This window comes from Streptomyces sp. CB01373, from assembly GCF_002803075.1.
Lineage (GTDB): Bacteria > Actinomycetota > Actinomycetes > Streptomycetales > Streptomycetaceae > Streptomyces.
Window position 1 is genome coordinate 1 of the sequence record NZ_NNBK01000028.1, and the last position, 55,227, is coordinate 55,227.

Sequence of the window (55,227 nt, forward strand, 5' to 3'; positions counted from 1 at the left end):
ACGCCGGACCAAACGCCCGGATCAGGTGGGAGCCCGTACACCACTTCCCAGGACGCAACCCTTCCGCAACTGCGCGGAACGTCCGCGAGGAGCCGCGCGTGAGGCTGGCGCTGCCGGACACCTTCGATGTGGTGCTTCTCCAGGGTGCGGCGGAGTGCTTCCTGGATCAGGATGTGCCCGGAGACGCAGCGGAGGCGTTCGCCGCGAAGTTCGGGTGGGACCCTCGCGCGGAGGAGGGTTTGAACTGCTGCCGTTTGGCAGCGGTTGGACGTGTTCTGGTGTGTATGAGTGAGCGTGGCGTGCGTGAAGGCGCGCGGCTGGGGGCGGCGACCGGGAGTTCTGGTTTCGAATGCGTGACCTTTGACCGGGGCTGCTCGTTGGGTGCGGTGACGGTTGCGGTTTCGGGCGGGGGTGAGGGTGTGGGTGGGCTGCGTGAGGTGGCGGCGTCGTTCGTGGTGCCCGGCCCGTCCGGGGTGACGGTTCGGGGCAGTCTCAAGGGTCTGACCGGGCAGGACGAGGCGGTGCTGCGCCAGGTCGGCGCTCTGCTCGGTTCGCTGGCCTCTCGCGATCTGAGGGTGCGCTGCGCGGCGGGGCTGGAGCACGACGGTGAGCAGTGGGCGTGGCGGAAGCGGGCGTTGTCCGGGGAGTCGTCGTCGCGGTGGGCGGGCGGCATCACCAAGTTCACGCACGATCAGTGGGCTTTGGCCCGGCGCGGACAGTTCGCCCACATGCAGAGTCTGCGGGCGGGCGTCGAGACGATCGCGCACCGGCTTGCGCAGCCGGTCGGGGCCAGGGGTGCCAAGGGGGTGCCGGGTGGTTACCGCTCCGAGCGGGAGTGGTTCGCCAAGTCCCGGCGGCTGCATGTCCTTGAGGACCGGCTGGAGCGGGTGCGGGCCGACTGGGAGGCCGGGCGGGTGCGGGTGGTGCGCGGCGGCAAGAAGTTGCTCAACAGCCGGCATCATCTGGAGGCCGCCGGGCTGACCGAGGCGCGGTGGCGGTTGCGGTGGCAGGCCGAGCGGTGGTTCCTGCAGGCCGATGGCGAGTCCGGGAAGCGGTACGGCAACGAGACGATCCGCGTCACACCCGGCGGTGAGGTGAGCATCCGGCTTCCGGCTGCCCTGGCCGGGCTGGCGAACGCGCCGCACGGCCGGTACGTGCTCGCTTGCCGGATCGTCTTCCGCCACCGGGGCGAGCAGTGGGCCGACCGTGTCGCGGCCCATCGTGCGGTGGCTTACCGCGTCCACTATGACCCGGACCGGGGCCGCTGGTATGTGACTGCGTCCTGGCAGACCCCGCCCGTGCGGACCGTGCCGCTTTCGGCTGCTCGTGCGGGTGGGCTGGTCGGCGTCGACATGAATGCCGACCACCTGGCCGCCTGGCGCCTGGACGCACACGGAAACCCCCTCGGCGTGCCCCGCAGGTTCGACTATCAGCTGGACGGCACCGCGGGCCACCGTGACGCGCAGGTCCGCCATGCCCTGATCCGCCTGCTGCACTGGACGGTGCGGCACGGTCTGTACCTCGCGATCGAGGACCTCGACTTCGCCGCCGAGAAGACCCGGGAGAAACACGGTCGCCGCAAGCGGTTCCGGAAGCTGATCTCCGGCCTTCCCACCGCCCGCCTGCGGGCTCGGCTGGTGTCGATGGCCGCCGAGCTCGGTGTCGCCGTTGTCGCGGTTGACCCGGCCTACACCAGCCGCTGGGGCGCCCAGCACTGGCAGAAACCCCTCACCAGCAAGAACAGGAAGCCTACGCGGCACGACGCTGCCGCCGTGGCGATCGGACGACGCGCCCTGGGATGCCCGATCCGGCGTCGGACGGCACCGCCCCCACACGACCGGAGTGATCGTGCGGGGCATCGGACCGTCCAGGCCGCATCGGGCACCCCGGGGCGTGAGGGACCCCGCCCCCGCGTTCCCGGACCACGGACACGATCCGTGCCGCCCGGACGCGGAGCGAAAGCGGGCGACCAGAGTGCCCACAACCGTTCGGGGCACACGGCTGAGCACGAGCCCTGGACCCAGGACTCACTCCCGCTCAGTTTCTAGGAACGGTTCCTTCTTGTATGTGCGCGTGGTGCCGAGGAGTGTGCGCGCCTGGCGCGGCGTGCCGGAACTACGCGGCAGAGTCATCATGCGCGACGGGACGTGGCTGGAACAGCGGACGTGAGTGTTGAATATGCTGCGTCCATGCCACATGTGACCGTGACGTACACCAATTCACTGGGCGACAGCGGGGTCCTCGAGTGTGACTTGCTCGGCCCGGAGCTGCACTCGCTGATCGTCGCCAACAGCGGCGCACGCCCCGAGGCTTGCCGGATCCGTTTCATCTACCCTCAGGACGACTGGTACATCGCCGATCGCACGGAGGAGACCCATCAGGCGGTCCACATCGAAATCGCGCTGAAGGCCGGCCGCAGCGCCGAGGTCAAACGCGCGCTCAGCGAATCCGTCCTCGCGCTTCTTCGCACACGCGTCGGGCCGCTACCGGAGTTCGAGGTCCACTTCTCGGTCGAAGTACGCGACCTCGACCCGGACGGGTATGCGAGCCACATCGAGCCCGCCGGGGATGTCCCCCAGGACACCTGAGTCGACGTCGGGTTCGATCTGGGGGGCTCCGAAAGGGACCCGCATCGGCGTCGATGTCGTTTTCTCGCCGGAGGACGCGCGGCGGGCGTGTTTGACTCCAGGCATGACCTCCACGCAGCCGGCCAAGGCCCGGCTCTTCCGTTCCCTGCACACGTCCGCCGCGCCCCTCGCGCTCGCCAATGCCTGGGACGTGGCGAGCGCCCGGGTCGTCGAATCCGCGGGGGCCTCCGCGATCGCCACCACGAGTGCGGGCGTCGCCTGGTCGTTGGGGTCGGCGGACGGTGACGCGCTCGGCCGCGATCAGGCGCTGGGGTTGATCTCCCGCGTCGCCGCCGCAGTCGCGGTTCCGGTCACCGCCGACATCGAGGGCGGGTACGGGCAGGACGCGGCCGAGGTCGCCGAGACCGTCACGGGGGTGCTCGCGGCGGGTGCCGTCGGTGTCAACATCGAGGACGGCACCCGAGCCCCGGCGGAGCTGGCGACGCGGCTGGCCGCCGCCCGGCGGGCCGCTGAGCACGCGGGCGCTGAGTTGTTCCTCAACGCCCGCGTCGACACATACCTGTTGGGACTCGGGGACCCGGACACCCGGCTCGAGGAGACCCTGGCCCGGGCACGCCGGTACGTGGATGCCGGCGCGGACGGCGTCTTCGTTCCCGGTGTCACCGACAAGACCACGATCGTGGCGCTGGCGGAGGGCATCTCCGTACCGCTGAACGTCATGGCAGGCCCCGGCGCCCCGAGCGTCGCCGAGCTGGGCGCCCTGGGCGTGGCCCGCGTCAGTCTCGGCCCGGGTGTGGCGCAGGCCGCATACGCCGCCGCCCGCCGTGCCGCGCGGGAGCTCTTCGACACCGGCGGCTACGAATCCCTGTCCGCCGGCCTCACCTTCCCGGAACTCAACGCGCTTCTCTCCGAGACCAGTTGACTCGGGCTTCGGGGCACTGACCGGTCGAGGTCACGCGGAAGTGCTCCCCCGGGCAGTGTGCCAGGGGGAGCACTTCGCTGTGCGCCTGCCGGTGAAGGGTGAGAAGACGATCACGAGCAGGACATTCGCGGGACTACGTCGTCACGGCGCGAGCAGCAGGCTGTCACCGCGCTCCTTGGCGGCGGCGTAGCGCCTGGCCACGTCCTGCCAGTTGACGACCTGCCACATCGCCTCGATGAAGTCCACCTTCTGGTTCTTGTACTGGAGGTAGAAGGCGTGCTCCCAGGCGTCGAAGACGAGGATCGGGGTGGAGCCCTGGCCGACGTTGCCCTGGTGGTCGTAGACCTGCTCCACGACCAGGCGGCCGCTCAGCGGCTCGTACGCCAGCACGCCCCAGCCCGAACCCTGGGTCGTGGCCGCGGCCTTGGACAGCTGCGCCTTGAAGCCCGCGAAGGAGCCGAACGATTCGGCGATGGCGTCGGCCAGCTCCCCCACGCCGTCATTCTCCAGCGGCTCGCCGCCCCCGTCGCCGGTCATGTTCTGCCAGTAGATGCTGTGCAGGATGTGCCCGGAGAGGTGGAAGGCCAGGTTCTTCTCCAGGCCGTTGATCGAGCTCCACGACTCCTTGTCCCGCGCCTCGGCCAGCTGCTCGAGCGTGTCGTTGGCGCCCTTGACGTAGGCCGCGTGGTGCTTGTCGTGGTGCAGCTCGATGATCTCGGGGCTGATGACCGGGGCGAGCGCCGCGTAGTCGTACGGGAGCTCCGGGAGCGTGTAGACCGGCATGTCCAACATCATCCTTCGACTTATTGCGCATGAGTTGCAAGTGCATGCTAGCAGCAACAAAGGTGGCTCGCCGAGCTATCGGGCACTGTGCTCGGCGGCCCGTTCCGCCGGCGCCGTGCCGGTCATGCCCGCTTCCCACTTCTCCTCGATGCGGCCGAGCCTCCACACCACCGCGGCAACGGCCCAGGTGACGACGAACAGGCCGACGACGACACAGCCGACGATGTTCAGGTCGAGGCCGGACACCCAGCCCCGGAAGCGGCCGTGCAGGCCCGCCTTGCCGGCGATCAGGCCGAGGAGTTCCACGGTGCCGATGATGAGCGCGACGGCGACGGACAGTCCCGTCACGGTGAGGTTGTAGTAGACCTTGCGGACCGGCTTGGAGAAGGCCCAGCCGTAGGCGAAGTTCATGAACGAGCCGTCGATCGTGTCCAGCAGCGACATGCCGGCCGCGAAGAGCACCGGCAGGCAGAGGATGGCGTACCAGGGCAGTCCGGAGGCGGCGCCCGAACCGGCGAGCACCAGCAGCGCGATCTCCGTCGCGGTGTCGAAGCCGAGGCCGAAGAGCAGACCCAGTGGATACATCTGCCACGGCTTGGTGACGGTCTTCGTCAGGCGCCCGAGCAGCCGGTTCATCAGGCCTCGGTTGGCGAGCTGCTCCTCCAGGGCCGCCTCGTCGAAGTGCCCGGCCCGCATCCGCCGGAAGACCTTCCAGATGCCCACCATGATGAGCAGGTTGATGATCGCGATGACGTAGAGGAACGTTCCGGGGACGGTCGTGCCGATCCAGCCGGTGATGTCATGCAGTTCGGAGTCGTCGTCGCGGACGGGACCGGCCAGCGCTCTCACGCCCAGGGAGAGCAGGAGTGCCAGGGTGAAGACGATCGTGGAGTGTCCGAGGGAGAACCAGAAGCCGACGGACAAGGGGCGCCTGCCCTCCCCCATCATCTTGCGGGTGGTGTTGTCGATCGCGGCGATGTGGTCGGCGTCGAAGGCGTGCCGCATACCGAGCGTGTAGGCGGTGACTCCCATGCCCGTGCCGAAGGCCTGGGTGCCCACGCTGTAGTGCCGCGGTGCGACGATCGCGACCAGTGTGAACCAGCCGATGACGTGCAGCGCGAGGATGAATGCGGCCATCCCGCCGGCACCGGCCCACTCCCTCCGCGTCATCGACGTGCGGACGCGGTGCCAGGTGAGACCGCGTGCGGCAGCGGTCGCGGCGGGGCTCGCGGGGGCGGTGTCGGGTGCGGTGGGCATGGAGGTGCGGACCTTACTCGTCGCTGAGCGGCCGCCTTCAGCCGCACCTCCAGATTTCTGCACATCAAGTGCAACTACAAGGATGAGGCAGCAAAGGGGCGGTCAATTCGACTGCCCCCGCGGACCGACCTCCTCCCGGCCAGGCCGAGCGCACACCCCAGCCCCCATGACATTCCCCTCGAATGCTCACAAATCGACCTATATTGACTTCATGACGCACGGCCCGCGACAGCACCGCCCGCGGGCCGCCGGACGACATCCCCTCCCCCAGGAGCAGCGCATGAGTACCGCCGCCGCACACCGCACCCACGACGACCACACCCACAGCCATGGCGAGGGCTGCGGTCACGTCGCCGTCCCGCACGGCGACCACGTCGACTACGCGCACGACGGCCACCTCCACAAGCTCCACGACGGCCATGTCGACGAGTGCGTGACCACCGGCCACACCACCCACGCCCACCACGACCACCAGCACGGCGAGGGCTGCGGACATGTGGCCGTGCCCCACGAGGACCACATCGACTACGCGCACGACGGACACCGCCACGCCACCCACGAGGGGCACTGGGACGACCACTGACGCAGACGGAAGCCCCCGAGCGACCCGAGGCCGGCACCCCCGAAGGTGCCGGCCTCGGCCTTTCCCCCAAATAGTAATGAGATTCGTTTTCATGTAGCCTCCTGGTGCTCACCGAAGGTGAACCGAACCAGGAGGACCCCATGGCCGTTCCCAAGCGCAAGATGTCCCGCAGCAACACCCGCCACCGCCGCGCCCAGTGGAAGGCGGCCACACCCGCCCTCGTCCCGGTCACCGTCGACGGCGTCGCGTACCTCGTGCCCCAGCGGCTCGTGAAGGCCTACGAGCGCGGCCTGCTGCACCCCGAGGGCTGACCGCCGATGCCTTCCGACCGACTCCCCGTCACAGTTCTGTCCGGATTCCTCGGCGCGGGCAAGACGACCCTCCTCAACCACGTCCTCGCCAACCGTGAGGGGCTGCGCGTCGCCGTCATCGTCAACGACATGAGCGAGGTCAACATCGACGCCGCCCTGGTGCGCGGCGGCGAGGCGGCTCTCTCACGCACCGAGGAACGCCTGGTCGAGTTGACCAACGGCTGCATCTGCTGCACGCTGCGCGACGACCTGCTCGAAGAGGTGGACCGGCTGGCCCGCGAGGGCCGCTTCGACTACCTGCTCATCGAGTCCTCGGGCATTTCGGAACCCCTGCCCGTGGCGGCCACGTTCGCGTTCGCCCGCGACGACGGCGCCATCCTGGCCGAGACGGCCCGGCTCGACACCATGGTCACGGTCGTCGACGCCGCCGGCTTCCTGCCCGAGCTGACCGGCGGCGACGAACTCGTCGAGCGCGGTCTCGACCAGTACGAGGACGACGAGCGCACGGTCAGCGACCTGCTGATGGACCAGGTCGAGTTCGCGGACGTCATCGTGCTGAACAAGCTCGACCTCGTCGACGAGGAGTCGGCCGGCCGGCTGCGGGCCGCACTCACCCGCCTCAACCCGCTCGCGCGCGTCGTCCCGGCCGTCCACGGCCGGGTGCGGGCCGGCGACGTACTGGGCACCCGGCTGTTCGACCTGGAACGCGCCCAGCAGGCCCCCGGCTGGGTGAGGGAGCTGAACGGCGACCACGTTCCGGAGACGGAGGAGTACGGGATCTCCTCGACCGTCTTCCGCGCCGGGCGGCCGTTCCACCCCGGCCGGCTGTGGACGTTCGTGACCGGGGAGCTGGACAGCGGCGCGTTCGGCGAGGTGCTGCGCTCCAAGGGGTTCTTCACCCTGGCCGGCCGCCGGCAGGTGACGGGGCTGTGGTCACAGGCCGGGTCCGTCGCACGTTTCGAACCCTCCGGCGCCCGTGACGCCGGCAGTCCCGAAGACCAGGAGCTGGTCTTCATCGGCACGCACCTGCGCGCGGAAGCACTGCACGCGGCACTGACCGACTGCCTCATGGCCGACGGCGAAAGCCTGCCGCCCGTCGACCCGTTCCCCGCCTGGGACACCTACGGCATCGACGACGCCTGCGAGCACGAGCATGCCGACCCCGGGGCACAGCCGGCGCGCGTCTGAGGGACGCTGGTCCCCTGTCCTCAGTGCAAGTGGTGCAGGTGCTCGAACTCGCTCCAGGCCCGGGACAGGGTGTCGATCACCTCCGGGGCGGCGCCGCGGCTCTCCAGGTACTCGCGGTAGGTCTCGATCGTGGCCGTCACGGGCCATTGGGGGTCGTTCGCGACGGAACGGGCGAGGGATCCCAGGCGGTTCAGCTCGTCGGTGTGGCTCGTGAGCCACCGTGTGAAGTCGTCTGTGTCGTTCATGGCATGTCTTCTCGCAGAAGGAACGCCTGGTCCTGACCTGGCCGTCCTCCCCCTCGGGCAGCCCTTCCTCCAGGCTCCCACGGGCGCGCGGCAAGTCAAACCGGTCGCCGCGCGGTCCGGACCTGGGCGGCCGAGACGCGGTGGCGGGTGCCGAGTACGGGCCATACGGTGAACAGGTGCCCGCCCGTGACCGTCAGGAAGGGGCGTGCTCCGTGTACGCAGACTCCCGGGCCCCCGAGCCCCAGCCGGTGCTGTCCCCGCTGACGGGCGCGGCGATCTTCCTGGTCCTGAGCATCGACCGGGGTGGCGAGCCGGTCGTACGGGACACGTTGTCCGAACTGAACGGGCTGCAGAAGGCGGTCGGGTTCCGGGCGACGCCGGAGGGGAAGCTGAGCGTGGTCGTGGGCGTCGGCTCGGAGGCCTGGGACCGGCTGTTCGCGGGCCCGCGTCCGGCGGAGCTGCATCGGTTCCGCGAGCTGGCCGGGGCGCGGCACCGGGCGGTCTCCACCCCCGGCGACCTGCTGTTCCACATCCGCGCGGCCCGCCCGGACCTCTGTTTCGCGCTGGCCTCCGAGATCATGGAACGGATTCGCGGCGTCGTCACCGTGCGGGACGAGGTGCATGGATTCAAGTACTTGGACGTGCGGGACCTGCTCGGTTTCGTGGACGGCACGGAGAATCCGACGGGCCGGGCGGCGCACACGGCGGTCCTGATCGGCGACGAGGACCCGGAGTTCGCCGGGGGCAGCTATGTGGCCGTGCAGAAGTACGTGCACGATCTGGAGGCGTGGCACGCGCTGCCGGTGGAGGCGCAGGAGATGGTGATCGGCCGCCGGAAGCTGTCCGACATCGAACTGGACGACGCGGTCAAGCCCGCCGACTCGCACGTGGCGATGACCACGATCGAGGACCCGGACGGGACGAAGCACGAGATCCTGCGCGACAACATGCCCTTCGGGACCGTGGGGCAGGGCGAGTTCGGCACGTACTTCATCGGCTACGCCCGTACTCCGGCCGTGATCGAGCGGATGCTGGAGCGCATGTTCCTGGGCGCACCGCCCGCCACCCACGACCGGATCCTGGACTTCTCCACCGCGGTGACCGGGTCGTTGTTCGCCGTGCCCACCAGTGACTTCCTCGACGAGCTCCCCGACGCGCCGGCCGAGCGTGCGAGCGAGGAGGGCGGCGGAGGTGCCGAGTGGACCGAGCCGCCGCCGGCGGCGGTCCGGACGCCGGCCGCGGACGGCTCGCTGGGGATCGGCGATCTGAGGATGTGACAGGAGGCGAGCATCCGCGATGGACAATCTGCACCGCGAACTGGCACCCATCTCCGCCGCCGCGTGGGCCGATCTGGAGGAGGAGGCCCGGCGTACGTTCAAGCGGCACGTCGCGGCCCGCCGCGTCGTCGACGTGCCCGAGCCGGGCGGCCCGGAGTCGGCCGGTGTGGGGACCGGGCACCTGCGGACCGTCGCGGCTCCGGCCGAAGGGGTCGAGGCGCGCGTACGCCGGTTCCAGCCGCTGGTCGAGCTGCGGGTGCCGTTCACCGTGGACCGGCAGCAGGTCGACGACGTCGCACGCGGGGCCAAGGACGCGGACTGGCAGCCGGTCAAGGACGCCGCGCGGCAGATCGCCTTCGCCGAGGACCGCGCCGTGTTCGAGGGCTACCCGTCCGCGGACATCGCCGGTCTGCGGGAGAGTTCGTCCAACTCCGCCGTGACCCTGCCGGCCGAGACACGCCAGTTCCCGGACGTCGTCAGCAAGGCCCTGACCGAGTTGCGGCTCGCCGGGGTCGGCGGCCCGTACGCACTGGCGCTGAGCGCCAGTGCGTACACCGCGGTCAGCGAGACCTCCGACTACGGCTACCCGATCATCGAACACATCGGCCGGGTGCTGGACGGCGACATCGTCTGGGCGCCCGCCATCGACGGGGCGTTCCTGCTGTCGACGCGGGGCGGGGACTTCGAACTGCGCCTCGGCCAGGACCTGTCCATCGGTTACCTGTCGCACGACGACACCAGCATCCGTCTGTACTTCCAGGAGACGCTGACCTTCCTCGTACACACCGGCGAAGCCGTCGTACCCGCACGGGAGTCGACGTCCTCGTCCGGCTGACCCACGGCGGCCGCGGCGGGGGCGGACATGAAGGCCGCCACACGGGGGATTCCCGACGAAACCGCCCGACAGGGGACGGGACATCATGACGACTACGACCACACCGCCCACGACCGCGTCGTCGACGGCGACCATCGGTGACTTCCTCCTGCGGCGCCTGCGGGAGGCGGGCATCGGGCACCTCTTCGGTGTCGCGGGTGACTACAACCTCGAGTTCCTCCTCCAGATGGAGGAGCGCCACGACTTCATGTGGGTCGGCAACTGCAACGAGTTGAACGCCGCCTACGCCGCCGACGGTTACGCGCGGATGAACGGGATCTCCGGGCTCGTCGTGACCCACGGGGTCGGGGCGTGGAGCGCCATCAACGGTGTCGCGGGCGCCTACAGCGAGCACGTTCCGGTCGTCTGCGTCTGCGGATCGGTTCCGCTGAAGGCACTCGACCGCGGACTCCGGATGCATCACACCTCCGGGGAGCCCGAGTACGACGACGTGCTGCGCGGCTACGCGCAGGTCACCGCGGCACAGGCCCGGCTGACACCGCAGAACGCCGTGGCGGAGATCGACCGGCTCATCCTGACCGCCTGGCGGCGCAAGCTTCCGGTCTACATGGAACTGCCCTCCGACATCGCGCACCTGGACGTCGAGGTTCCGTCGGAGCCGCTGGTGCTCGCGATGCAGAGGAGCGACCCGGAGCGGCTGGCGGCGTGTGCCGACGCGATCGTCACGCGCCTCAGCAACGCCCGTTCGCCGGCGATTCTGCTCGACCTCGACGCGGACCGCTTCCAGGTGACGGGTGAGCTGCTGGAGTTGGCCGCCGAGCTGAAGGCCCCGATCGCGGCCATGAACACCTGCAAGGGGATCGTCGACGAGAACAGCCCGTACTTCCTCGGTCTGTACGCGGGTTCGGGCAGCAAGCCCGAGATCCGCGAGGCGGTGGAGCACAGCGACGGGCTGCTGGCGATCGGGGTGCGGCGGGTGGACACCACCTGCGGCGGCTTCAGCGACGCGCTCCCGCCGGGCCGGATCGACGCCCGCGGGGACGGTGTGGACATCGGTCCGGACAACTACCAGGGCGTCTGTCTGAAGGAACTGCTCCGCCGGGTCGCGGACAGCGTCCAGGGCAGGGAATCCGGATACTCACGTCCGGCGCGTACACCGCGAGAGCCCGGAGGGGTGGCGGGCTCCGATCCGCTGACCCAGGCGGCGTACTGGAGCATCGTCCAGGACTTCGTCCGCGAGGGCGACGTGCTCATCGCCGAGGACGGCACCTCCGAGGCCGGCTGCTGGGGCCTGGACCTGCCGCCGCGGTGCCCCATCGTCACGCAGGCCGTCTGGGGTTCGATCGGTTACGGCGTGGGGGCGGCCCTGGGCACGCTCCTGGCCGCGCCGGAACGCCGCCACCTGCTGTTCGTGGGCGACGGATCCTTCCAGCTCACGGCGCAGGAGGTGTCCACCATGCTCAGGCACGGCCTGAAGCCGGTCATCTTCCTGATCAACAACGGCGGTTACACCATCGAGCGGACCATCTGCGGCAGGGACGGGCGCTTCAACGACGTCGCCAACTGGGCGTACGCCGACCTCCCGAAGGTCCTCCATCCCGGGACGAACGCCCGGACGGCGGTCGTTCGGACCCCGGCCGAACTGAGGGACGCGCTCGCGGCACCGCACGACAGCATGATCTTCATCGAGGCGATCATGGACAAGTACGACGCCCCGCCGACCGCCGTCGCCTCCGGACACCGCATGGCGGACATCGACTACGGCCCGCGCGGCCCCCAGCACCGCCCGGGAGTCCAGATCTGACCCCGCTTCACCGGCGGTGGGCGGTGACGGCGATGGCGGGAAGGACGGCGAGGGCGAGGACACCCGCGGTCAGGGCGAGGACGGGATAGCCGGCGAGGTCCACGACGATGCCGGAGGCCAGTCCCCCGGTGGCGCCCGCGATGGCGATGGAGACGTCCACCATGCCCTGGGTCTTGGCGCGGGTGGCCAGGGGCACCGTGTCGGTGATGATCGCGGTGCCCGAGACGAGTCCGAAGTTCCAGCCCAGGCCGAGCAGCGCCAGGGCGAGTGCCAGCAGGGCGACGGAGTCGCCGGGGGCGAGGGCCGCAACCAGGCCCGCGACCAGGAGGGTGACCCCGGAGGCGGCGGCGACCGCGATCCGGCCGTAGCGGTCGACGAGGCGGCCGGTCAGCGGCGAGGGCAGGTACATCGCGCCGACGTGGATGGCGATGACCAGGCCGGAGGCGGCGGTGCCATGGCCGTGGTCGTGCAGGTGGACCGGCGTCATGGTCATCACCGCGACCATGACGAGCTGGGTGAGGATCATGACCAGGACTCCGAGCACCACGCCGCCGCGCGGCCTCTCCGGCGCCCCTTCGACGGCCGGGCCGGCCTGCGCGGGCCGCGCGGCGGGGCTCTGCTCGGCTTCGGCCAGGCTGCGGGCCAGCAGGAGGGGGTCGGGGCGCAGCCGGAGTGCGAGGACGCAGGCGGCCGCCGCGTACGCGGCCCCGGAGAGAAGAAAGGGGCCGGCCAGGCGGGGGATGCCGAGGAGGGCGGCGAGGTCGCCGGTGGGAGCGGCCAGGTTGGGGCCGACGACGCCGCCGAGGGTGGTGGCGACCAGGACGGTGGACACGGCGCGGGCGCGGTGCGTGGGGGCGGCGAGGTCGGCGCCGGCGTAGCGGGCCTGGAGGTTGGTGGCGGTGCCGGCACCGTAGACGAACAGTGCGGTGAACAGGAGGACGGGGCTGCCGAGGGCCGCGGCGGCGAGGACGCCGGCGCTGCCGACCGCGCCGGTGAGGTATCCGGCGGCCAGGCCCGGACGGCGGCCCCTGGCCTGGGACAGCCGGCCGACGGCTATCGCGGCGAACGCGCTGCCCGCGGTGAACAGGGCGCTGGGCAGTCCGGCCAGACCCGCGGTGCCGAGCATGTCCTGGGCCAGCAGCGCCCCGACGGTGATGCCCGCCGCGAGCCCGGCCCCGCTGAGGATCTGGGAGGCGACGAGGACTCTCAGGATGCGGCGCTGCACGTCGGGACCGGCGGCGAGGGCGGACGAAGCCGCGGTGCTCGTCACGGGATGGGGCTCCTTCCGGGCGTCCTACGAGAACTGCGAGCACACTATTCCATACATCCATGGATTAACGCAGATGCACCCCGTCGCCGTCCGCCGCGCCACGATCTGCCGCGTCACTGTCCTCAGCGGACCAGTTCGTCGGCGAGGAGGTCCATCAGGAGGCCGTCGTGCCAGGTGCCGTCGGCGCCGCGCTCGTACCGCCGCATGACACCGACCGGCCGGAAGCCCACCTTGGTGTAGCAGCGGATCGCGGCGGCGTTGTCGGCTGCCGGGTCGATGACCAGGCGGTGGTGGCCGTGGGCGTCGACGAGATGGCGGGCCAGGGTCCGTACGGCGTCGGCGCCAAGGCCTCTGCCGTGCACCGCGGGATCGAGGAAGATGTCGATCCCGGCGTGCCGGTAGTCCGGCTCCTCCTCGGCGTGCCACTGGATCATGCCGACGGGCCGCTGCCGGTGGTGGATGGTCAGGCACCGGATGCCGGAGTCCTCCAGATCGGCGGCGATGTCCGCCGCGAGGTCGTCCCCGCCCCTCCAGCGTGCGCGTACTTCCGGCGTGGCCCGGATCTCCGCCAGGGCGGGGATGTCCTCGCGGACCGTGGGGCGGAGGAGGACGAACGCGCCGCGCAACTCGGTCATGACCGGGAACTTTACGGGAGTCGGCGGTGCACGGCGTGTTCTTGTTTCCACGGCGGCCCAGGGCCGGGATTCAGGCGGAAAGCCGGGTTCGCGGGCGCGAGTTCGCCCGTGATCGAGATGCGGGCTGCGGGGGGCGGTGCCAAGAATCGAACTGAGAGGCAGTGACGCCGACTACAGAAAGGCTGTCGATCATGCGAAGCAGGATGATGCGCGCTCTGACCGCCAGCGTCGCCGCGGGCATGCTCGCCAGTGGAGCAGCCGTGGCATCTGCAGGAACCGCCCTCGCGGCACCGGCGAACACCAAGGTGACCAGCAGTCACCACGCGGCCGTGCCGGACCCCACCAAGATGCCGCACAAGAAGTGCCCGAAGGGTGAGCACCTCAAGAAGGTCAACGGCAAGTGGGGCTGCCACAAGAAGTAACCGCCTCAGGAAACGCACCTCCGCCCTGCCGGCCAACTGCCGGCAGGGCGGAGGATGTTGTGGCCCCCTGAGGGGAGTGGGAGTCAGGCGGACACCGGGGCCGCCTGCGTCGGGTCGTTGTAGAGGCTCTCCACGCGGTCGGCCGGGGAGCCCGAGGCGCTGTCGTACTTCGCGTGGTCCAGGATCTTCTCACGGGCGGAGACGAGCACCGGGACGAGCGCCTGACCGGCGACGTTGGTCGCCGTGCGCATCATGTCCAGGATCGGGTCGATGGCGAGCAGCAGACCCACACCCTCCATCGGCAGGCCGAGGGTGGACAGCGTGAGCGTCAGCATGACGGTGGCGCCCGTCAGACCGGCGGTGGCCGCCGAACCGAAGACCGAGACGAAGGCGATGAGCAGGTACTCCTTGACGCCGAGCTGCACATCGAAGATCTGCGCCACGAAAATCGCGGAGATGGCCGGGTAGATGGCCGCGCAGCCGTCCATCTTGGTCGTCGCGCCGAACGGCACGGCGAAGGAGGCGTAGTCCTTCGGGACGCCGAGGCGGATCGCCGACTGCTGGGTGACCGGCATGGTGCCGACCGAGGAGCGGGAGACGAACGCCAGCTGGATGGCGGGCCAGGCGCCCTTGAAGAACTGGATCGGGTTCAGCTTCCCGACGACGGCGAGCAGCAGCGGGTAGACACCGAACAGGACCAGGGAGCAGCCGATGTAGATGTCGGCGGTGAAGGTCGCGTAGTTGCCGAGCAGGTCCCAGCCGTACTGCACGATGGCGCGGCCGATCAGGCCCGCGGAGCCGATCGGGGCGAGCAGGATCACCCACCACAGGGCCTTCTGGAGCAGCTCCAGGACGGACTCGGAGAGCGCGAGGACCGGCTGGGCCTTCTCGCCGATCTTGAGGATCGCGATACCGGCGACGACCGCCATGAAGACGATCTGAAGCACGTTCAGTTCGGTGAACGGCGTGATGACGTCGGTCGGGATGATGCCGGTGAGGAAGTCGAGCCAGCTGCCGGCGTGGTCCGGCCTGCCGCCGTCGGCCGGGGTGAGGGCGGAGCCGGAGCCCGGGTTGGAGACCAGCCCGATGACGAGGCCGATGACGACTGCGATCAACGAGGTGATCATGAACCAGAGGAGGGTCCGGCCGGCCAGGCGGGCCGCGTTGTTGACCTTCCGCAGATTGGTGATCGACACCAGGATCGCGAAGAAGACCAGCGGGGCCACGGCCAGCTTCAGGAGCTGCACGAAGATGCCGCCCACCTTGTCGAGGGTGGTGGCGAGCCAGGACACGTCGAAGGTACGGGCGACGAAGCCGAGGATCAGGCCGACGGCGAGGCCGATCAGGACTTGGGCCCAGAAGGGGACGGGTATCCGGAAGCCGGAGTTCGCGGGCTTCGGATCGGCGGTGTTCGCGGACACGGACACACTCCAGTAGGGACGCGCGGAAAGGTGATTTCGAGCGGGGGGTTACAGGAGCGGCGCCCAGAAGACGGGGCAACGGCGCCGCTGCATCGATGAGTTCGCGGTCAGGCGCGACAAGCCGCGGACACGCAGCGGCAGAGATCGACATGCAGGCGAGCCACGAGCGGTACGCCCATGACGGCGCGGCAGGCGCCGTAAGGGGCGTCTGCGCGGTACGCGGCTGCTGTCTTCACGGCGAAACGTTAACACTTCTGCTTTGAGAACCTCAAAGGTCCCCTTTGGATCGAGGGGGCCCTTTTCCCGCCTCGTGGCGACCCCCTCCACCCAAGGAGTCCCCCTTGTCCGTTTTGGGGGCTTTTTCCGGCCCCGAGAGGGCCCGCCGATGTGATGCCACCCATAGGAGCCAGATCACGTCCTAATGCCGGTCGTAGCGGGTGGACGGCCATAAGCAGCGAAGAATGCCCCACGTTGGAACATTTCGGGCATTTACTACGCAGTCGGGTAGTACGTCACATGATTGCGCGCCGACCGGCCGGCCGCTAACCATTGCTGTCGTTGCTCCGGGCCACGAGACGGACGACCCGGCGAACTCCGCCGGCTCCGCCCGCTCAGGTCTGTGCAGCACGGGGCACCGCCCCAGCGCCACCGCAAACGATTGCGGCCGGCGCCTGACGACACACCCCACTGGAGAGTTACTTCCGTATGGCCACGACCACTCGCACCGCCCGCTTCGCCCGTCTGCGCACCCTCACCCTCACCGGCATCGCCACGACCGGCGCCGCTGCCGCCGCCCTGACCCTGATGCCGTCGCCCGCACAGGCTGCCGAAGCGACCCAGGTGCACCCCGCCTCCGTGGTCGCGGCCCACTCCACCGACAGCCGCACCGCCTACACCGGCAAGTCCGGCTACAGCAACAACCTCGACGGCTGGATCCGGCAGTCCCTGGCCATCATGAAGGCCAAGGGCATCCCCGGTAGCTACGAGGGCCTGCACCGCAACATCATGCGCGAGTCCGGGGGCAACCCCAACGCCCAGAACAACTGGGACGTCAACGCCCGCAAGGGCACCCCGTCCAAGGGTCTCCTCCAGGTCATCTCCCCGACGTTCAACGCCTACCACGTCGCCGGCACGGCCCACAGCCTCACCGACCCGGTGGCCAACATCACCGCCGCGGCCAACTACGCGGCCCACCGCTACGGTTCCATCGACAGGGTCAACTCCGCGTACTGATCCCGCCCACGCGGTACCGATCCAGCGCACGCACACACGCACGCGCACGACGGGCCGGTGCCGGCAGCGACAACCGCTGCCGGCACCGGCCCGTTCCGCCGTTGGGGTCGCCCGCACCCTGCGTAATCATCGAAGGGGCGGACAAATGCCCAATAAAGTACCGTGTGATGGTCGTGGCGGGCGCGGCTCGCCACGAGGAAACAGCCGCGAGACAGGCGGCTGTGGGGGAGGCCCCCGCACCCGTACAGGCCAGGAGACGAACCCATGACATCACGTGTCCGGCAGATCAGGAGCCGCCGTTCCACAGCCCTGCGCTGCGCGGCACCGTTGGTCACCCTGGCGCTGGCCGCCACCGGCTGCGGTGCGTCGGTCACGCCCGGGCGAATAGGCGACTCGCCCCGGTCCCCCGCCACCACAGCGGCCGACCCGCCCCCCGCCGCCGCGAGCACCCCCTCGCCGACCGGGGCCGCCACCTGCACCGACCGCTACTTCTCCGGCATGACCACCGCTCAGCGGGTCGGACAGCTGTTCATGGGCGGGATCTCCGCGGCCCATCCCGACCAGGCGCAGTTGCGCACCCTGCGCGACCACCACGTGGGCGCCATCATGCTGACCGGCCGCAGCACCGCCGGAGTGACCGCTACCAGGAAGACGGTCGACGGCTTCCGGGGCCAGGCGGACCAGGTCGGCGGCCGCCGGGTCGGTCTGCTGGTCGCCACCGACCAGGAGGGCGGCCAGGTACAGGTGCTCAACGGCCCCGGTTTCTCGGCCATGCCCAACGGCCTGACCCAGGGCAGCTGGCCGGCCTCGACACTGCGCAGCCAGGCCGCCGGCTGGGCCACGCAGCTGAAGGCGGCGGGGGTCAACCTGAACCTGGCGCCGATCGCCGACGTGGTGCCGACCAGTCTGGGCACCCGCAACATGCCGATCGGGTCCTTCCGGCGGGAGTACGGCCACACTCCGGAGACCGTGACCTCCCACTCCGGCGCCTTCGCCGCCGGCTTCGCGCAGTCGGGCGTGCTGACCACGCTCAAGCACTTCCCCGGGCTGGGCCAGGTGATCGGCAACACCGACGTCACCGCCAACGTCGTGGACTCGGTGACGACCGCGAACAGTGCCAGCCTCGAGCCCTTCCGGGCCGGGATACGGGCCGGCTCCCCCTTCGTGATGGTGTCGTCGGCCACGTACACCAAGATCGACCCCAAGCATCTGGCGGCCTTCTCACCAACGGTGATCAGTGACTTGCTGCGCGGCCGGCTCGGCTTCAAGGGCGTGGTCATCTCGGACGACATCGGCAACGCGGTCGCGGTGCGGTCCTTCACCCCCGCCCAGCGGGCCGTGAACTTCATCGCGGCGGGCGGAAACATGATCCTCACGGTGCGGCCGAGCACCGTACCCGCGATGACGCAGGCCGTCGAGGCCCGGATGCGGCAGGACGCCTCTTTCCGGGCCAAGGTCGACGACAGCGTGCGCCGGATCCTGGCCGCCAAGCAGTCGGCGGGACTACTCGACTGCCACTGAGGCCTTGCCTGCGCCCGGACGCGCAGGTCAGACGCTCGGAGTGCGCCTGAGGCGCGTCAAGCGGCGGCCGCCATCGGGTGGCCGCCGCGGGCGAAGGCGTTCCAGAGCTGGACGAGCAGACGAATGACGAGCGCCTCGATCACGGCGACCGCCACCTGCGTGAGGAGCGAGGTCAATATGTGGGGCACGGGGGTGCCGCCCTTCTTGCGTATGTTCGGGTCTCCTCCCTTTGTCCGCTGCCGCGACGTCGCGCGGACCGACCGCGGGTGACCTCGGGTTTAACTTTCGGTTTCACCCGGGTCCGGTGGCACGCGGGGTTCAGCCGGCCGAGGCCGCGACCACGACGGCGAGACCGATCAGTACGACGCCCGTGGTCCGTCCGAGCACCCGGCGCAACCCCGGCCTTTCGAGGACGCCTCCGGCCCTGGAAAGCAGCAGAGCGTAACCGCCCAGCCAGATGACCGTCAGGGTGGCGTGGAGGAGGACCAGCAGCGTCATGGCCCAGGCGGCGGGCATCCGGGGCGGGGCCAGGGTGGGGAGCAGTCCGGAGTAGAAGACGGCGATCTTCGGGTTGAGGGCGTTGCTGACCAGGCCGGTCCGCCAGGCGCTTCCGGCGGCGGGCGAGCCGCTGTCCGTGCGGGCGGGATCCGCGGCGCCGCGGCGGTTCTGCCACAGCGCCTGCCCGCCCAGCAGGACCAGGTAGCCGGCGCCGAGGAGCTTGACGACCAGGTACGCCGTGGGCGAGGCGGCGAGCACGGCCGCGAGTCCGGCCACGCTCAGCGCGCCCCACAGCAGCAGCCCGGTCACGATCCCGCCCACGGTGCGCAGCGCGTCCCCGGTGCCGGCCACGAGGGCGCGCCGGGTGACCACCGCCATGTCCGGGCCGGGCACGACGGTCAGCAGGCCGAGGACGACGGTCGCGGCCGCGAGGTGGGTCAGCACGCCGCCGCCCTCCTCCTGCTCGGGCCTTCGGGGGTGGTCAACGCGGGTGTCCTTCCGGTGTGGCGCGTTCAGTGGTGGGTGACGGAGTGCGGGTTCGCGTCGCGGCCCTCGGTGCTCAGCAGCACGACCACCGAGGACCCGTCGAGCCCCAGGGCCGTACGGCGCTCCTCGCCGCCCTCGCCGGTCAGCACCGCGCGGAGACCGGCGAGTGCGGCGGCTCCGCAGGGGCCCGAGGAGACCCCGAGAGCGGCGAGGCCGGCGGCCGCGTGGGCGCTGTCGGCGTCGGGGACGGCGACAGCGGCGTCCAGGCCGCCGTGCAGGTAGGGCCAGGCGATGCTGGAGGGGGTGCCGCAGTTCAGCCCCGCCATGGTGGTGTCGCCGCCGGTGACGGTGACGGGTTCGCCGCGGGTGAGGCTTTCCAGGACGCAGGCGGCGGACCGCGGCTCCACCGACAGCAGCGCGGGGGCGTGCCCGGAGGGGCGGCTGCGGTAGTGGGTGACCACGGCCTGGGCCAGCGAGCCGACGCCCACCGGTATGGAGACGAGGTCGGGGCCCTCGGCGGCCCCCGCGGCCGCCAGTTGCTCGTCGATCTCCGCGCAGAGGGTCGAGTAGCCCTCGACGATCCACCCCGGGATCCGTTCGTAGCCCGGCCAGGCGGTGTCCTGGACCAGCACCGAGTCCGGCGCGGCGGCAGCCTCGGCGGCCCGGCGCACGGCCTCGTCGTAGGGGCCCGGAACCTCGGTCACCTCCGCGTTCTCGGCGGCGATGGCCGCCACGGCCCGCGGATGCACTCCGCGCGGTACGAAGACGTGGGCGTGCTGCCCGAGCAGGCGTGCCGTGCGGGCAACCGCCCGGCCGTGGTTGCCGTCGGTGGCGGTCACCAGCACGACCGGTCCCGGCCCGGCGCCGCTCGCGGCCCGCTCGGCGAGGGTTCGGTGGACCGCCCAGGACGCGCCCAGGGCCTTGAACGCGGGCAGCCCCAGCCGGCTCGACTCGTCCTTGACGAAGACCCGACCGGCGCCCAACTCATCCGCCAGTGGCGGTAGTTCGGTCAGCGGGGTGGGTGCGTAGCCGGGCAGCGCGGCATGGAAGTCCCGTACCCCGGCGGGTGGGGGGCCGCACCGCCAGGCGCGGGCACGGGGGCGCATGGACCACGGCGGGGTACGGCGGCGGAAGGCGTTGTCGGACACACGACCAGGGTCCGACGGCCTCCTACGATCGGTCCAGCGAATGTTTTCGACCTATACTCGTCGGATAAACCGATGATTCAGGGCGTCGCTCCGTGACGGCGAGGGGCTGCGATGTTCGATCTGCACCGGCTGCGGCTGCTGCGCGAACTGAAGCACCGCGGCACTCTGGCCGCCGTCGCCGCCGCCCTGTCCTACGCTCCCTCCTCCGTCTCCCAGCAGCTCTCGCAGCTGGAGGCCGAGGTCGGCGTACCGCTGCTGGAACCGGCCGGGCGGCGGGTTCGGCTGACCGAGCAGGCCGAGATCCTCGTCGCCCACACCGAGGCGGTCCTCGAACGTCTGGAGCGCGCCGAGGCGGACATCGCCACCTCACTGTCCGATCTGACCGGCACGCTGCGCGTCGCCTCGTTCCAGACGGCCGCCCTGGCCCTGGTCCCCACCGCGCTCGGCCTGTTGCGCGACCGGCACCCGCAACTGCGCGTCCACGTCACGCACATGGAACCCGAGAAGGCTCTGCCCGCCCTGCTGGCCCGTGACTTCGACCTGGTCCTCGCCGAGGAGTACCCCGGCAACCCCAACCCGCGGCCCTCCGAACTCGAACAGGAGGACCTGCTCGACGACCCGCTGCGCCTCGCCCTGCCTCACCTGGCCGACGGCCAGGACACCGACGGCGCGATGGCGGCGCTGCGCTCACTCGAGGGGCACGCCTGGGTGATGGAACCCGAGGGCACGGCCGCACGGCACTGGGCCATGACCCTGTGCCGCAACGCCGGATTCGAACCCGACGTACGCTTCGAGACCACCGACCTGCTGCTCCACCTCCGTCTCGTCGAGCAGCAGCACGCCGCGGCCTTCCTCCCCGACCTGGTCTGGGACGGGCACTCCCCCACGGTCACCCTGCGGCAGCTCCCCCGCGGTCAGCGCGCACGCCGCATCTCCACCGTCGTCCGCCGCGGCGGCAGCCGCCACCCCGCCGTCCTCGCCTGCCGCGACGCCCTCCTCCACGCGGTCACCCTCCACTCCGGCCGGGCGGAGGGCGGCACACCGCGCACTCATTTCGAGAGGGGCTCGGCGAAACCGTAGACGTCGACGACGGCCTTGGCGAAGTCGACGGGTGCTTCCTGCGGCACGTTGTGGCCGACCTTCAGGGTTCTGTGCGCGTACTTTCCGGAGAACTTCCTGGCGTAGGACGATCCGTTTCCCGGCGGCGTGAAGGGGTCGTCCGCGCCATCGATGGTGATCGTGGGGACGTTGATGACGGGTCCTTGGGCAAGCCGCTTCTCCAGGGCGTCGTACTGCGGTTCGCCCTTGGCCAGTCCCAGCCGCCACCGATAGTTGTCGATCACGATGCTGACGTAGTCCGGGTTCTCGAAGGCCGCGGCGGTGCGCTCGTAGGTGGCCTCGTCGAAGTGCCAGGTCGGGGAGTTGAACTTCCAAATGAGCTTGCCCAGGTCGTGCCGGTACTTCTTGAGGCCGAGCACACCTCTCTCCGTCGCGAAGTAGTACTGGTACCACCATGCCCACTCGGACTTGGGCGGCGACGGAAGCTTGTTGGCCGCCGGGTCGGTGATCAGGTAGCCGGTCACGGAGACCAGGCCCGTGCAGCGCTGCGGCCAGAGAGCGGCGATGATGTCGGCCGTCCGCGAGCCCCAGTCGAAACCGGCGAGGACCGCCTTGTCGATCCCGAGGGCGTCCATCAGGGCGATGATGTCGAGGGCGAACACCGACTGCTGGGCATTGCGGGGCGTGTTGCCCGACAGAAAACGAGTCGTGCCGTGGCCCCGGAGATAGGGGACGATCACTCTGTAGCCCTGCGCCGCCAGCAGAGGCGCGACGTCGACATAGCTGTGGATGTCGTAGGGCCAGCCGTGCAGAAGAATGACGGGGCGTCCGTGCGCGGGGCCGGCCTCGGCATATCCGACGTTCAGAACACCGGCGGCCTTCTGCTTCAGCGAGCTGAAGGACTTGTTCGCTCCCGTCTCGGCCGTGGGAGGAACCTCCGGCTTTTCCTCTCCCGACCGGCCCTGCGCGGGGGCGGTCAGGCCGAGTTCGGCGGCGACGACGGCAGCGGTCGCGGCGCCGATGAAGTGGCGACGGCTGCGGTGGGAACCTTCGGATATGTCCATCGGCGAATCTCCTGGGTCCGACGGTCAGGGCCCATCGACTGCGCGCGGAACGAGCGGCGGAATGAAAGGGGCCACGCCCCACCGAACACCCGCCTGGCGGGGCACGCAACAGAGGCGTGCCCCGTGTTGACCCGGCCGGGTGGATTCTTCCCCGCCGTCTTCGTCAGCCCTCCGCGTCCGCCGCCTCGACGGCCGTCAGCGTCACGGTGCCGTCGTCGGCGACCGACCAGCCGGGGTTGTGGCACACCTCCCAGCGGTGGCCGTCCGGATCCGCGAAATAGGCGTGGTAGCCCCCGAACGCCGCGCGTTGCGGCTCCTTGAGGACCGTCGCCCCCGCCGCACGAGCCCTCTCCACGGCCACGTCCACCTCGGCGGGCGAGCCGAGGTTCCGCGCGAGGGTGAAGGGGGTGCCGGCCACCGCCGCCTGCCCGGTGTCGGCGCCGAGGTCGGCCAGAGGGAAGAGCCCCAGGGCCAGCCCCCAGCCGACCTGGTAGAAGACAATCTCGTCGAGGTCGAGCAGCGGCGTCCAGCCCAGGCCCTCGGTGTAGAACCGGCGGCTGGCCGCCAAGTCCCCCACGCCCAAGGTCACCAGGTTCAACTGCTGGTCCATCGATCGCCCCCTGCGCCGCCGGGAAATGGCCGTCCGGGCGCAACGCTACCGCCCGCGACGGGACGGCCGTCGCCTCGCTCCTTGCCGCTTTGCCTCTTTAGCCGGAACCGGTGCGCGAACTCCGGGCGGCGCTGATCGTGACGTGCCAGGTTGGGGGTAGATGTCGGCTTGATGGAGAACGTACGGGTCAGGAGGTGCGCGTGACGGAGCTCGCGGCGGCGTTGTGGGACTTGAGCGGGCAGGGTGTACGGCAGCTGTCCGAGCTGGGGCTGGCGCTGCTGTTGTCGACCCTGATCGGCTGGGAGCGGGAGGCCAAGCAGAAGAGCGCGGGTCTGCGGACGCACACGCTGGTCGGGATCTCCAGCGCCTTGATGATGGAGGTCTCGCAGCACGGGTTCAGCAATGTCCTGGGGCTGGAGAACGTCTCCTTCGACCCGTCGCGGGTGGCGGCGCAGATCGTCTCGGGGATCGGGTTCATCGGCGGCGGGCTGATCTTCGTGCGCCGGGACGCGGTACGCGGCCTGACCACGGCGGCGACCGTCTGGCTGACCTGCGCGGTCGGCATGGCCTGCGGCGGCGGGCTGCCCATCCTCGCGATGGCGACCACCATCGTGCACTTCCTGGTCGTGCGCGGATACCCCTTCGTGCTGTCCACCCGGCTGCTGCCGGGCACGTCCACCCACATCTTCGAGGCGCGCCTGACCTACCGGACCGGCACCGCGCTGCTGCCGCGCCTGATGCAGGTCTGCACCCGCATGGGCTTCCGCATCCTCCAGGTCAGGGTGGAGCGGCTGCCCGGCCGCACCGACGACGCCGCGAAGGTGCTGCTGGAACTGGAGGGCACCCAGGATCCCGCGCGACTGGCGTCCGAGCTCTTCCAGGACGACGGAGTGATCGACGTGGAGATGACGACGGGCGACGAGGGATAGGGGCGCGTGCGGGGCCGTGTCACGCCCCGCACCGCAGGCAGGCGCGGACCTCTCGGCCGCCGCGTGTCTGGTGGACCTCGGTCGACTCCGCGAGGTAGCGGACGATGCCGGTGCCGCGGCCGTGTTCGTCCGGGGCCGCCTCGCGCTGGCAGTGCTCCACAGCGGTTCCGGAGTCGCTGACGACGATGTGCAGGGTGTCATGGTCGAGGAAGAGCAGCAGCGTCATGTGCTCGCGCCCGTACTGGGCTGCGTTCGCGGCGAGTTCGTCGACGATGAGGACGGCGGAGTCCCGCTCGCTCTGGGGGACGCGCCAGCAGTCCAGCAGGTCTGCCGCGAAGTGACGGGCGGCCGGGACGTGCGCCGCCTGCGCGGGGAGGGTGAGCAGTGCCTGGTGGCTGCAGTGCGAGAGCAGTGGGGGGCTCGGACAGGCAGGATCGGTCACAAACATGGTCGTGTGGCTCTTCTGTAGGGTGCGGAGGCCGGAATCCGAGGGGCCGCCCGTGAACCGGGTGGAATCGCTTCGGCTGTACCCGAGTTGGACCCCTCATCCAGTTGCACGGAGAGCGAGTACCACATGGTTCGGGGCTGATTGCACCTTTCGCGGTTTTTCTGCGGGTGCGGTTTCCCGGGCAGCGCCTACGCCCGGATCGTGACCAGCTTCTGACCATTGCCCGTGATGATCTCGAAGTGCTGGATGGCCCCCGGTGAGAGGGGAACGGCTCCGGGAATCGTGGTGCCGGGAGGGTACTGGCCCGCCCGCCAGGTGGCGGCGTCCGTCCTGCTGCCGCCGGGCCCGATCGCCTGCAGTCGGCAGACGATGCCCGCGGGCGCCCCTCCGGCGGAGACCTGGAGGACGCTGCCCCACGCGGAGGGCGAGACCTTCACCGACGCGGTGACGCCGGTGGCGGCATCGCGTCCGGAGAAGGTGCGCGTCGGGGCCTGCGCGGTCGGTCCGGGCGGTGTCGCCTCACTGACCACGGTTCCGCTGGTGGCCAGCCAGGTGCCGCCGATCGCCGACCCGATGAGCGCCAGAGAGGCGGCGGCTCCGGCCCACTGCAGCCGCCAGGTCCTGCGGCGCCTGGTCGCGGCCTGCCGGAGCATCCGGTCGAGGAGGCCCGCTTCGGGCGTCTGGGCGGCCGCCGGGGGCGCGCCGGAGCGCGCCGGAGGCGTGTCCGCCGTGCTGTCGGCGGCCCGCCGCACCAGCCGGTCGGCCAGGTCCCCGCCGGCCGCGGGCATCGGCGCCCCCGAGGCCTCGAGGCCGATGTCGGCTTCGGTGACCGTCGCGAGCAGGGCCGGCAGTCCCGCCAGCTCGGCGTGTTCCTGCCGGCACTCGTCGCAGGTCGCGAGGTGGGCGCGCACCTGCTCGCTCTCCGCCGGGGAGAGCGCGCCGAGGACGTATCCGCCCAGCGCCAGCCGGAGGGCGTCGTGGTCCGCGTTCATGGTCGGTCCCTCCTCCACGCCGCCGTCATGACTCGATCCCCCGTTCCTGGAGCGCCAGCCTGAGGGCGTGCAGGGCGTAGTAGGTCCGCGACTTCACGGTGCCGAGCGGGATGCCCAGCACTTCGGCGGCCTCCACCATGGTCCGGCCCCGGTAGTACGTCTCCACGAGGACGGCGCGGTGGTCCGGGGACAGCGTCCGCAGGGCGTCGGCCACCGCCCAGCTCTGCAGCGCCTGCTCGATCTGGTCCTCGCCGCGCGTCTGCTCGGCGGCCTGCTCCAGGGCGTCGCCGTCCACCTCGGCCGGCCTGGCCCTGCGGGCCCGGTGGCCGTCGATGACCACATGCCGGGCGACCGTGCAGAGCCAGGCCCGCGCCGGACCGCGATCCGGTTCGAACGCGTCGGGGTGCTGCCACGCGCGCAGCAGCGTCTCCTGCACGACGTCCTCGGCCCACTGCCGGTCTCCTGAGGTCAGTCGCAGCACGTAGTGGAAAAGGGGGCCCGCGTGCTCGGCGTACAGAGTGCGGAGCAGTTCCTCGTCCGTGGTCGAAGCGGTCCCCATACCAGGGACACGGCGCGCGGAGCGTTCCGGATCGGCCGTTGGACCACGTTTTCGGTGAGCCCATGGCATATGCCGATCATCGCGCAGATGCCCCCTTTTGTCGTGTTGCGTCCGGCAGGCCGCCGTGGGCCACGGAGAGGTCAGTGCGACAAAAAGGCGCTCGATCACCGAACCGTACGGCCCTCACCGTCCGTGAAACCACGCAAGAGCGCGGATACGCGCCATATCCCCCACGGGTCCGGTCCCGCGCGGTCGCGCGCGGCCCCACTCGGGCTCTCCGTCCCGATCAGTTGGGAACGATCACCATGCACTTGAACTTCGGTCCACCCTGTCCACCGCGTCGCCCACGTCGCCCACATCCGCCGCGCCGGCGCTCACGCCTCGCGGCCGGAGGGCTGGCCGTCGCGGCCGTCGGCACGCTGGGGCTGCTCAGCGCGTGCGGCCAGTCGTCGCATTCCCCGTCGGCCGCGGCCGGCGGCATCACGCCCGGTCAGGGGCAGAGTCAGCCGGCCGGGACGCCCGGGGCCACCGGGTCGGGAGGCCCGGCGGGCTCCTCGACAGGCGCCCCGCCGATGCCCAGCATGACCATGCCCATGACGTCCCCGAGCGCGCGAGCACCGGCCGCGCCGGTGTCGGGAAGCGCCGTGGCGATCAAGAACTTCGCGTTCTCCCCCGCCACCCTGAAGGTCAAAACAGGCACGACGGTGACCTGGACCAACCAGGACACCGACGCGCACACCGTCACCAGCGCCGGTTCGGGCGGCCCGTTGCGCTCGGCCGCCCTGGCCACCCACGCCACGTATCGCTACCGGTTCACCGCGCCCGGCACCTACCACTACCTCTGCACGATCCATCCCTTCATGACCGCCACCGTGGAGGTGACCCGATGACCGCGTACCCCGACAGGCCCGACAGGCCCGATGACAGGCTCGATCCGGCACCGCTGGACGACACCGAGCAGCCCGACGGCCCGAACGGCATGACCCGGCGCCAGCTCCTGCGGCACGCGGGGTGGTTCGGCGGTGCCGTGGTGCTGACCGTGGCCAGTGGGGAGGTGATCAGCCACATCGCCGACAGGAGCGGCGCCCCCGAAGCCGCGGCCTCCGGAACCACCGCCGCCGGAGCCATGGCGGCGGGAGCCGGTACGACGGCGAGCGGCGTGCTGCGGTTCGTGCAGGTCTCCGACAGCCACATCGGCTTCCAGGGCCCGGCGAACATGAACGTGGCCGGGTCATTCACCGAGGCGATCCGCCAGGTCAACTCGCTCGGTTTCCGGCCCGACTTCGTGATGCACAGCGGGGATCTGACCCATCTCTCCACGCCCTCGCAGTTCGACCAGGTCAGGCAGATGATGACCGGTATGCGGACCGATCGCGTCTTCACGGTGCCCGGCGAGCACGACTCCATCGGGGACGCAGGACGCGCCTACCGGCAGACCTTCGGCAAGGGCACGCTCGGCGAAGGCTGGTACAGCTTCGACACGCACGGCGTGCACTTCGTCGCCCTGGTCAACACCCTGAGCCTGGAGAAGCTCGGCCATCTCGGCGAGGAGCAGATCGAGTTCGTCCGCAGGGACCTCAGGGGGCTGTCCTCGGACACGCCCATCGTGGTCTTCAGTCACATCCCGCTGTTCGCCATGTACCCGCGGTGGGGCTGGAGTACGGACGACGCGCTCCGTGTCATCGCGCTGCTGCGCCGCTTCTCCTCCGTCACCTGTCTCAACGGGCATGTCCACCAGCTGTTCACCAAGACGGACGGCAACATCACCTTCCACTCCGCCACCACCACGGCCTATCCGCTGCCGAAGCCTGGACGGGCCCCCGCCCCGACTCCGCAGGTCGTACCCGCCCGTCAGCTCAAGGACGCACTGGGCATCCGCAGCGTGGGCTACCGGCAGGGTGACCGGGAGCTGGCGATCAAGGATGAGAGGCTGGCATGACCGTCGGAGGACTCCTCGCGCCGGCCACCCGTGTGGGGACCGCCGCCACGCTCGCCGGGAGCGGATACATCCACGCCCGGCTCTACGCCGACGAATACCGCTTCGTCCACGTCGTAGGTCCCCTGTTCCTGCTCCAGGCCAGCGCCTCCTTCGCCGTCGCCGCGCTGCTGCTGATCGGGATGCCGCCGCTGCTGAGGGTGGCCGCCGCCGGTGTGGCGCTGGGCGCCCTCGGCGGCTTCGCCGCCTCACGCACCGTGGGCGTGTTCGGATTCACCGAACACGGTCTGCGGCCCGCACCGCAGGCCCTGCTCAGCATCCTGGCCGAGGCCGGCACGCTGCTGCTCCTGGCCGTCTGGCAGGCCGTCGCTTTCCGGCGGCGCGGCGCGGCGTCTCCGGCGGGAGCGCCGGTGCCGGGGGCCGCTACCTGGTCCTGCGGCCGCCGGCGGCGACGGCCGCGGACAGGTCGTTGACGACCGCGTCACGGGTGGCGACGGGCTTCAGACCGTAGCTCCGCTCGATGGTGGCGAGGATGGAGGTGGTGTCGTAGACGGTGTGGTCGACGGCCGAGCGCGGCAGCGAGCGGGAGACGACCAGGGCCGGGACGCGGGTGCCGGGGCCCCAGGCGTCGTGGGCGCCGCGCGTGGGCGAGCCCGGTCCGGGGGGCGGCAGGTGGTCCCACTGGCCTCCGAACTCGTCGTAGGTGACGACCACGAGCGTGTCACCGGCCTGCGGGCCCTCCGTCACGGCCTTCAGCAGGTCGACGAGGTGGTCGCTGCCGTACGCCTCGGCGGCGTAGCCGGGGTGCTCGTTCTCGGCGCCGTAGGGCTTGACGAAGCTGACGGCCGGCAGGGTGCCGGTCCCGGCCGCGCGCAGGAACTCCGTCTCGTCGCGGAGGTGGCGGCGGCCCGGCGTGCCGGGGGCGTAGCCGGCGAAGTAGTTGAACGGCTGGTGGTGGTACTGGAAGAGCGGCCCGGGGTGCCCGGCCTCCGCGTCGTCCCAGCCGCCGGAGTACCAGTTCCAGGAGATGCCGGCGGCGGTGAGCCGGTCGCCGATGTTGGGGTACTTCGCGTCGTCGATCAGCGGGATCCGGGGGCCGCTGCCGTGCGGTGCGCTGGACGGCTGCACCGTGTTGACGGCCAGGCTGCCGCACGCGTGCGCGTAGTCGGCCGGGGCGCCGTCCGGGCAGGCGGTGGTCAGCGCGCCGTCCACCACCGGGCCGGTCGCCCTGTACAGCGGGTACGACGTGGGCATGCCGTTGGCGTCGAGGACCGTGTACTTCGCGCCGGACGCGCCGTCGCTGGTGTCCCGCGGGGCCCGTGCGGCGATCAGGTACTGGTGGTTGAGGAAGGAGCCGCCGAACGCGCCCTGGAAGAAGTGGTCGGCCAGGACGTAGCGCGGGGCGCCCGGGGCGTGCAGGTAGCGGTGGATCGGCAGTGACGTGGTGGCGTAGCGGCCCATGGTGAGGCCGACGGCGTCGGAGGCGGTGACGTAGCGGTCCTGCCGGCCACCGTCGATGGCGTACCGGTTCTGGTAGAAGCGGTGCACCAGGTCCCGGGTGCAGCCGCCGGGCAGGGCGCCCGGAGAGTCCTTGGCCACGCCGTCGTCCGCCTGGACCCCGGGCGCCGGGCAGGTGCGGTCCTGCGGCCGGATGTGGTCGTCGATGGTGAACGGCTCGTTGGCGAACGCGCTCGCCTCCACCCCGTGGGCGGCGTCGCGGCAGGTCGACGGGAGGGGCGGGCTGGTCAGGTTCACGTCGTTCTGGAGCAGGCAGCGATAAGGCGTGCCGTCCTGGGCGCGCTGGGTGCGCTGCCGGGCGGTGGCTTGGGCCAGGCCCTCGGCCTTCTGGCCGCCGACCGGTCCCCAGGTGCCGTAGAGGTTGTCGAAGGAGTGGTTCTCCTCGTAGATCACGACCAGGTGCCGGTAGCCGCCGGGCAGGGTGTGCGACGCGCGCTGCGGCGGCCGTGCGGTGTCCGAGGCCGCCGAGGAGGTCAGGGCCAGGATCAGGGCGGCCGCCGTACCGGCCGCGACAGCGGGCAGTCGGCGTCCGGCAGGCGGCCGGAGTCGTGTGCTGCGTCCCATGTGGCTGTCTCCAGCGGTGGTTGACGGCAGGTCAGGAGCCGGTTCCGGCGCGCGCGTCGATCGGGCCAAGGTGTGCCGGCGCGGAGAAAGGTAACGGGTCGTCGCCTCCTCGGACAGGGGACGCGCCCGGCCGTGGGCCGGCGGATCGGCCGGCGGTGCGGACCGGGGTCGCGCCCTGCGAAACCCATGCGCCCCAGGCGTCTCGGGCGTCTCGGGCATCGGCGTTTCGGCCAACCCGCCCTCGCCCGGCGGCGGCTCAACTGCGGCGGCCACCCGAGCGACCCCTTGCAGCTCAAGGGGTCCACCGCGTCCGGAATCGAGCGTGTTCGATTCTCCGGGCACCTCGTTGTACCGGGCACTGCCGAGCCATCCAGGCGCGGTGCGAGCCCCAAGGAGGGATTCAGGTGACTGCGACTGACGCCTCGACCGTGAACGGGGAAACGCCTCCCCCTCCACCTCCCGCCACCATCAGCTTCGAGGGCAAGTACGGCAGGAACCCGCTGGCGGAGGCCGGTTTCGGCGCCATGTGCCGTCGGCTTCCCTCCGTACTCGGGCACACCGCGCGCATGGCCTGGTCCGTCGACAGGACCGGCGTGGTACTCCTGCTGGCCTGCCAGCTCCTCACGGGCGCCACTGCCGCGCTCGTCCTCGCGTTCACCGCGCGGGCCATGACCCACATCCTCGGCACCGGTACCGTCGCCGAACGCCTGAACGGCGCGCTTCCCTCGCTGACGGTGGTGATGGCCGCCGCGGCAGTCGGCCGGATCAGCGGCGCCCTGTCCTCCTACGCCGACGGACGGATCACACCGCTGCTGACGACCGAGGCGGACATCGCGCTCGTCACCGCCGTCTGCCGGGTCGAGGCTTCGGCGTACGGGGAGGACGGCTTCGCCGACCGGCAGGAGGCCGCCGAGGTCGGCGTCACCCGGACCCGGTTCATGATCCAGGACAGCCAGCGGTTCACGGCCGCGCTCATCCGCATGATCGCCGCGAGCGGCGTCATCACCGCCCTGCACCCGCTGATGCTGCCGCTGCTCCTGCTGGCCGTCGTCCCGGCCGGCGTGGGCGCCGTACTGTCCGCGCGCGTCGACTACGAGACCCACTACCTCAACGTCGGCGACCGCAACGTCCGCTCCATGATGCGCTGGTGGGCCACCTACTCGCGCTACGGGGACGAGGTCCGCGCCAACGGCATGACCGGCTACCTCGTCTACTGGTACCGCGCCCTGTCCGACCGCATCGACCAGCGCACCCTCACCGCAGCGCCCCGCATGCTGCGCATCGTGCTGGCGACCAGTGCCCTGGGCGGCGTGTTCCTGCTCGGCACCTGGGCCACCCTCGCCTGGCTGGCCACCACCGGGCGTGTCGCCCTTCCGGTCGCCGCCACCGCCGTGGTCGCCGTGCAGACCACGCTGGGCGCGCTGTCGCAGTTCGTCGTCAACGGCGCCGCCATGTTCCACACCTCGCTCTACCTCGCCGACATGCGGTCCTTCCTCGACATGGCCCGCGACCGCGCCCCCAGGCGCGGTGAACTGACCATCCCCGAACGCGTGGACGAGATCCGGCTCGACGAGGTCGTCTACCGGTACCCCGGCAAGGACGAACCGGCGGTCAACGGGGTGTCACTCACCCTGCGGCGCGGTCAGATCCTCGCCATCGTCGGCGAGAACGGCTCGGGCAAGTCCACCCTGGCCAAGCTCATCACGGGCATCCTCCTCGCCGACAAGGGCCGCGTCGTGTGGGACGGCACCGACCTCGCCGACGCCGATCCCGACGCCGTGTGGAGGCGCACCGCCCTCGTCCCGCAGAACTTCGCCTGCTGGCCCCTGCGCACCCGCGAGAACATCACCCTCGGCCAGCCCCGCACCTACGACGACGGACCGGTCTGGGAGGCGGTCGATGCCGTGGGCATGCGGGAGGCGGTCGAGAAGCTGCCGAGGCGGCTCGACACCCTGCTCGCCAAGGAGCTGTGGGGCGGTGCCGAACTGTCCGGCGGCCAGTGGCAGCGCCTGGTCTGCGGACGCGCGCTCTACCGGCAGACCCCGCTGCTGATCCTGGACGAGCCGACCTCGCAGATGGACCCGCGGGGCGAGCACGGAATCTTCGGGAGGATCAAGGCCATCGCCGGCGAACGCATCACCATCGTCGTCACGCATCGCCTGGAGAACACCAGGATCGCCGACCACGTCGTGGTCATGGAGCAGGGCCGCATCACCGAGCAGGGCCCGTACGACGAACTCGTCGAGGCGAACGGGGTCTTCGCGGACCTGCTCCGCCTGTCCCAGGACCGCTGACGGACGCGGGCACGACGGCGGCGCGGCGACGAGGCGTACGCCCGGTTCGGCCGGGCGGACCGTCCCGCCGGCCGCGTCGTGCCGCGCCGCCGCGCGGGCCCCGTCGAGACACTGTCCGATATGCGAGGGTGGTCCCATGAACGCCGAGAACGCCGAGGCCGCCAGGGCCGCCAGGGCCGGTTTCCCCGCTCCCGTACGTGCCGTCGTGGCGGCTCCCGAACCGGACCGCGTGGTGCGCGCGGTGCAGAACCTGGTGGCGGCGGCGGACCGGCCCGTCGAGGTGGAGGTCGTCGCCTACGGCGCCGGACTGGACCTCGTCCTGGGTGAGGAGTCCGGTGAACAGGTCACCCGGCTGCTGGAGACCGGGGCGCGCGTCCTCGCCTGCGCCAACAGCCTTTCGGGGCGCGGCCTGACCGCCGACACCCTCGTGGCCGGCGTGGGGGTCGTACCGGCCGCCGTGTGGCACCTGGCCCTCCGTCAGCACGAGGGATGGTCCCTGGTCCCGCTGGGATGACGCGCCCGGTCCCGGTTGCCGCCCGGCCCGACGGGGCTGTCCCCGTGTGCCTCGGGCGCGCGGGGTGCCGGTCAGTCGTGGTCCGGGTGGAGCCGGCGGTTGGTTCCGGACCGGCCGATGTCCAGGTCCAGGAGCGAGGCCAGCGTGGTGCCGCTGTTCCAGAAGCCGAGCAGATCGACGTCGATGAGGCGGAGCCGGTGCCGGGCCGCGAACTCGCGGGCCGGCCGCGTGAACACGCAGGAGGCGACGAAGACCGGGACGTCGGCCCGGTGCTCGGCTCGTGCGGTGCCGTTGAAGGTCTGGAGGTCACGGCTGCCGACGCTGCGGTGCTTGGCGTACCGCTTGCACTGGATGACGATGCGGCGCCCGTCGGGCAGGCGGCCGGTCACGTCGGCGCCCAGATCGCCCGCGCCGCCGACCCGCCGGACGTCGGTGCAGCCGTCCCGGCGGCACAGTTCGGCGACGTACTCCTCGAACCGGCGGTCGTCCATCGCCCAGACCGCTTCCAGCGACCCGCGCGCCCGCCGCCGTGCCTCTTCGGCGAGCCGGTCTCTCTCCGCCACCGCCTCGCGTCGCCCGGCCCGCACCAGGCCCGTGACGACGGCCGCGGCCACGACGGCGGCCAAGGCCACCACCAGTGCGATCCCCATCAGGTTCCGCCCCTTCCCCCGTCCGGCGGTGCACCGCCGCACCCCCCGGGCGGTTTGTTCCCCGTCGGCTACGATCATCAAAGCCTGCCGTGTCCGGCGCGCCACGGCTACGGCCGTTTTCTTGAGGGAGACCGATGATCTTCATCACCGCCAAGTTCCGTGTCCGCCCCGAGTACGCCGACCAGTGGCCGCGCATCGCCGACGAGTTCACGGCGGCCACCCGCGCCGAGCCGGGCTGCCTGTGGTTCGACTGGTCCCGCAGCGTCGAGGACCCGACGGAGTACGTCCTGGTCGAGGCCTTCCGCGACGACGAGGCCGGGGCGGCCCACGTGCGGTCGGAGCACTTCAGGGCCGCGCAGCGGACCCTGCCGCCCCACCTGGCCGAGACGCCCCGGATCGTCAACACGACCCTGGCGCAGGACGACTGGTCGCTGCTCGGCGAGATGGCCGTCCCCGGACAGGAATGACCCACCGCCTCACGGGAGTTGCCCCGCGAGGCGGTTCGACGACGGGTCGGGTCAGCCCAGTTCGACGCGCTCGCCGGTGTGCCCGACCACGGTGACGGTGTCGTCAGAGGTCGAGGCCCACTCGGTCACCGGTGTGAAGTGCCCCGCGTCCAGGTCCTCCTGTGAGACGACGTGGTACGGGAAGGCGCACGTGTAGGAGGCGTGCGCCGCGAGGCCGCGCCACCGGCAGTTGCGTGAGTCGGCCGCCGGGTCGAGATCCCTGAGGTTCCCGCTCGGCACCACCGTGGTGGCCGCGTCGGACAGGTTGGTGACGGTGTAGGTGAAGACCAGCCTGTCACCGGCCTGGTAGCCGTCGTTCCGCGGGTTGGTGAGCGTGCCGCCGGTCACCTGGATGCGACCCGGTGCGTTGTCGTCGGCCGTCTTCGGCACCTCGACGGTCAAGGACCCTCGGGACGTGCGCCCCTTGGCGTCCGTGAGCGTGGCGGTCACGGGATAGGTGCCGCCGGTCGCGCCCTCGGGGACGCCGAGGGTGACGGTGACGCGCTTGGAGGAGTCCGGGAGGATCAGGTCCGGCGGCGTCAGTTCGTACGTCCAGCCCGCCGGCACCCCGAGGCTGAGGTCCTTCACGTGGAGGGCCGACCCGCTCTGGTTCGCCACCGTGAGTTCGAAGGCCGCCGTGGCACCGCGCTCGACCGTGAGGTTCCCGGCCGTCAGCGGCGCGGCGACGCCCTGGAGCCAGGCGAGGTTGAAGCGGGCGAAGCGGATGCCGCCGTTGCCGCCGTCGGGCTCGTAGAGCAGGCCGACCTTGCCGTCGGGCAGGGTCGCCAGCGTCGAGTAGGCCATGCCGGCCGGCTGGAAGACCCGTGCGACCGGCCAGGTCTCGCCGTCGTCGAAGCTCATCCGGACCGTGCCGTTGGCGCGTTGGCCGGTGGAGCCCGCGTTGGAGAAGAGCAGCACCTTGGCGCGGGCAGAGCCCTTCGGCGCGTTGGGGAAGGCGCGGACGATCGAGGCGTTGTTCGCCGGGTCGGGCAGTTCCCGGTCGATGGTCACGGTGCCGTAGGTGACGCCGCCGTCGTCGGAGATCGCGACCTTGCGGTAGCCGGAGCGGCCCGAGTCGCGGGAGTTGAGCATGACGCGGCCGTCGGAGAGCTCCACGGTCTTGTTCTCGTCCATGCCCGAACCGACCGGTTCGCCGGCCTTCCAGGTTTTTCCGTGGTCGTCGGAGTACACGGACACGGCCTGGAAGGCACCGGCGCCGTTGATGATCGTGTACTGCTGGAGCAGCCGCCCGGCGTACTTGCCGTACTTCAGCTGGATGCCCTGGCCCGACGCGGCGAACCGGGAGCGCCAGCCGAGGTCGGCGGTGACGTCCGAGGTGATGACCTCGTGCTGCCAGGTGCGGCCGTCGTCGTGGGAGACGCTGACCTCGGCGTGCAGCACGTTGCGGTCCTGGGGGTCGACGCCCGGCCGGGACCCGCCGAAGCCCTGGTCGAAGGACTTCACGTGGAAGTTGAAGATGTCGCCGGTTGAGCGGTCGACGAGGTAACTGGGATCGGAGTAGCCCTCGACGGGTGCCTGCTTCCCCCCGTGGACGACCGTCTGCGTCCCCCAGGTGGCGCCGTCGTCGGTGGAGCGGCGCTGGAGGATGGAGTTGGGGCCGGGCGCGTCGATCGCGGTGGGCCGGCCGTCGTAGGCGGCGAGGATGTCGCCGTGGTTGGTGACGGCCAGTGCCGGGATGCGGTAGTTCGGGAACCCACCCTGGCCGTTGGTCGCGAGTTGCTGCTCCGCGTAGAAGGGCTTGCCGGCCTGAGGGGGCGTGGCATCGAAGTCCGGTGCCTGCTTGGTGGCCGCGGTCGCGGGCACGCCGCTCGCCAGTGCCACGACGGTGGAGAGCCCCACCAGTCCTGCTCCCCATCGGAGCCTTCGCCGGAAGTGAGACATCGCTGTCCTATCGCTCGGAACGGCAGGGCGTCTGCCGCCGTCGCGGATCATATGACGTCTGACGTCCGACGTGAACCCTTCCGTCGGCGGCCTTCGTCGCGCTGATGTGCCCTCAGGGCCTCCACGGGCGCGGTCTCGACGCCGGCGGGGTCGTCAACCACACTCGTCCCACGGACAGTTGTGCGGCTGTCCGAGGAGACGGTGAAGGGGTCGACGGCATGAAGCCCACGTTGCGACGTCCTGTCCGGCGCGGCCTCGCCGCCGTGCTGGCCGCAACCGCCGCGCTCGCCGTGGCGGCACCGGCGACGGCCGCGGACGCCGGCACCGCCGGGTCAAGCGCCCCGGCGGTCCCGCTGCGGGTGGCGACCTTCAACATCCATGCCGGGGCGGGTGAGGACGAGGTCTTCGACCTCGACCGGACCGCGCGGGCGATACGTGAGTTGCACGCCGACGTGGTCGGGCTCCAGGAGGTCGACGTCCACTGGGGCGCCCGCAGCGACTTCGCCGACGAGGCCCGGGAGCTGGCCGGGACGCTGGGCATGCGGGTGTTCTTCGCACCCGTCTACGACATGGACCCGGCCACCGAGGGCGCCGAGCGCCGCCGGTTCGGCGTCGCCGTGCTGAGCCGTCACCCGGTGCTGGAGGCCGAGAACCACGAGATCACCCGGCTCTCCACGCAGACGCCCGATCCGGTGCCCGCCCCGGCGCCCGGCTTCGCCGAGGTGACGCTCAACGTCAGGGGTGCGCACGTACACGTCTACGACACGCACCTGGACTACCGCGGCGACCCGTCGGTCCGCAGGGCCCAGGTGGCGGACATGCTCGACGTACTCGCCGCCGACCGCGGCCCGAAGATCCTGGTCGGGGACTTCAACGCCGAGGCGAACGCACCGGAGTTGGCGCCGCTGTGGCAGCGGCTCGGGGACGCCGACCCGGACGGCGGCGGGACGTACCCGGCGGGCCGGCCCGAAAAGCGCATCGACTTCGTGGCCGTCTCCCCCGACATCACCGTGGCCGCTGCCGGGGAGGTCGCCACGGAGGCGTCCGACCACCGCCCCGTCGTCGCGGACCTGGAGCTCCACGGGCGCGGTCGCTGAAACCCCCGGCCCTCCGCCCCTGAGACGGTGGCGGCCAGGGCGCCGAGCCCGTCACCCGTTGCTCCAGCCGCCCGGGGAGCCACCCGGGTCCGGGCGACGAGGGCGGCGTACGGGTCGGGCTCGCGCCGAGCGGCCGCGGCGACGACGCCGACCCGCCGCTGAGCGCGCTGGACGGCCTCGCCCGCCGACCGGCGGGGCTCCGCGTCACGGGCGCCGGCCTCGCCGAGGTCGGCTCCGGTGTGCTGCGGTCCGGCCGACGGCGGTGTCCGCCGACGCGTCGACCGACCGGCTCACCGCCGGCTTCCGAGGCGGAGCCGGGGCGGTGACAGGACCCACGACGGGCCGTGCCCACCGCCCGGCGCCGCGCCCACGCCGGCCTCCGGATGTGCCGAACCACCTTGTACGGCGGGAGTGTTGACTGTGTCGTCCCGGTCGAAGCCGAGCCGGTTCACCACCTCGACCACGCCGTCGACGCTGTCGCACAGCCGCACGGTGACCGGGATCAGGCTCTTGCGCTCCACCGTCCCGCTGAGCGTGACCCGGCCCTCGGCGACTTCGACCGCGAGCGCGGACGGACGCAGGCCCAGCGTCCGGACGATGACGTCCTCCAGGATCTCCTCCTGAATGGCGCGGTCCCGGCGGAGGAACAGCCGCACCAGGTCGCGGCGGCTGATCACACCGATCAGCCGGCCGTCGCCGTCCACCACCGGCAGGCGCTTGACCCTGTGCCGCTCCATGGCCCGCGCGGCACGCACGGCGTGCCAGCCGGGCTCCGCGACCACGGCGGGGCTCGTCATCAGCTCCCCCGCGTTCCTGCCCACGCCGCCGCACGTCTGCCTGCGCAGCAGGTCCGCCTCGGACACCACCCCGATCGGCCGCTCCTCGTCGTCGACCACCGGGACGGCGGTGACGTCGTACTCGTCGAGGACGCGTGCGATCTCCTTGAACGCCGTGCCCGGTCGCACGCTCACGGCGGTGGGGCACATCAACTCGCCCACACTGCGTCGTCTCATCACTCAGCGCCCTTCCTGTCACTCCCCAGTCCACCGCACGCGCTCCCGTCCCGCTGCGGCCGAACAGCCCACGGCGGGAGCCCGAACGTCCCTTCGCCCGTGGCCCGCGCTTGCCTTGGAGCGGACTCCAATCCGTAGGGTCGGCCCACCCAAGTGGACGCCGTCCAAGGAGAGTCGTATGCGCCACCGCGTTCTGGGCGGGACCGGCATCGAGGTCAGCCCCTACTGCCTCGGCACCATGATGTTCGGATTCGTGGGCAACGCCAACCACGACGAGTGCGTCCGGATCGTCCACGCCGCGCTGGACGAGGGGATCAACTTCGTCGACACCGCCGACATGTACTCCGCCGGAGAGTCGGAGACGATCGTCGGCAAGGCGCTGAAGGGCCGGCGCGACGACGTGGTGCTCGCGACCAAGGTCCACTTCCCCATGGGGGACGGCCCCAACCGCGGTGGCAACTCACGGCGCTGGATCGTCCGGGAGGTGGAGGACAGTCTGCGGCGGCTGGGAACGGACTGGATCGACCTGTACCAGGTGCACCGGCCGGACCACACGACCGACATCGAGGAGACGCTCTGGGCCCTCACCGATCTTGTGCGGCAGGGCAAGATCAGAGCGTTCGGCTGCTCCACCTTCCCCGCCGACGAGATCGTCGAGGCGTACCACGTGGCCGGCCGGCGGGGCCTCCAGCGGTTCCGCACCGAACAGCCGCCGTACTCGCTGCTGACCCGCGGCGTCGAGAGGCATGTACTGCCGGTGGCGCAGCGGCTGGGCATGGGGGTGCTGACCTGGAGTCCGCTGGCCTCCGGGTTCCTGACCGGCCGCTACCGCAAGGACCGGGCTCTCGATCTGAGCAGCGGGCGCCCCACCCTGCACCCCGACCGTTTCGATCCGGCGGCGCCGCGTACGGCGGCGAAGCTGGAGATCGTCGAGCAGCTCGTCGAGCTGGCCGAGGAAGTGGGCTGCTCTCTGCCGGAGTTGGCCGTCGCCTTCCCGCTCGCCCATCCGGCCGTCACATCGGTGATCATCGGTCCGCGCACGATGGGGCAGTTGCACAGCACGCTCAAGGGCAGGTCCGTGGCGCTGGACGACGCCGTACTCGACCGGATCGACGAGATCGTGCCGCCCGGGACCGACGTGTACCCCCCGGACGGCGTCTGGACTCCGCCGTCCCTCGCCGAACCGGCGCTCAGGCGGCGCCCGGCCGGGTCCCGGTCCGCCGTGTGACGCCCGGCCGCACCGGTTTCCGCACCGGCCCGATGGTGAAGCCGCTCGCCGGCACGGACATCTCCTGGATCGTCGGCCTGGCCGTACCCGCCTTCCTCTACTGGCTCACGGCGCGCCGGGACACCGCCGTACCGGACCGCATGATCCTCACCACCGAACCGGGGACGAGGACCGGCTCCCCCTCCCCCACCCCCTGACACGAGGCCGGTCAGAGCGCGGGGGTGTTGAGGGCGTCCAGCAGCCGGTCCGCGGGCAGGGCCGGCAGGGTGCGGCCGCCGAAGCCCGTGGTCGTGGTCGCGGCCAGCAGGGAGTTGAGTACCGCCTCCTCGACGGCGTCGAGGACGGCCTCGAAGAGGGGCCCCAGTTCGTCGTCCGCCACCGGGGCCGCCTGCGGTCGCGTGCCGAAGGCGATGGCGTAGTCGCCGCTGCCGTGGCTGTAGGCCGCGCCCGTGCGGGCCAGGGCGAACACGGCCCGCCGGGCGACACGGGTGAGCTGCCGCGCGTCGACGGGGGCGTCCGTGGCCACCACGATCATGCAGGAGCCGGTCTCCGCCGCGGGCGCCGGGCCGCCGGTCAGGCCCACGGACCGCGGGGTGACGCGGCGGCCGAGCACCCGCAGCGTGCCGCCGAAGTTCGCCTGCACCAGGACCCCGGCCGTGTACGGCCGGCCCGCAAGGGCGGGTGTGCGCGAGGCGGTTCCGATCCCCGCCTTGAAGCCCAGGGCGCCCGTTCCGGTGCCCGCGCCGACGCAGCCCTCGGCCACCGGACCGCCGGACGCCCCGTCGAGCGCGGCCCGGACGTGCTCCTCGTGCACCGGCCGCGCCCGGATGTCGGACAGGAAGCCGTCGTTGCACTCGCCCACGACCGGGTTGAGGCTCCGCACCTCACCGCATCCGGGCTGTTCGAGCATCCACCCGACGAGGGCGTCGGCGACCCGGAACGCCGACAGGGTGGAGGTGAGCAGCACCGGCGTCTCCAGCGCGCCGAGTTCGGTGACCTGGGTGGTGCCGATGAGCTTGCCGTAGCCGTTGCCGGTGAACACCCCCGCGGGCAGCGGCGCGTGGGGAGCGACGTCACCGGGCACGACGGCGGTCACCCCGCTGTGCACGTCGGGAGGACGCCGGACGGTGGCGTGCCCGACCCGGACGCCCGGAACGTCGGTGATCGCGTCGAGGGGACCGGTGCCGCCCCGCCCGAAGACGATGCCGAGATCACGGGCCCGAGGCCGGGCGCCCTGTGCCGGCCGCACGTGAGCCATGGGTTCCATGGGACCGGACGCTACGTCATGCACGGCAGGCCACCCGGCGGCGGGCGGTCAGACCCGGGTCTCCTCCCCGATCCGGCTGTCCGGAGCCGTCGTCGTCTTCCCGGTCCGGCGGCCGGGCATCCACCAGTTGGTGTCCCCGCACAGTTCCATGACCGCGGGAACGAGGATCAGCCGGATGACGGTGGCGTCGACGAGGACGGCGACGGCCATGCCCAGGCCTCCCTGTTTGACGGCGACGTCGGGGCCGAGCAGGGAGGTCGTGAAGACGGCGACCATGATGGCGGCGGCGGCCGTGATGACCTTGGCGGTCCGTGCCATCCCGCGTGCGACGGCCGTACGGGTGTCGCCGGTGCGCTCGTACTCCTCGCGGACCCGCGAGATCAGGAAGACCTCGTAGTCCATCGACAGGCCGAACAGCACCGGGAAGATCATCATCGGCACCCAGGTCGTGACCGGCATCGCGGTGGGGAAGCCGAGGGCCGGGCCCAGCCATCCCCACTGGACGACCGCGACGAGCACGCCGTAGGCGGCGCCGATCGCCAGCAGGTTCATCACGGCGGCCTGGAGCGCGATGGTGACCGACCGGACCAGCGCGATCAGCAGCACCAGGGACAGCGCGATGACGACCGCGATCATCAGGGGCAGGCGCGAGCCGATGTCCTCGGCCGTGTCGATCGTGACGGCGTTCGGGCCGCCGACATGGACCGCCGCACCGCCGGGCGCCTTCGGCAGCACGTCGTCGCGGAGCCGGTGGACCAGGTCCGCGGTCGCCTTGTCCTGGTATCCGGTCCTGGGGAAGGCCATGAGGAGCGCGGCCTGCCCGTCCTCGCTGACCTGGGGCGGCGTGGCATAGGCGATGCCCTCGGTCCCGGCGACGGCTTCGGCGACGGCACGCAGGTCGCTGTGATGGGGACCGGCCTCGGTGGCGAGGATCAGGGGAGCGGCGTAGCCGGGCCCGAAGCCCTCGGAGAGGATCTTGTACGAGGTGTAACTGCTCCTGTCACGGGGCTGGACACTGGCGTCGGGGTTGCTCAGCCGCATCGACAGCGTGGGGGCGGCCAGCACCAGCAGGACCGCGCCGGCCAGTACCGCGGCGGCCAGCGGCCTGCGCTGCACCACGCCGGCCCAGCGCTCGGCGAGCGTACGGCGCTCCCGCGCCGGGGCACCGTCGGCCCCGCTGCGCCGGAACGTACGACGGGGCAGGCGCAGCGCGTTGATCCTGTGCCCGGTGAAGCCCAGGAACGCGGGCAGCAGGGTCACCGCGGCGATCATGGTCACCAGCACGATCACCGACGTGGCGACGGCCACTCCGGTCATCAGCCGCTGTCCCATGACCATCAGACCCAGCAGCGCGATCACGACGGTCGTGCCGGCGAACAGGACCGCGTGGCCGGCCGTGGTGATGGCCTTGACCGTGGCGGTCTCGGGCGTGTCGCCGGCCTGGAGGCCGTCCTTGTAGCGGGTCACGATGAACAGCGCGTAGTCGATGCCGACGCCGAGCCCGATCATCGCGGCCAGGATCGCGGTGAAATCGGGTGCGGGGACCAGATGGGCCACCAGCTTCGTCAGGGCGAGGCCCGCGACGATCGCCGGCAGCGCGGTCACGATCGGCAGGCCCATCGCCACCAGTGACCCGAAGGCGATGAACAGGATCACCGCGGCGGCCACGATGCCCACGCTCTCGGACGAGCCCTGCGGGGGTGTCTCGGCCTTCTCCGCCATCTGTCCGCCGAGCCCCAGCGTCACGCCGTCCCCGGAGGCCTCCTTGACCAGGCTCACCAGGGGCTCGACCTCGGTCTTCTGCACGTCCTTGACGGTCAGCGGGATGGTCGTACGGGCGATGCGGCGGTCCTTCGTCACCAGGTTCTCGTCCTGGTACGGCGAGGTCACCGGTCCCGTCACGGGTGAGGCGTCCAGATCGGCGATGACCTTCTGGATCCTCTGCCGGGCGGCCGGGTCGTCGATGCCCTTGTCCGCCTTGATCGCGAGGGTCAGCGTGTCCCCCTGCCGCTCGGGGAAGTGCTTCTCGATCAGCGCCTGCGCCTTGGCGGAGTCGGAGCTTCCGCCGGAGAAGTCGTTGTCGGGGGCGGCGCCGTAACCGAAGCCGGCGAACGCCACGGCGATCACGCCCGCGATCCAGGCCAGGAGCACCAGGCGGCGCCGCCGGTAGCAGAACCGGGCCAGTGCCGCCAGGGCTCCTTCCTTACGGGGGTTGTCGGTTGCCGTCATCTTCTCCTCCTGCGACTGGACGTCGCCCGATCATGTCCGCCGGACCCACCGTCGAACGTCCCCCGGGCGCAGGCACTTCGGGCTGCCGCCGACGGCGCACGCGGCCACGGCGGATACCGCGGACGCCGCCCCTCTACCACGGGCGCGGTAGTCGGACGCTCGTCCGTGAGCGGGACCCGACCGCGGCGCCGTCCGGCTAGGGTGCGCCCATGGACAGAGGACGGTTCGGTGTCCCGGCCGGTGCCGGGGACTGGGCGATCGCCGTCGGTGTGGCGGGGGCGCTGCTGGCCACCGGGCTGTCCGGGCGGCAACCGGCCGGCGACCCCGGTCTGTTCGGCTGCGCGCTGCTGGTGGCCGGTGGCCTGGCGCTGGCCGCCCGCCGCCGGGCCCCGCTGCCGGTGCTGGCCGTCACCGGACTGTGCGCGGTGGGTTATCAGGCGGCGGGTTTCGATGTGCCCGCCGTCGCCTACCTGTTCGCCGTGTACGCCGCCGTGCGGGCGGGTCACCGCACCGCCACGGTGGTGGCGAGCGTCGCGATGCTGGCCGCTCTCCCCCTGGCGGCCCTGGTCTCGCTGCACGACACCGGTGAGGCGTTCGCGCGGGCCCGCGGCGCCCTGGAGGTGGCCTGGCTGATCGCGGCCGGTGCGGCGGGCGAGGCACTGCGGCAGGCCGAGCGGCGGGCGGACGAGGCGGAGCGCACCCGGGAGGAGACCGCGCGGCGCCGCGCCGACGAGGAACGGCTGCACATCGCACGGGAGTTGCACGATTCGCTCACCCACCAGATCTCGATCATCAAGGTGCAGGCCGAGGTCGCCGTCCATGTGGCCCGCAGGCGCGGCGAGCAGGTGCCGGCGTCCCTGCTGGCGATCCAGGAGGCCGGACGTGAGGCGAGCCGGGAGCTGCGCGCGACCCTGGAGGCGCTGCGCGACGACGACACGGCCCCGCCGCGCGGCCTCGACCACGTACCGGAGTTGGTGGAACGGGCCCGTGCGATCGGCCTGGACGCGACGCTGACCATCAGAGGGCGACGGCACGACGTGCCCGCCGCGGTGGACCGGACCGTCTACCGGATCGTGCAGGAGTCGCTCACCAACATCGCCCGGCATGCCGCCGCGGACTCGGCGTCGGTCCGGATCGACTGCCGTCCGGACGCGCTGACGATACGCGTCGACGACGACGGCAGGGCCACACGGGAGACCACCCCGACGCCCGGCGTCGGGCTGCTCGGGATGCGGGAGCGCGTCACCGCACTCGGGGGCCGGCTGCGGGCCGAGCCGCGCGTCGAAGGGGGCTTCACCGTCCAGGCCGAACTCCCCGTGGAGCAGGCGTCGTGATCCGTGTCCTGCTCGTCGACGACCAGCCGCTCCTGCGCAGCGGATTCCGCGCGCTGCTCGACCTGGAGGGCGACATCGAGGTGGTGGCCGAGGCCGGTGACGGGCGGGAGGGCCTGGCCCTGGTCCGGGAGCACCTGCCCGACATCGCGCTCGTCGACATCCGGATGCCGGTCCTCGACGGCATCGAGGTGACCCGGCACATCGCCGCGGACCCCGCGCTGTCCGGGGTGCATGTCGTCATCCTGACCAACTACGGCCTGGACGAGTACGTTCTGGACGCGCTGCGCGCGGGCGCGGCCGGGTTCCTCGTCAAGGACATCGTGCCGGAGGACTTCCTGCACGCGGTGCGTGTCGCCGCGCGGGGCGACGCCCTGCTCGCGCCGTCGATCACCCGCAAGCTGATCAGCCGGTACGTCACCCAGCCGCTCGACGCGGAAGCCGGCCCGGGGCTCAAGGAGTTGACCAACCGCGAGCGCGAGGCCGTGGCCCTGGTCGCGCAGGGGCTGTCCAACGACCAAATCGCCGACCGCATGGTGATCAGCCCGATGACCGCGAAGACCCATGTCAACCGGGCCATGGTCAAGCTCCATGTCCGCGACCGCGCCCAACTCGTCGTCCTCGCCTACGAGTCCGGACTGGTCACTCCTCGGAGCCGCTGACCGCGTCCGTCCGGCTCGCGGGGCCCGGCCACCGCGGGAGTGCCGGCGGGAACGAACCGCACCCCCTTACACACCTCCGCGCCTTTCCCACCCGCCGGGGCCCGGGGGCCGGGCGGGTCCAGCGGCTCGTCCACGGCCGTCACCACCCTGCGCCGTGCACCGGGCCGCCGCGGGCCCCGGAGGCCGACGGGCCGCGCGCCTCCGACCGGGCGAGCAGGGTCACTCCGCACAGTGAAACCTGTGCGCCCGCGGAACCGGCCGTCCCGGCGGGAAACCCTGGCCGTACGGCTGGGATGCCGCAGTGCGGCCAGGAACGGAGCCGGCACGGAGAGCGAGATGACAATTGCGCAATGTGATCTTCTGTGTGTGTCGTCGGGCAGCGGGCCCGAGACGTCCGAGGAGATTTCATGCACGGATCCGCTGTCGCCGACCGGCGGTTCGGCGCTGACAGTGCCCTGACGGCCCATGGGATCCCGGGCAGGACAGGCGACTGCGGCGCTTCGGGGTCGCGGACGGGCAGCACGCTGCCGTCGGTCCGGGCGGCCGCGGAGCGGACCACGCTCGCCGGGGCCGGTTTCGTCCCGGCTGCACCGTTGCTCCGCGCTCCGCGGACGCCCGACGCCACGACCACAGGGAGCGTCCATGACCAGTGACCTCAACACCGGAACCGAAGCGAAGCCGCCACCCCGGGAGGCCGGCGTCCGCCCCGGCCGGCGACCGGGGGCCCGGCTGTCCTCCTACCTGCGGCCGGCCAGGCTCGGCATGGTCGACTACTACCTCAGCGTGGCCGTCGTCCTGTCACTGCTCCCCACCTCCCGGCAAGGGCTCGACGGGGCGTCGCTGCTGACGTCGGCCGCGTTCCTGCTGGGCGAGGTGTGCCTGGTGGCGGCGGCCGTCGCGTTCGACGACGCCACCGGCCACCGGGACGGAAGCGACGCCGTCACCTACGGCCCGGACGCGCCCGCGCGGGCACTGGCAGGCAAGCCCCTGCCGGCCGGAACGCTCACCGAGACGGCCGCGATCCGCTTCGCCGGTTGCGCACTCGTCGCCGGGGCTCTGTGCTGGGCGGCGGCGCTGTTCTGGGCGCCGCACCGCCCGTTGTGGGCCGTGCTCGCGCTCGTGGCCACGGCCGTCGTCGTCCCGCAGTACTCCTGGGGCCTGCGGCTCAGCCACCGGGGCTTCCAGGAAGTGTTCCTCGCCGTGGTCGGCTGGGCCTTCGTGCTGCCGCTGTTCGGCCTGCTCAGCGGAAAGGCCGGCGGGCTCGCCGCCGTGGAGGCGTTCCTGTTCGGGCTGGGTCCGCTCCTGTTCGGCGTGTACTCCAACACCCACGATGCCGAAGCCGACCGCGCGGCGGGCCGGCCGACCGTCGCGTGCCTGCTGTCCCCCCGCGGCAACCGTCTGTTCATCGGGGCGCTCTCGGTGGTCGAGACCACCGTGATCGTCACCGCCCCGCTGCTGGGCCTCGCCCCGTGGTGGTTCCCGCTCGCCTTCGTCCCGCTGAAGGCGACCCGCGCCCGGCAGTTCACGGTCGGCATGGTGCGCGGAGACATTCTGCGCGGCCGGCTGCTCGGCATCCGGGCCCACCGGCTCCTGGTCGTCACGCTGGTGGCGGTCAACCTCCTGGTCGCCGGCTCCGCCTGAGCCGGAAAGGCGGCGCGGGGACCGGAGCCGGCGTCCCGCGCCCCGCCCGACCCGCCGCATCTCACCTTCCTTCAACTCCCGTGCGTGTGAAGTGACTCCACGGAGGTACCCGATGAAGCTCCCCGCCCCCGGAAGGTTCTTCGACGTCCTGGCCGACCGCGGCACCGGGACGACGGTCCATCTGAGCCGGCCGCTGGACATCGCGGACGACGGCCGGACGACGTACGACCTCCCTGACCTGGCCCGGTTGGTGAGCCAGGCCGCGGGCTGGCTGGAGGGGCTGGGCGTGGCGCCGGGCGACCGGGTCGCCGTGATCAAACCCAACCACTGGGACTACGTCCTGCTCGCCTGCGCCGCCGCCCGCATCGGCGCGGTGCCCGCGCTGATCTCCGACCGCCTCCCGGCGGAGACGCTCCAGGTGCTGCTCAAGCGCCTGGACGCCACCGCGCTGGTCACCACCGCGGTCACGCTGGCGGCCGCGCGCGGCGCGGAGACCGACCTCACCGCCTTCACCCGCCGCACCCTCACCCTGGACGCCCCGGCACCGGGCGCGATCACGCTCGCGGACGTGCGCGGCCACCGGACACCGTCGCCCCGCCCCCGCCCGGACGACCTGACCCTGGCCATCATGCACACCTCGGGAACCACCGGGATCCCCAAGCTGGTCCGGCACTCCGCCCGGACGCTGATCCACCGGATCGCCGCCGCCGAGGTACGCCGCCTGCCCCTGGTGTCCACCCGACGTGACGACACCGTCGCCCAGGCGGCGTCGTACGCGCACGGGCGGGGCCTCGCCTGGACGATCAGCGTGCTGTGGCTCGCCCCGCGCGCTGCGGTGATCCTGGACGGCTGCGACCTCCGGCTCGCCGAACCCGTCCTGCGCGCCCATCCGCCGACCGTGCTGGAGGCCGCGCCCTCGGCCTTCGTACGCTGGCAAGCGCTGGCGAGAGAGCCGGACACCCCGTTCCACGACGTCCGGCTCTACATCAACACCTTCGACGCCGTCCACCCGCCCACGGTACGGACGTTCCTGACCGCGACCCGGCGCCGGCTGCCGCTGTGGGTGCAGGTCTGGGGACAGTCCGAGACCGGGCCGCTCACCTTCCGCTGTCTGACGCGCAGGTCCGTACGCGCGATCGGCGAGCGCCACCCCACCACCCGTGACCTGGGGCGGAGCGTGCCCGGCAGGACCGGGCTGCGTGTGGTGGACCCGGCGACCCTCCAGCCGCTGGGGCGGGGCAGGGCAGGTCTGGTGCAGGCGCGCACCCGGACGCTGTGCGCCGGATACGTCAGCGAAGCGGAGCGGATGCGCGCCAAGTTGTCCGGGCCCTGGTTCACCACCGGGGACCTCGGGCTCATCACCCGCTCCGGCCGGCTGCTGCTGCTCGACCGCGAGGTGGACACGATCCCCGACGGCCTCCGGTCCGGCCTGCGCCTTTCAGCCGGCCCGAGCCGGCCGCTCCGTGCGAGTGCTCGAGGCGGATGACCAGCCGCCGGGCCTGCCGGAGGCGAGGCCGCCGTCCCCTCGGCCGAGATCGTCACGCCACCGGATCCTGTCCGCCGACGCGCGCCGAGGTCTCTGCTTTCCCCGCCGCGTCCTGGGTGATCGCGCAATCACAGAACTGACGGGGTATTGACTCCCCTACACCTATTAGGGTTTCTTAAGGGTATGAGGGAGGACCGGAGACTGCGTCGGCGCAACGAAACCGTGCGGGAGATCCTCGACACCGCGCTCGAGGTGATGGCGGAAGAAGGCGTCGCCGCGCTGAGCATGTCCGAGGTGGCCCGGCGGATGGGGATGCGGCCGCCCTCGCTCTACCAGTACTTCCCGTCCAGGACGGCCGTCTACGACGCCCTGTTCGAGCGGGGGATGCGGGAGACGGTCGGTGTCCTGGAGCCGTACCGGGACATGCTGTCCCGCGATCCGCGCGGTGCCCTCCTGGCGGGCCAGCAGGCCACCGTCGCCTGGGCGATGGCCCATCCGGTGCTGGCACAACTGCTGTACTGGCGGCCCGTACCCGGATTCGAACCGACCCCGCGGGCCTTCGAACCCGCGGTGCGGCAACTGGAACTCCTGCGGGACGCCCTCCGGGCCGCCGTGCGCGCCGGGCAGCTGTCGCCCGCCGCCGCCGACGAGGAGGGGGTGGCCCTGTGCACGGCGCTGATGGCGGGCGTGATCAGCCAGCAGCTCGCCAACGAGCCGTCCGCGCGGGTCGAGGAGGGGCGCTTCACCCGGCTCACCCGGACGGCGATGGACATGTTCTTCCACTTCTACGCCCCCAAGGAGGGCGAGAGCGATGACGCAGACCTACGGGGAGGCCGCACGCCTGCCGCAGACCGACCGTGACCAGTCGGCCGCGGTCGCCGAAGCGGAAGGCCGAGCCGCCATGGCCGTACTGGAGAAGCTGGGTGACGACGACTGGCACCGTCCCACCGACTGCGTGGAGTGGGACGTGCGCACCCTGGTCTCCCACCTCGTCGCCCAGTGCGAGGACAACATCTCCCTGGCCACCATGGCGCGCAGGGAGATCACGGGCAGGCTGCGCCATCCTGGCATGGGCCCTGTCGACGCCCACATGGCCGCGCAGGTCGCCGACCACACCACCGCGTCCGGACCGGAGTTGACCAAGCGGTTCGGGCTGCTGTGGCCCCGCGCCGCACGGGCGCGACGGCGCCGCCCGGGACTGCTGCGGCGCGCCAGGATCGACACCGGTGTGGCCGCGGCGCCCCGGATGTCCGTCGGCCACCTGCTCGACACCGTCTACAACCGCGACCTGTGGATGCACCGCATCGACCTGACCCGGGCCACGGGACAGTCCCTCGTGGTGGGCGAGCACGACCGGCTCATCGTCGAGCAGGTGATCCGCGACCTTGCCCTGGCCTGGTCCGGGGCACCCGTCGCGCTGGAGCTGACCGGGCCCGCCGGGGGCGCGTGGCTGCTCGGCTCGGGCGAGCCGGCGTCGGTCGTCCGGGCGGACGCCGTCGCCTGTCTGCGCGCCCTGGCCGGACGCGATCCGGACGTGCCGCTGGAACTGGTCCGGGGAGCGGATACGGCGCTCGCGGCCGTCCGCCGGGCCCGGGTCGTCTTCTGATCCGCCGTCGGGCGCCCTGGGAGCAGGCCCGGACGGAACCGTGGAACGGCGTTGTGCCGGTGCCGCCCGGGCCGCGCGCCTTCGTGGCCGCGGCGCCGGGGCGCCGGGGGTGCCGGGGGTGCCGGGGCGCCGGGGGCGCCGCTACGAGGTGAAGGTCTCGATGTACTCCTCGGGCTCCCCCAGCTCCGGCGCGTCGCGCAGTTCGATGTGCTCCCCCAGGCGTTCCAGCTCCAGCAGGGTGACGGTGTTCTCGCCCGGTACCAGGAGCGGCGCCGGGAGGTAGAGCGTCACCTGGGGGCCGATCTCCCAATACCGGCCGAGCAGGAAGCCGTTGATCCAGACGAACCCCTTGGCGAAGCCGGGGAGGGCCAGGAAGGTGTCCGCCCGTTCGTCCACCGTGAACCGTGCCGTGGCGAACCCGGCCGTGCCCCGCGGGTCGCCGGCGGCCGCCGCGCGGGCGACCTCCTCTCCGGACCACTCGTCCAGCGGCAGCGGGTGCGTCGTCCAGCCGTGGACCATCCGGCGTCCCACCCTGACATGGCCGAGGATGCCCTTGCCCTGTCCGAGGAGCGGGCCGTAGTTGATCCGCCCCTGGTTCTCGACGAGGAGTTCCAGCCGCACCCGCCGGCCCGTGCCCTGGAGGGTGAGCGTGCCGGTCTCCCGGTCGAGGATCCCGGCCGGGACGCCGTCGACGAAGACCTGGGCGCGGTCGTGCAGTCCGCTGACGGTCAGGTCGATGGCGCCTTCGGGGAGTTTCGGCTGCGCGCGGTGGAGCACCAGGCCGGAGGACTGTCCCAGCTCCTCGAAGGTCAGCGGGTGGGGTGAGTCCACCGGCCGGGACACGGCTTCAAGACCGTCCAGCAGTCCGGCGCCCCGGACGACCGGGACGACGCGGGGTGCCAGCAGCACGGGGTCGGCGGGCGCCGGCTGCTCCGGGCGGCCGGTCAGGGCGTTGAGCTGGTCACGCAGGGCGCGGAACTTCGGGGTGAGCCCGCCGTGTTCGGCGATCGGCGCGTCCGAGTCGTAGCTGGTCACGGTCGGCTGGACGGACTCGCCGTCGTGGTTGGAGCCCGCCCAGAGCCCGAAGTTGGTGCCGCCGTGCGCCATGTAGAGGCTGACCGAGCCACCGGCGTCGAGGATGTCGCCCAGCGTCCCCGCCGCGCTCCGCGGCGAGCGGACGTGGTGCCGCTCCCCCCAGTGGTCGAACCAGCCGTTCCAGAACTCCGCGCAGAAAAACGGCTCGCCGCGGCGGCGCTTGCGCAGCAGGGCGGCGGCCTCGGCCGCCTGGGAGCCGAACGTCGCGGCCGCGAGCTCCTCGGGCAGGGTGCCGCCGTCGAGCATCAGCTCGGTCGGGCCGTCGGCCGTGAAGAGCAGTTCGGTGATGCCGCGCTCCACCAGGGCGTCGCGGAGCCGACGCAGATACACGTGGTCGTCGCCGTAGCTGCCGTACTCGTTCTCGACCTGCACCGCGACAACGGGCCCGCCTTGCGCGGCCTGAAGGGCGGCGAGACGCGGGATCAACCGGTCGAACCAGCCCGCGACGGCGTCCGTGAAGGGGCCGTGGGAGGACCGCGGACGCATCCCCGGCGTGCCCGTCAGCCAGGCGGGCAGCCCTCCGTTGTCCCATTCGGCGCAGATGTACGGGCCGGGCCGCACGATCGCGTCCAGGCCGGCCTCCTGCGCGAGGCGCAGGAACCGTTCGACGTCGCGCCACCCGTCGAAGCTCGCCCGGCCCCGGTGCCGCTCGTGGAAGTTCCACGGCACATAGGTGTCGACCGTGTTCAGACCCAGGGCGGCCAGTCGTGCCAGCCGGTCCGCCCACTGCTCGGGGTGCACCCGGAAGTAGTGCAGCGACCCGGCGAGCACGCGGTGCGGACGGCCGTACCGCAGGAGCTCTCCGTCCGGGTGGGACAGGGCGGGCGCCGGCTGTTCCTCTCTCATGACGCGGTGGCGCGCGTCCGGCTTCTTCACGGCCGCTCCTTCGAGGTGGAGTACGGAGAACGGAACTCCGGCTCCGAGGATGCTAGCGATGCGGCGAGGACGGGGCGGCGCGATTGCGGCAGTCCGGCGGTGCCCGGCGCTACGGGACGTGCCGCGCCGGGCTGGTGGCCAGGTGGAGCAGGGACTCCAGGGGGCCGCGCCGGAACAGCCGGGTCCATACGGCGGCCAGCAGCACGGCGGCGGCGATGAAGGCGAGGAGCACGGGAAGGCCGGACATGCCGTCGTCGTCGATCGCGGCCACGTGGCAGACGTCCGAGAGGAACCACAGGGCGACGATGTGCAGGACGTACACGGTCAGCGCGATCATGCCGACCGCGGCGACGGGTCCGGCCGCGCGCGTGAGCCGTGGCAGCCGGTCGGCGACGGTCAGGCACACGGCCAACACCACCAGGGCCACGCCCGTGTTGCCGAGGATGGAGAACGTCGTCTCGCTGTGCGGCGCGGCCACCAGCAGCCAGGCGGGCGGGACGTGGTCCCCGGTGTCGCCGACCCGGTCGGACCACCACGCCGAGTTCGCCGAGCTGCCGTCCGTGGCGGCCGAGACGGCCGTCAGGGCGCGCGGGACCAGGCGCAGGGCCAGCCAGGAGCCGCCGTAGCCGAGCAGGGCGAGAGCGCCCCCGGCGGCGGCCAGCCGGGACCGGACACGAGGCCTGCCGAGGTCGAGCCGGGCCACCGCCATGCCCGCGACCAGGAACGGGATCCAGGCGAGGACCGGATACCCGCCGGTGAACAGCAGTCCGATGACGCCGTCCGTGCCGGTGATCCGGGCCAGCGGGTCCCGGGCTACGACCGCGTCCGCCCACTGCCCGTCCTCGATCGACTTCCGCACCACGAAGAGGATCTGGGGCAGGACCAGCGCACCCGCCGCGGCGATGAGCGCGAGGACCCCGGCCCGCAGCCGGTACAGCGGCAGGACGGCCAGGAAGAGCAGTCCGTAGAAGCTCAGGATCACGTCGACTCCGGTGCCCAGCGCGGTCAGGGCGTAGCCGAGCACCACGAGCACGACGGCGCGGATCACGACCCTGACCATGGCCTGGCGGCCGGCCCGCCCGGTCCGGGGGCGCGGCCGGCCGGTCAGGATGATCAGCGAGAAGCCGGCCAGCACCGCGAAGAGCGCGGAGGAGCGGCCCCGTGCCGTCTCCAGCACGAACCCCACAGGACCGCCCACGGTCACGTCGGGTCCGACGTGCGCCGAGTACATGCCGAAGACCGCGAGTCCCCGGGCGAGGTCGATGCCGATCAGCCGTCCCGTCGAGGGCGGCCCGGCGCGGGTGGCTGCGGGCTCGGCGCCCGGCCCGGACGGCGTCTGTGACGGCACGGCCGACGATGTGTTCTGCGTCATGTCCTCAGACTGTGCCAAATACCCGTCGTAACCCATATGCCACCTTTCCGGACGCACCCCCGCCGGTAGACCGTAGCCGCCCCGGCCGACCGGCCGTCACCGTCCCGCCGGTGGACGGGAGTACGCACGGTCCGCAAGCAGGCGGACGCTCTCCGTGATACAGATCGAGCGACGGGCTGCGACGAGCGGAGCGCACGTGATCCGGGTGGTGGTGGTCGACGACGAGGCCCTGGTCCGCGGGGGCTTCACGCACATCCTCAACGCGGCGGACGGCATCGAGGTCGTGGCGGCCGTGCACGGCGGGGAGGCGGTACGGGCGGTGCGCGAGTCGCACCCCGATGTCGTACTGCTGGACATCCGGATGCCGGACGTGGACGGGCTCATCGTCCTGGCCGACCTGCGGCGTCTGCCGGACCCTCCGGTGGTCGCCATGCTCACCACGTTCGACACCGACGAGTACGTGGCGACCGCGCTGCGCTCGGGAGCCGCCGGTTTCCTGCTCAAGGACACCGACCCCGAGCACCTGCCGTCCCTGGTGCGTGCCCTTGCCCAGGGCGGCACGGTGCTGTCCTCCACGGTCACCCGGACGGTGGTGGACGGCTACCTCAACAACGGTGTGCGCGAGCCGTCCGCCGTCCGGCTCACGGCCCGGCTGACCGAACGGGAGCGCGCCGTCCTCGTCCTCATGGCCGAAGGGCTCGCCAACACCGACATCGGCGCCCGGCTGCACCTGAGCACCGGCACTGTGAAGGGACATGTCAGCGCCGTACTCGGCAAGCTCGGGGTCGGCAGCCGCGTCGAGGCGGCGCTGATCGCCGAACGTGCGGGCCTGCTCCCGCCGTCGCGGGACGGCCGTAGCGGATGAGTCCGCGACGGCCGCAGCCCGCTCTGCTGGACGCCGCCCTGGTGCTGGCCTCGCTGGCCGACGCCGCGGTCCACGTCCGCGTCGAGCCGCGGGTGGCCACGGCCTGCGCGCTGCTCGCCGCCCTGGCCCTGGCCCTGCGCCGCCGGCTGCCCCTCACGACGTTCGTGCTGACGCTCCCGGCCACCCTGGTCAGCGAGGCGGTCATCGCCCCGATGGCCGCGCTGTACACGCTCTCCTCGCTCAGCCGCCACCGCCCGCTCCTGGCCGGCTGCGCCCTGGTCCACGCGGCCACGGACTTCCTGCCCTGGCCGTGGTCGTCCCTGAAGGCCGCCGAACTCACCCGCACCGGCAGCCTCTTCCACCTCAGCTACGCGCTGGCCACCGCCGCCGCGCCCGTCTTCCTGGGCCAGTTGGTGCAGGCCCGGCGCGATCTGTCGCTGCGGCTCGCCGAGATCTCCGAGGCCCGCGAGTACGAGCGGCTGCTGACCGCCCAGAGCGTCCTGGCGAAGGAACGCGCGCAGCTCGCCCGGGAGATGCACGACGTCGTGTCGCACCAGGTCAGCCTGATCGCCGTCCAGGCCGGGGCGCTCCAGGTGGCCGGCCCCGACCCCGGGACGCGCAAGGCCGCGGCGACCATCAGGCGGCTCAGTGTGGAGACGCTCGACGAGCTGCGGCACATGGTCAGCGTGCTGCGCGCCTCCGGCAGCCGCTCCACCGAACTCACCCCCCAGCCGTCCCTCGCCGACCTGCGGCGGCTGGTGGACGGCAGCGGCATCGAGGCGGAACTGAAGACGGACCTGCCCGAGGACCTCCCTCCCCCGGTCCAGCGCGCCGTCTACCGCACCGTGCAGGAGGCGCTGACCAACATCCGCAAACACGCGCCCGGCGCCAGGGCCACCGTCCGCGTCCAGCACAGCGGCGGCACCCTGCGCGCCACGGTCACCAACACCGCCCCCACCCGGCCGGCCCTCCCGCTGCCCAGCGCCCGGCACGGCCTGGCCGGCCTGCGCCAGCGCGCCGAACTCCTCGGCGGGACGGTCACCTCCGGCCCCACGGCCGACGGGGGCTACGAACTCCTCCTGGAGCTGCCGGCCGGCGACCCGTCATGACCACCCGCGGCCCGCGGGCACGTGCCGTGCTCCGGGCCGCACCGGTCGGCGCCTCACCGGCGCGCGGTAGCTCCCGGTGCGGCGGCCGTCAGGATCTCCAGCGCACATAGGACTTGAACACCGGGCCGGGCAGCAGGGCCGCGAGCCGGTCCTGGTTGCGGCGTGACAGGCCGGCGAACGCGCAGCCGACTGCCGGGGCGGCCAGCAGCGCGATGAGGACGGCGACCAGTGCCGCGTCGAGCGCGCTCTCCCTCTGGTAGCCGCCGAGGACCAGGGCGCGGACCCGGATCCGCCCTCCTGCCCTGCCCTCCGCCCAGTGCAGGGCCGCGGCCGTGTCGATGAGGCTTCCGTCCTCGGCGACGAACAGCCCGGAGCAGG

At 71.9% G+C, this 55,227-nt stretch carries 55 protein-coding genes and 2 pseudogenes (1 of these 57 only partly in view); 33 read left to right on the top strand and 24 right to left on the bottom strand.

What is annotated here, in order from left to right:
- Positions 1-62: 62 nt before the first annotated feature.
- From CG719_RS36925 to CG719_RS33300, 5 genes and pseudogenes are all read left to right on the top strand, one after another.
- Positions 63-239: pseudogene (locus tag CG719_RS36925) on the top strand (pyridoxamine 5'-phosphate oxidase family protein); the annotation flags it as partial.
- 180 nt (positions 240-419) lie between these two features.
- Positions 420-2,048: a transposase gene (locus tag CG719_RS33285; RefSeq protein WP_199836879.1), complete on the top strand. Its 1,629-nt coding sequence runs from the start codon at positions 420-422 to the stop codon at positions 2,046-2,048.
- Positions 2,049-2,055: 7 nt separating this feature from the next.
- A pseudogene (locus CG719_RS36930) lies at positions 2,056-2,169 on the top strand (pyridoxamine 5'-phosphate oxidase family protein); the annotation flags it as partial.
- 35 nt (positions 2,170-2,204) lie between these two features.
- Positions 2,205-2,588: a 5-carboxymethyl-2-hydroxymuconate Delta-isomerase gene (locus CG719_RS33295; protein WP_159025010.1), complete on the top strand. Its 384-nt coding sequence runs from the start codon at positions 2,205-2,207 to the stop codon at positions 2,586-2,588.
- A 103-nt stretch (positions 2,589-2,691) separates the two neighbouring features.
- A complete protein-coding gene (locus CG719_RS33300; RefSeq protein ID WP_100572436.1) occupies positions 2,692-3,510 on the top strand; it encodes an isocitrate lyase/PEP mutase family protein in 819 nt (272 codons plus the stop codon).
- A gap of 141 nt (positions 3,511-3,651) precedes the next feature.
- Here CG719_RS33300 and CG719_RS33305 read toward each other — a convergent pair whose 3' ends face one another.
- Positions 3,652-4,293 (bottom strand): superoxide dismutase, encoded by a 642-nt coding sequence (locus CG719_RS33305; protein ID WP_100572437.1) that lies wholly within the window; start codon positions 4,291-4,293, stop codon positions 3,652-3,654.
- 75 nt (positions 4,294-4,368) lie between these two features.
- Entirely contained in the window at positions 4,369-5,550 is a 1,182-nt protein-coding gene (locus tag CG719_RS33310; RefSeq protein WP_199836880.1) for a HoxN/HupN/NixA family nickel/cobalt transporter, read from the bottom strand.
- A 280-nt stretch (positions 5,551-5,830) separates the two neighbouring features.
- Between CG719_RS33310 and CG719_RS33315 the strand changes: the two genes are divergently transcribed.
- The 3 genes from CG719_RS33315 (at position 5,831) to CG719_RS33325 (ending at position 7,632) form a co-directional block, all read left to right on the top strand.
- Positions 5,831-6,133, top strand: a complete 303-nt coding sequence (locus CG719_RS33315; RefSeq protein ID WP_100572438.1) for a hypothetical protein — start codon at positions 5,831-5,833, stop codon at positions 6,131-6,133.
- Positions 6,134-6,273: 140 nt separating this feature from the next.
- Entirely contained in the window at positions 6,274-6,444 is a 171-nt protein-coding gene (gene rpmF, locus CG719_RS33320) for a 50S ribosomal protein L32 (RefSeq protein ID WP_100572509.1), read from the top strand.
- A gap of 6 nt (positions 6,445-6,450) precedes the next feature.
- Positions 6,451-7,632: a GTP-binding protein gene (locus tag CG719_RS33325; protein ID WP_100572439.1), complete on the top strand. Its 1,182-nt coding sequence runs from the start codon at positions 6,451-6,453 to the stop codon at positions 7,630-7,632.
- 20 nt (positions 7,633-7,652) lie between these two features.
- Here CG719_RS33325 and CG719_RS35620 read toward each other — a convergent pair whose 3' ends face one another.
- Complete coding sequence (locus CG719_RS35620) at positions 7,653-7,877, bottom strand: YozE family protein (protein WP_159025011.1); 225 nt, start codon at positions 7,875-7,877, stop codon at positions 7,653-7,655.
- A gap of 212 nt (positions 7,878-8,089) precedes the next feature.
- Here CG719_RS35620 and CG719_RS33335 point away from each other — a divergent pair, with 212 nt between their 5' ends.
- From CG719_RS33335 to CG719_RS33345, 3 genes are all read left to right on the top strand, one after another.
- Positions 8,090-9,154 carry a Dyp-type peroxidase gene (locus tag CG719_RS33335; RefSeq protein WP_100572441.1) on the top strand — a complete coding sequence of 355 codons (1,065 nt, stop codon included), beginning with the start codon at positions 8,090-8,092 and terminating at the stop codon, positions 9,152-9,154.
- Between the two features lie 19 nt (positions 9,155-9,173).
- A complete protein-coding gene (locus tag CG719_RS33340) occupies positions 9,174-9,989 on the top strand; it encodes a family 1 encapsulin nanocompartment shell protein (RefSeq protein WP_100572442.1) in 816 nt (271 codons plus the stop codon).
- Positions 9,990-10,074: 85 nt separating this feature from the next.
- The gene (locus CG719_RS33345) at positions 10,075-11,793 is read left to right on the top strand and encodes an alpha-keto acid decarboxylase family protein (protein WP_100572443.1); all 1,719 of its coding nucleotides are present in this window, start codon (positions 10,075-10,077) and stop codon (positions 11,791-11,793) included.
- Positions 11,794-11,800: 7 nt separating this feature from the next.
- Here CG719_RS33345 and CG719_RS33350 read toward each other — a convergent pair whose 3' ends face one another.
- Both CG719_RS33350 and CG719_RS33355 read right to left on the bottom strand, forming a co-directional pair.
- Complete coding sequence (locus CG719_RS33350; RefSeq protein ID WP_100572444.1) at positions 11,801-13,063, bottom strand: MFS transporter; 1,263 nt, start codon at positions 13,061-13,063, stop codon at positions 11,801-11,803.
- A gap of 122 nt (positions 13,064-13,185) precedes the next feature.
- Entirely contained in the window at positions 13,186-13,698 is a 513-nt protein-coding gene (locus tag CG719_RS33355) for a GNAT family N-acetyltransferase (RefSeq protein ID WP_100572445.1), read from the bottom strand.
- Between the two features lie 260 nt (positions 13,699-13,958).
- Between CG719_RS33355 and CG719_RS33360 the strand changes: the two genes are divergently transcribed.
- On the top strand, positions 13,959-14,120 hold the full coding sequence (locus CG719_RS33360) for a hypothetical protein (protein WP_234375886.1): 162 nt from the start codon (positions 13,959-13,961) through the stop codon (positions 14,118-14,120).
- Between the two features lie 83 nt (positions 14,121-14,203).
- Here CG719_RS33360 and CG719_RS33365 read toward each other — a convergent pair whose 3' ends face one another.
- Complete coding sequence (locus CG719_RS33365; protein ID WP_100572447.1) at positions 14,204-15,541, bottom strand: dicarboxylate/amino acid:cation symporter; 1,338 nt, start codon at positions 15,539-15,541, stop codon at positions 14,204-14,206.
- Between the two features lie 705 nt (positions 15,542-16,246).
- On the opposite strand from CG719_RS33365, the gene CG719_RS33370 reads away from it, so the two are divergent.
- Together CG719_RS33370 and CG719_RS33375 are read left to right on the top strand one after the other, a co-directional pair.
- The gene (locus tag CG719_RS33370) at positions 16,247-16,774 is read left to right on the top strand and encodes a transglycosylase SLT domain-containing protein (protein WP_100572448.1); all 528 of its coding nucleotides are present in this window, start codon (positions 16,247-16,249) and stop codon (positions 16,772-16,774) included.
- A gap of 264 nt (positions 16,775-17,038) precedes the next feature.
- Positions 17,039-18,295, top strand: a complete 1,257-nt coding sequence (locus CG719_RS33375) for a glycoside hydrolase family 3 N-terminal domain-containing protein (protein WP_100572449.1) — start codon at positions 17,039-17,041, stop codon at positions 18,293-18,295.
- Between the two features lie 56 nt (positions 18,296-18,351).
- Here the strand turns inward: CG719_RS33375 and CG719_RS37265 are convergent, their stop codons facing one another.
- The 3 genes from CG719_RS37265 to CG719_RS33385 form a co-directional block, all read right to left on the bottom strand.
- Entirely contained in the window at positions 18,352-18,483 is a 132-nt protein-coding gene (locus CG719_RS37265; protein WP_267895381.1) for a hypothetical protein, read from the bottom strand.
- Positions 18,484-18,613: 130 nt separating this feature from the next.
- Positions 18,614-19,237: a LysE family translocator gene (locus tag CG719_RS33380; RefSeq protein WP_100572450.1), complete on the bottom strand. Its 624-nt coding sequence runs from the start codon at positions 19,235-19,237 to the stop codon at positions 18,614-18,616.
- A 68-nt stretch (positions 19,238-19,305) separates the two neighbouring features.
- Positions 19,306-20,385, bottom strand: coding sequence for a diaminopropionate ammonia-lyase (locus CG719_RS33385; protein WP_100572510.1), 1,080 nt, complete (start codon positions 20,383-20,385; stop codon positions 19,306-19,308).
- 153 nt (positions 20,386-20,538) lie between these two features.
- Here CG719_RS33385 and CG719_RS33390 point away from each other — a divergent pair, with 153 nt between their 5' ends.
- Positions 20,539-21,507 (top strand): LysR family transcriptional regulator, encoded by a 969-nt coding sequence (locus tag CG719_RS33390; RefSeq protein ID WP_100572451.1) that lies wholly within the window; start codon positions 20,539-20,541, stop codon positions 21,505-21,507.
- On the opposite strand, the gene CG719_RS33395 is transcribed toward CG719_RS33390, so the two are convergent.
- Positions 21,477-22,550, bottom strand: coding sequence for an alpha/beta fold hydrolase (locus CG719_RS33395; protein ID WP_199836881.1), 1,074 nt, complete (start codon positions 22,548-22,550; stop codon positions 21,477-21,479). The genes CG719_RS33390 and CG719_RS33395 overlap by 31 nt on opposite strands.
- A gap of 163 nt (positions 22,551-22,713) precedes the next feature.
- Positions 22,714-23,160, bottom strand: a complete 447-nt coding sequence (locus CG719_RS33400; RefSeq protein WP_100572452.1) for a VOC family protein — start codon at positions 23,158-23,160, stop codon at positions 22,714-22,716.
- Positions 23,161-23,360: 200 nt separating this feature from the next.
- Between CG719_RS33400 and CG719_RS33405 the strand changes: the two genes are divergently transcribed.
- On the top strand, positions 23,361-24,089 hold the full coding sequence (locus CG719_RS33405) for an MgtC/SapB family protein (protein WP_100572453.1): 729 nt from the start codon (positions 23,361-23,363) through the stop codon (positions 24,087-24,089).
- Positions 24,090-24,108: 19 nt separating this feature from the next.
- Here CG719_RS33405 and CG719_RS33410 read toward each other — a convergent pair whose 3' ends face one another.
- The 4 genes from CG719_RS33410 to CG719_RS36015 all read right to left on the bottom strand — a co-directional run bounded on the left by CG719_RS33410 (position 24,109) and on the right by CG719_RS36015 (position 26,743).
- Complete coding sequence (locus CG719_RS33410; protein ID WP_234375887.1) at positions 24,109-24,531, bottom strand: ATP-binding protein; 423 nt, start codon at positions 24,529-24,531, stop codon at positions 24,109-24,111.
- Between the two features lie 194 nt (positions 24,532-24,725).
- The gene (locus CG719_RS33415) at positions 24,726-25,529 is read right to left on the bottom strand and encodes an anti-sigma factor family protein (RefSeq protein ID WP_100572455.1); all 804 of its coding nucleotides are present in this window, start codon (positions 25,527-25,529) and stop codon (positions 24,726-24,728) included.
- Between the two features lie 25 nt (positions 25,530-25,554).
- Positions 25,555-26,088 carry a sigma-70 family RNA polymerase sigma factor gene (locus tag CG719_RS33420; protein WP_100572456.1) on the bottom strand — a complete coding sequence of 178 codons (534 nt, stop codon included), beginning with the start codon at positions 26,086-26,088 and terminating at the stop codon, positions 25,555-25,557.
- Positions 26,089-26,590: 502 nt separating this feature from the next.
- On the bottom strand, positions 26,591-26,743 hold the full coding sequence (locus CG719_RS36015; RefSeq protein WP_199836885.1) for a hypothetical protein: 153 nt from the start codon (positions 26,741-26,743) through the stop codon (positions 26,591-26,593).
- Between CG719_RS36015 and CG719_RS33425 the strand changes: the two genes are divergently transcribed.
- Genes CG719_RS33425 through CG719_RS33435 form a run of 3 tightly spaced genes read left to right on the top strand, consistent with a single transcriptional unit; the run spans position 26,733 to position 28,497 of the window.
- Positions 26,733-26,978 (top strand): cupredoxin domain-containing protein, encoded by a 246-nt coding sequence (locus tag CG719_RS33425; RefSeq protein WP_234375888.1) that lies wholly within the window; start codon positions 26,733-26,735, stop codon positions 26,976-26,978. The two genes, CG719_RS36015 and CG719_RS33425, sit on opposite strands and share 11 nt — an antisense overlap.
- Positions 26,975-28,027, top strand: coding sequence for a metallophosphoesterase family protein (locus tag CG719_RS33430; protein ID WP_100572458.1), 1,053 nt, complete (start codon positions 26,975-26,977; stop codon positions 28,025-28,027). Before CG719_RS33425 ends, CG719_RS33430 begins: the two co-directional genes overlap by 4 nt.
- Positions 28,024-28,497, top strand: a complete 474-nt coding sequence (locus CG719_RS33435; RefSeq protein WP_234375889.1) for a hypothetical protein — start codon at positions 28,024-28,026, stop codon at positions 28,495-28,497. The genes CG719_RS33430 and CG719_RS33435 overlap by 4 nt, the downstream gene beginning before the upstream one ends.
- Here CG719_RS33435 and CG719_RS33440 read toward each other — a convergent pair.
- On the bottom strand, positions 28,448-30,106 hold the full coding sequence (locus CG719_RS33440; protein WP_100572459.1) for a phospholipase C: 1,659 nt from the start codon (positions 30,104-30,106) through the stop codon (positions 28,448-28,450). The genes CG719_RS33435 and CG719_RS33440 overlap by 50 nt on opposite strands.
- A 404-nt stretch (positions 30,107-30,510) precedes the next feature.
- Between CG719_RS33440 and CG719_RS33445 the strand changes: the two genes are divergently transcribed.
- Both CG719_RS33445 and CG719_RS33450 read left to right on the top strand, forming a co-directional pair.
- Complete coding sequence (locus CG719_RS33445) at positions 30,511-32,400, top strand: ATP-binding cassette domain-containing protein (RefSeq protein ID WP_100572460.1); 1,890 nt, start codon at positions 30,511-30,513, stop codon at positions 32,398-32,400.
- A 136-nt stretch (positions 32,401-32,536) separates the two neighbouring features.
- A complete protein-coding gene (locus CG719_RS33450) occupies positions 32,537-32,914 on the top strand; it encodes a DsrE family protein (RefSeq protein WP_100572461.1) in 378 nt (125 codons plus the stop codon).
- 71 nt (positions 32,915-32,985) lie between these two features.
- Here the strand turns inward: CG719_RS33450 and CG719_RS33455 are convergent, their stop codons facing one another.
- Positions 32,986-33,564 carry a restriction endonuclease gene (locus CG719_RS33455; RefSeq protein WP_100572462.1) on the bottom strand — a complete coding sequence of 193 codons (579 nt, stop codon included), beginning with the start codon at positions 33,562-33,564 and terminating at the stop codon, positions 32,986-32,988.
- A 134-nt stretch (positions 33,565-33,698) separates the two neighbouring features.
- Between CG719_RS33455 and CG719_RS33460 the strand changes: the two genes are divergently transcribed.
- Positions 33,699-34,031 carry a putative quinol monooxygenase gene (locus tag CG719_RS33460; protein ID WP_100572463.1) on the top strand — a complete coding sequence of 111 codons (333 nt, stop codon included), beginning with the start codon at positions 33,699-33,701 and terminating at the stop codon, positions 34,029-34,031.
- Positions 34,032-34,082: 51 nt separating this feature from the next.
- On the opposite strand, the gene CG719_RS33465 is transcribed toward CG719_RS33460, so the two are convergent.
- Positions 34,083-35,930, bottom strand: a complete 1,848-nt coding sequence (locus tag CG719_RS33465) for an exo-alpha-sialidase (RefSeq protein ID WP_159025013.1) — start codon at positions 35,928-35,930, stop codon at positions 34,083-34,085.
- A 260-nt stretch (positions 35,931-36,190) separates the two neighbouring features.
- On the opposite strand from CG719_RS33465, the gene CG719_RS33470 reads away from it, so the two are divergent.
- Entirely contained in the window at positions 36,191-37,069 is an 879-nt protein-coding gene (locus CG719_RS33470; RefSeq protein ID WP_100572465.1) for an endonuclease/exonuclease/phosphatase family protein, read from the top strand.
- Positions 37,070-37,359: 290 nt separating this feature from the next.
- Here the strand turns inward: CG719_RS33470 and CG719_RS33475 are convergent, their stop codons facing one another.
- A complete protein-coding gene (locus CG719_RS33475) occupies positions 37,360-38,082 on the bottom strand; it encodes a CBS domain-containing protein (RefSeq protein ID WP_100572466.1) in 723 nt (240 codons plus the stop codon).
- Between the two features lie 178 nt (positions 38,083-38,260).
- Here CG719_RS33475 and CG719_RS33480 point away from each other — a divergent pair, with 178 nt between their 5' ends.
- Positions 38,261-39,310 (top strand): aldo/keto reductase, encoded by a 1,050-nt coding sequence (locus CG719_RS33480; RefSeq protein ID WP_100572467.1) that lies wholly within the window; start codon positions 38,261-38,263, stop codon positions 39,308-39,310.
- Positions 39,307-39,507: a hypothetical protein gene (locus CG719_RS33485; protein ID WP_442802765.1), complete on the top strand. Its 201-nt coding sequence runs from the start codon at positions 39,307-39,309 to the stop codon at positions 39,505-39,507. The genes CG719_RS33480 and CG719_RS33485 overlap by 4 nt, the downstream gene beginning before the upstream one ends.
- 11 nt (positions 39,508-39,518) lie before the next feature.
- Here CG719_RS33485 and CG719_RS33490 read toward each other — a convergent pair whose 3' ends face one another.
- Complete coding sequence (locus CG719_RS33490; RefSeq protein ID WP_100572468.1) at positions 39,519-40,577, bottom strand: P1 family peptidase; 1,059 nt, start codon at positions 40,575-40,577, stop codon at positions 39,519-39,521.
- Positions 40,578-40,625: 48 nt separating this feature from the next.
- The gene (locus tag CG719_RS33495; protein ID WP_100572469.1) at positions 40,626-42,806 is read right to left on the bottom strand and encodes an MMPL family transporter; all 2,181 of its coding nucleotides are present in this window, start codon (positions 42,804-42,806) and stop codon (positions 40,626-40,628) included.
- Between the two features lie 209 nt (positions 42,807-43,015).
- Here CG719_RS33495 and CG719_RS33500 point away from each other — a divergent pair, with 209 nt between their 5' ends.
- The 6 genes from CG719_RS33500 (at position 43,016) to CG719_RS33530 (ending at position 49,532) form a co-directional block, all read left to right on the top strand.
- On the top strand, positions 43,016-44,140 hold the full coding sequence (locus tag CG719_RS33500; protein WP_100572470.1) for a sensor histidine kinase: 1,125 nt from the start codon (positions 43,016-43,018) through the stop codon (positions 44,138-44,140).
- Entirely contained in the window at positions 44,137-44,799 is a 663-nt protein-coding gene (locus tag CG719_RS33505) for a response regulator (RefSeq protein ID WP_100572471.1), read from the top strand. The genes CG719_RS33500 and CG719_RS33505 overlap by 4 nt, the downstream gene beginning before the upstream one ends.
- A gap of 642 nt (positions 44,800-45,441) precedes the next feature.
- Positions 45,442-46,440, top strand: coding sequence for a UbiA family prenyltransferase (locus CG719_RS33515; RefSeq protein ID WP_100572473.1), 999 nt, complete (start codon positions 45,442-45,444; stop codon positions 46,438-46,440).
- 112 nt (positions 46,441-46,552) lie between these two features.
- Positions 46,553-47,926 carry an AMP-binding protein gene (locus CG719_RS33520; RefSeq protein WP_100572474.1) on the top strand — a complete coding sequence of 458 codons (1,374 nt, stop codon included), beginning with the start codon at positions 46,553-46,555 and terminating at the stop codon, positions 47,924-47,926.
- A gap of 183 nt (positions 47,927-48,109) precedes the next feature.
- Complete coding sequence (locus tag CG719_RS33525) at positions 48,110-48,787, top strand: TetR/AcrR family transcriptional regulator (RefSeq protein ID WP_100572475.1); 678 nt, start codon at positions 48,110-48,112, stop codon at positions 48,785-48,787.
- On the top strand, positions 48,738-49,532 hold the full coding sequence (locus CG719_RS33530; protein WP_100572476.1) for a maleylpyruvate isomerase family mycothiol-dependent enzyme: 795 nt from the start codon (positions 48,738-48,740) through the stop codon (positions 49,530-49,532). The genes CG719_RS33525 and CG719_RS33530 overlap by 50 nt, the downstream gene beginning before the upstream one ends.
- Positions 49,533-49,673: 141 nt before the next feature.
- Here the strand turns inward: CG719_RS33530 and CG719_RS33535 are convergent, their stop codons facing one another.
- Both CG719_RS33535 and CG719_RS33540 read right to left on the bottom strand, forming a co-directional pair.
- Positions 49,674-51,473: a glycoside hydrolase family 35 protein gene (locus CG719_RS33535; protein WP_100572512.1), complete on the bottom strand. Its 1,800-nt coding sequence runs from the start codon at positions 51,471-51,473 to the stop codon at positions 49,674-49,676.
- A 139-nt stretch (positions 51,474-51,612) separates the two neighbouring features.
- Positions 51,613-52,875, bottom strand: a complete 1,263-nt coding sequence (locus CG719_RS33540; RefSeq protein WP_100572477.1) for a DUF418 domain-containing protein — start codon at positions 52,873-52,875, stop codon at positions 51,613-51,615.
- 196 nt (positions 52,876-53,071) lie between these two features.
- Here CG719_RS33540 and CG719_RS33545 point away from each other — a divergent pair, with 196 nt between their 5' ends.
- Positions 53,072-53,740 (top strand): response regulator, encoded by a 669-nt coding sequence (locus tag CG719_RS33545; RefSeq protein ID WP_100572478.1) that lies wholly within the window; start codon positions 53,072-53,074, stop codon positions 53,738-53,740.
- The gene (locus tag CG719_RS33550) at positions 53,737-54,849 is read left to right on the top strand and encodes a sensor histidine kinase (protein WP_100572479.1); all 1,113 of its coding nucleotides are present in this window, start codon (positions 53,737-53,739) and stop codon (positions 54,847-54,849) included. The genes CG719_RS33545 and CG719_RS33550 overlap by 4 nt, the downstream gene beginning before the upstream one ends.
- Before the next feature lie 88 nt (positions 54,850-54,937).
- Here CG719_RS33550 and CG719_RS33555 read toward each other — a convergent pair whose 3' ends face one another.
- Positions 54,938-55,227, bottom strand: partial view of a hypothetical protein gene (locus CG719_RS33555; protein WP_100572480.1) — the 3' end only. Its footprint extends 337 nt past the window's final position; only the last 290 of its 627 coding nucleotides appear in the window; the start codon falls outside the window, past its right edge; it ends in the stop codon at positions 54,938-54,940.

What these genes read in the sequence shown, in the direction of transcription:
- CG719_RS35620 (WP_159025011.1), bottom strand. Translation starts at nt 7,877, where the DNA reads ATGAACGACACAGACGACTTCACACGGTGGCTCACGAGCCACACCGAC.
- CG719_RS33395 (WP_199836881.1), bottom strand. Translation starts at nt 22,550, where the DNA reads ATGGACATATCCGAAGGTTCCCACCGCAGCCGTCGCCACTTCATCGGC.
- CG719_RS33400 (WP_100572452.1), bottom strand. Translation starts at nt 23,160, where the DNA reads ATGGACCAGCAGTTGAACCTGGTGACCTTGGGCGTGGGGGACTTGGCG.
- CG719_RS33490 (WP_100572468.1), bottom strand. Translation starts at nt 40,577, where the DNA reads ATGGAACCCATGGCTCACGTGCGGCCGGCACAGGGCGCCCGGCCTCGG.
- CG719_RS33455 (WP_100572462.1), bottom strand. Translation starts at nt 33,564, where the DNA reads ATGGGGATCGCACTGGTGGTGGCCTTGGCCGCCGTCGTGGCCGCGGCC.
- CG719_RS33450 (WP_100572461.1), top strand. Translation starts at nt 32,537, where the DNA reads ATGAACGCCGAGAACGCCGAGGCCGCCAGGGCCGCCAGGGCCGGTTTC.
- CG719_RS33430 (WP_100572458.1), top strand. Translation starts at nt 26,975, where the DNA reads ATGACCGCGTACCCCGACAGGCCCGACAGGCCCGATGACAGGCTCGAT.
- CG719_RS33300 (WP_100572436.1), top strand. Translation starts at nt 2,692, where the DNA reads ATGACCTCCACGCAGCCGGCCAAGGCCCGGCTCTTCCGTTCCCTGCAC.
- CG719_RS33440 (WP_100572459.1), bottom strand. Translation starts at nt 30,106, where the DNA reads ATGGGACGCAGCACACGACTCCGGCCGCCTGCCGGACGCCGACTGCCC.
- CG719_RS33375 (WP_100572449.1), top strand. Translation starts at nt 17,039, where the DNA reads ATGACATCACGTGTCCGGCAGATCAGGAGCCGCCGTTCCACAGCCCTG.
- CG719_RS33495 (WP_100572469.1), bottom strand. Translation starts at nt 42,806, where the DNA reads ATGACGGCAACCGACAACCCCCGTAAGGAAGGAGCCCTGGCGGCACTG.
- CG719_RS33500 (WP_100572470.1), top strand. Translation starts at nt 43,016, where the DNA reads ATGGACAGAGGACGGTTCGGTGTCCCGGCCGGTGCCGGGGACTGGGCG.
- CG719_RS33390 (WP_100572451.1), top strand. Translation starts at nt 20,539, where the DNA reads ATGTTCGATCTGCACCGGCTGCGGCTGCTGCGCGAACTGAAGCACCGC.
- CG719_RS33475 (WP_100572466.1), bottom strand. Translation starts at nt 38,082, where the DNA reads ATGAGACGACGCAGTGTGGGCGAGTTGATGTGCCCCACCGCCGTGAGC.
- CG719_RS33480 (WP_100572467.1), top strand. Translation starts at nt 38,261, where the DNA reads ATGCGCCACCGCGTTCTGGGCGGGACCGGCATCGAGGTCAGCCCCTAC.
- CG719_RS33370 (WP_100572448.1), top strand. Translation starts at nt 16,247, where the DNA reads ATGGCCACGACCACTCGCACCGCCCGCTTCGCCCGTCTGCGCACCCTC.
- CG719_RS33460 (WP_100572463.1), top strand. Translation starts at nt 33,699, where the DNA reads ATGATCTTCATCACCGCCAAGTTCCGTGTCCGCCCCGAGTACGCCGAC.
- CG719_RS33305 (WP_100572437.1), bottom strand. Translation starts at nt 4,293, where the DNA reads ATGCCGGTCTACACGCTCCCGGAGCTCCCGTACGACTACGCGGCGCTC.
- CG719_RS33325 (WP_100572439.1), top strand. Translation starts at nt 6,451, where the DNA reads ATGCCTTCCGACCGACTCCCCGTCACAGTTCTGTCCGGATTCCTCGGC.
- CG719_RS33520 (WP_100572474.1), top strand. Translation starts at nt 46,553, where the DNA reads ATGAAGCTCCCCGCCCCCGGAAGGTTCTTCGACGTCCTGGCCGACCGC.
- CG719_RS33525 (WP_100572475.1), top strand. Translation starts at nt 48,110, where the DNA reads ATGAGGGAGGACCGGAGACTGCGTCGGCGCAACGAAACCGTGCGGGAG.
- CG719_RS33345 (WP_100572443.1), top strand. Translation starts at nt 10,075, where the DNA reads ATGACGACTACGACCACACCGCCCACGACCGCGTCGTCGACGGCGACC.
- CG719_RS33435 (WP_234375889.1), top strand. Translation starts at nt 28,024, where the DNA reads ATGACCGTCGGAGGACTCCTCGCGCCGGCCACCCGTGTGGGGACCGCC.
- CG719_RS33530 (WP_100572476.1), top strand. Translation starts at nt 48,738, where the DNA reads ATGACGCAGACCTACGGGGAGGCCGCACGCCTGCCGCAGACCGACCGT.
- CG719_RS33550 (WP_100572479.1), top strand. Translation starts at nt 53,737, where the DNA reads ATGAGTCCGCGACGGCCGCAGCCCGCTCTGCTGGACGCCGCCCTGGTG.
- CG719_RS33340 (WP_100572442.1), top strand. Translation starts at nt 9,174, where the DNA reads ATGGACAATCTGCACCGCGAACTGGCACCCATCTCCGCCGCCGCGTGG.
- CG719_RS33315 (WP_100572438.1), top strand. Translation starts at nt 5,831, where the DNA reads ATGAGTACCGCCGCCGCACACCGCACCCACGACGACCACACCCACAGC.
- CG719_RS33420 (WP_100572456.1), bottom strand. Translation starts at nt 26,088, where the DNA reads ATGGGGACCGCTTCGACCACGGACGAGGAACTGCTCCGCACTCTGTAC.
- CG719_RS33310 (WP_199836880.1), bottom strand. Translation starts at nt 5,550, where the DNA reads ATGCCCACCGCACCCGACACCGCCCCCGCGAGCCCCGCCGCGACCGCT.
- rpmF (WP_100572509.1), top strand. Translation starts at nt 6,274, where the DNA reads ATGGCCGTTCCCAAGCGCAAGATGTCCCGCAGCAACACCCGCCACCGC.
- CG719_RS33470 (WP_100572465.1), top strand. Translation starts at nt 36,191, where the DNA reads ATGAAGCCCACGTTGCGACGTCCTGTCCGGCGCGGCCTCGCCGCCGTG.
- CG719_RS33535 (WP_100572512.1), bottom strand. Translation starts at nt 51,473, where the DNA reads ATGAGAGAGGAACAGCCGGCGCCCGCCCTGTCCCACCCGGACGGAGAG.
- CG719_RS33515 (WP_100572473.1), top strand. Translation starts at nt 45,442, where the DNA reads ATGACCAGTGACCTCAACACCGGAACCGAAGCGAAGCCGCCACCCCGG.
- CG719_RS33355 (WP_100572445.1), bottom strand. Translation starts at nt 13,698, where the DNA reads ATGACCGAGTTGCGCGGCGCGTTCGTCCTCCTCCGCCCCACGGTCCGC.
- CG719_RS33540 (WP_100572477.1), bottom strand. Translation starts at nt 52,875, where the DNA reads ATGACGCAGAACACATCGTCGGCCGTGCCGTCACAGACGCCGTCCGGG.
- CG719_RS33415 (WP_100572455.1), bottom strand. Translation starts at nt 25,529, where the DNA reads ATGAACGCGGACCACGACGCCCTCCGGCTGGCGCTGGGCGGATACGTC.
- CG719_RS33385 (WP_100572510.1), bottom strand. Translation starts at nt 20,385, where the DNA reads ATGCGCCCCCGTGCCCGCGCCTGGCGGTGCGGCCCCCCACCCGCCGGG.